The following is a 51,617-nucleotide window of genomic DNA, read 5'->3' as shown; positions in this document are numbered from 1 at the left end:
GCAACACCAAGTCCGAAGACGAAGTGCTGCGTCGTGAAATGCGTCAGATGGAAGGTGGCTGGGCGTCGACCTATCTGATCGACCAGTCCAAGACCCGTCTGGAACGTCTGGGCTTCTTCAAGGAGGTCAACGTCGAGACGCCGGCTGTGCCGGGTGTCGATGACCAGGTCGACGTCAACTACAGTGTGGAAGAGCAAGCTTCCGGTTCGATTACCGCCAGCGTCGGTTTCGCCCAGAGCGCGGGCCTGATCCTCGGTGGTTCGATCACCCAGAACAACTTCCTCGGTACCGGTAACAAGGTCAGCATCGGCTTGACCCGCAGCGAATACCAGAGCCGCTATAACTTCGGTTATGTCGACCCCTACTGGACTGCTGATGGTGTAAGCCTGGGTTACAACGCTTTCTATCGCACCACCGACTACGACGACCTCGACGTCGACGTGGCCAGCTACTCCGTAGATAGCCTGGGCGCGGGCGTCAGCGTCGGCTACCCGATCAGCGAGACTTCGCGTCTGACCTTCGGTCTGACGGCTCAACAGGACGAAATCAAGACTGGTGTCTACACCGTTGACGAGATCTTCGACTTCGTTGAGCAGGAAGGCGACAAGTACCTGAACTTCAAGGCTTCGGCCGGTTGGTCCGAGTCCACGTTGAACAAAGGCGTACTGGCGACACGTGGCCATTCCCAGAGCCTGGTACTGGAAACCACAACACCGGGCAGCGATCTGTCGTTCTTCAAGCTCGACTACCGTGGCCAACTGTTCCAGCCATTGAGCGAGAACTACACCATGCGCCTGCATACCGAACTGGGTTATGGCGATGGTTACGGTTCGACCGACGGCTTGCCATTCTATGAAAACTACTATGCTGGTGGTTTCAACTCGGTTCGTGGCTTCAAGGACAGCACTTTGGGTCCTCGCAGTACCCCGAGCCGCGGTCAGGCCATTACCGGTAACGCTGGCACTCAATTTGACCCGGACCAGGACCCGCTGCCGTTTGGTGGTAATGTCCTGATCCAGGGCGGTGTGGAAGTTCTGTTCCCGCTGCCGTTCGTCAAGGATCAGCGTTCCCTGCGCACTTCGGTATTCTGGGATGTCGGTAACGTATTCGATTCGTCCTGCTCGGATACCACAAACGCGGATGGCACGAAGTCCAATACCAAGTGCAACGATATCAGCCTGAGTAATTTGGCCAGTTCCGTTGGTGTAGGTGTGACATGGGTCACCGCACTGGGTCCTTTGAGTTTCGCGTTGGCCATGCCAGTCAAGAAACCGGATGAGGCTGAAACTCAAGTGTTCCAATTCTCCCTCGGTCAGACGTTCTAAGCGTCTGCCCCAAGATAACGACAATGGATTTTGTAGGAGTGCATCGTGCGTAAGTTGACTCAATTGGTTCTCCTGGCTTCCGTACTGGTAGCAGGCCCGGCATTTGCCGACATGAAAATCGCCGTTCTGAACTATCAGATGGCCCTGCTGGAATCCGATGCGGCGAAGAAGTACGCCGTGGATGCCGAGAAAAAGTTCGGTCCCCAGCTGAGCAAGCTCAAAACTCTGGAAAGCAGCGCCAAGGGTATTCAGGATCGTCTGATGGCCGGTGGCGACAAAATGCAGCAAGGCGAGCGTGAGCGTCTGGAGCTTGAATTCAAGCAAAAGGCTCGTGACTTCCAGTTCCAGTCCAAGGAGCTGAACGAAGCCAAGGCTGTTGCCGACCGTGAAATGCTGAAGCAGCTCAAGCCGAAACTCGATAGCGCAGTGGAAGAAGTCATCAAGAAAGGTGCTTTTGACCTGGTCTTCGAGCGTGGCGCCGTGATTGATGTCAAGCCTCAGTACGACATCACGCGCCAGGTTATCGAGCGCATGAATCAGCTGAAGTAATCCATGACCGCGACTATTAAGCTCGGCCAATTGGCCGAGTTCCTCGGCGCCACACTGCGTGGCGACCCGGAGAAAGAAATCACTGGGCTAGCCACTTTGCAGGAGGCTGGCCCAACTCAGTTGAGCTTTCTCGCAAACCCCCAGTACCGTAAATACCTGGCAGGCAGCCAGGCTGCAGCGCTGTTGCTGAAAGCCGCCGACGCCGAAGGGTTTTCCGGTAATGCACTGGTGGTGCCTGATCCGTATGCAGCCTACGCGCGTATTTCGCACTTGTTCGACCCCAAGCCCAAGGCTGCAACCGGTATTCATCCGACAGCGGTGATTGCGGCGGATGCGGTGGTTGACCCGGCGGCGAGTATCGGTGCATTTGCCGTGATCGAAAGCGGCGCGCAAATTGCTGCCGGTACCACCGTTGGCGCGCACTGCTTTATTGGTGCTCGTAGCGTGATCGACGAAGGGGGCTGGCTGGCTCCGCGCGTGACCTTGTATCACGACGTGCGCATCGGCAAGCGGGTAGTGATTCAGTCTGGTGCCGTACTCGGTGGTGAAGGCTTCGGTTTTGCCAACGAAAAAGGCATTTGGCAGAAAATCGCCCAGATTGGTGGCGTCCTGATCGGCGATGACGTGGAAATCGGCGTAAATACCGCTATCGACCGTGGCGCGCTGGCCGATACCATCATTGGTAACGGGGTAAAGCTCGACAACCAGATTCAGATCGCCCACAACGTTCAGGTCGGTGATCACACCGCGATGGCCGCCTGTGTGGGGATTTCCGGCAGCACCAAGATCGGCAAGCACTGCATGCTTGCCGGTGGCGTAGGGCTGGTGGGGCATATCGATATTTGCGACAACGTATTCATCACCGGCATGACCATGGTGACCCACTCGATCACCGAGCCGGGCGCCTATTCATCCGGTACGGCGATGCAGCCAGCAGCCGAATGGCGCAAAAGCGCGGCACGCCTGCGTCAGCTCGATGACATCGCGCGACGTTTGCGACAGCTGGAAAAGCAAGCAGGGGAAGTGACCCCTGGCGGTAATGCTTCATCAGATGGCTGATACCATTTCCATATCAAGTGTACACAGCCGCTAGACTGCGTCCTTGATTTGCTAGAGGAGTGTGCGTCAATCGCGCGCTCCCAATCTTTACATAGGCTTCCCCCCGAAATGATGGACATCAACGAGATTCGCGAATACCTGCCTCACCGTTACCCGTTCCTGCTGGTGGACCGGGTCGTGGATCTGGATGTGGAAGGCAAGCGCATTCGCGCCTACAAGAATGTCAGCATCAACGAACCTTTCTTCAACGGTCACTTCCCTGCGCATCCAATCATGCCGGGCGTTCTGATCATCGAAGCGATGGCTCAGGCTGCCGGGATCCTTGGTTTCAAAATGCTCGACGTGAAGCCGGCCGATGGCACGCTTTACTACTTCGTCGGTTCCGACAAGCTGCGTTTCCGCCAGCCTGTGCTGCCGGGTGATCAGTTGATCCTCGAAGCCAAGTTCCTGAGCTGCAAGCGTCAGATCTGGAAATTCGAATGCCAGGCTTCGGTCGACGGCAAGCCGGTCTGCTCGGCTGAAATCATCTGTGCGGAACGCAAACTATGAGTTTGATTGACCCTCGCGCAATCATCGATCCGACGGCTGTTCTGGCCGACGGTGTCGAGGTCGGCCCTTGGTCGATCGTCGGCGCAGGTGTGGAAATCGGCGAGGGGACAGTGATCGGGCCGCACGTGATTCTCAAAGGCCCGACCCGAATCGGCAAGCACAACCGCATCTACCAGTTTTCTTCGGTAGGTGAGGACACGCCTGATCTGAAATACAAAGGCGAAGAAACCCGTCTGGTGATCGGTGACCACAACGTCATCCGCGAAGGCGTGACGATTCACCGTGGGACCATTCAGGATCGTTCGGAAACCACCCTGGGCGATCACAACCTGATCATGGCCTATGCACATATCGGTCACGACAGCGTCATCGGCAACCATTGCATTCTGGTCAACAACACCGCGCTGGCTGGCCACGTGCACGTTGAAGACTGGGCAATCCTGTCCGGATTTACCCTGGTCCACCAGTATTGCCACATTGGCGCCCACAGCTTTTCCGGCATGGGCACGGCCATCGGCAAGGACGTTCCAGCGTATGTCACGGTATTCGGCAACCCGGCCGAAGCTCGCAGCATGAACTTCGAAGGCATGCGCCGTCGCGGTTTCAGCGAAGACGCAATCCATGCGCTGCGTCGGGCCTACAAGGTGGTTTACCGCCAGGGACTGACGGTTGAGCAGGCGCTCGCCGAACTGGCCGAGCCTTCGATCCAGTTCCCGGAAGTCGCGGTGTTCCGAGATTCCATCCAGTCGTCTACCCGCGGCATCACCCGCTAACCATGGCCAATCTGCGTATTGCGCTGGTAGCGGGTGAGGCTTCCGGTGACATTCTTGGCGCGGGTCTGATGCGTGCGCTCAAGGCTCGTCACCCGGCGGTCGAGTTCATCGGTGTGGGTGGTCCACTGATGCAGGCCGAAGGCCTGACCTCGTATTTCCCGATGGAACGCCTTTCGGTGATGGGGCTGGTGGAAGTCCTGGGTCGGTTGCGCGAGTTGCTGGCACGTCGCAAGAAGCTGGTCACCGACTTGATCGCTGCGAAGCCGGACGTGTTCATCGGTATCGATGCGCCGGACTTCAACCTCAATATCGAACTCAAATTGCGTCAGGCCGGGATCAAGACCGTGCACTACGTCAGCCCGTCGGTATGGGCCTGGCGACAGAAGCGGGTGCTGAAGATTCGCGAAGGCTGCGATCTGATGCTCACGCTGTTTCCGTTTGAGGCCAAATTCTATGAAGAGAAGGGCGTGCCGGTGCGGTTCGTCGGGCACACCTTGGCCGATGCCATTCCGCTCGAAGCCGACCGCGCTGCTGCGCGGGCCGAGCTTGGCTTGCCTGACGGGCCGTTGGTTGCCCTGATGCCCGGCAGTCGTGGCGGCGAAGTGGGGCGTCTTGGTGCGTTGTTTCTGGACACGGCACAACGCCTGAGGGCGCTGCGCCCTGGCGTACGCTTCGTCGTACCTTGCGCCAATCCCCAGCGCCGGGCGCAACTTGAAGAACTGTTGGCGGGTCGTGACTTGCCGCTGACCTTGCTCGATGGCAAGTCGCATCTGGCCCTGGCCGCCTGCGATGCGGTATTGATCGCTTCCGGAACCGCGACCCTTGAAGCCTTGCTGTACAAGCGGCCGATGGTGGTGGCTTACCGCCTGGCACCGCTGACGTTCTGGATTCTCAAGCGCATGGTGAAAAGCCCCTACGTTTCCCTGCCGAACCTGCTGGCCCAGCGTTTGCTGGTGCCCGAGCTGCTGCAGGACGACGCGACCGTCGAAGCCCTGGCCCAGACCTTGTCGCCGCTGATCGAGGATGGCGAAGAGCAGACCCGTGGTTTCGATGAGATTCACCGGACCCTTCGTCTGGATGCCTCCAACCAGGCGGCGGATGCCGTGCTCAACCTGATCGGCGAAGTACAATGAGTAAGAAAAGCATGCAGATGGGGCTGGATTTCTCCTTGGTCGCGGAAGCTGAAGAACTGGTAGCCGGTGTCGACGAAGTCGGCCGAGGCCCGCTCTGTGGTGCGGTGGTCACGGCTGCCGTGATTCTCGATCCGAATCGGCCGATCCTCGGCCTGAACGACTCGAAGAAACTCACCGAAGCCCGGCGCGAGAAGCTTTACGATGAGATCTGCGAAAAAGCCTTGAGCTGGTGCATCGCTCGCGCTGAAGTCGAAGAAATCGATGAGCTGAATATTCTGCACGCCACCATGCTGGCCATGCAGCGTGCCGTCGCCGGGCTGCATATCCAGCCGAAACTGGCGATGATCGATGGCAACCGCTGCCCGAAACTGCCGATGCGCGCCGAAGCGGTGGTACAGGGTGACGGCAAGGTGCCGGCCATCGCGGCAGCGTCGATTCTGGCCAAGGTCAGCCGCGACCGGGAAATGAGTGCATTCGAGTTGATCTATCCGGGTTATGGCATCGGCGGCCACAAAGGCTACCCGACACCCGTTCATCTGGAAGCGCTGGCACGCTTGGGGCCTACGCCTATTCACCGGCGTTCGTTCGCTCCGGTGCGTCTGGCGTATGAGGCGTTGGAAATCGTCATAGAGAGCTAGTCGCAAGGCTGATTTTTTTTACCAAGGCCCGGTACAATCCGGGCCTTGTTGTTTTCATGTTCACAGACAGGATCACTATGCCGGCTTCATTCGTTCACCTACGCCTGCACACTGAATACTCCCTGGTCGACGGTCTGGTGCGGATCAAACCGCTGGTCAAGACCCTGGTCGGCATGAACATGCCCGCCGTTGCGGTCACCGACCAGAACAACATGTGTTCCCTGGTCAAATTCTATAAAAACGCCATGGGTGCCGGGATCAAGCCGATCTGCGGCGCCGACCTGTGGCTGTCGAACAAGGATCCGGACAACGCTCTGAGCCGGATCAGCCTGCTGGTGATGAACGCCGTGGGCTATCGCAACCTGACCGAGTTGATCTCCCGTGGCTTTATCGAGGGACAGCGCAATGGCTCGGTCATTGTCGAGCGTGAGTGGGTAGCCGAGGCCAGCGAAGGCCTGATCATGCTGTCGGCGGCTAAGGAAGGCGAAATCGGCCAGGCCATGCTCAGTGGCAACCCCGACGAAGCTGAAGCCCTGGCGCGGGAGTGGATGGCGGTATTCCCGGATCGCTTCTATCTGGAAATCCAGCGCACCAATCGGCCGAATGACGAAGAGCAACTGCACGGCGCCGTCGCCCTGGCCGAGAAGATCGGTGCGCCACTGGTGGCGACCAACGATGTGCGCTTTATCAAGCAGGAAGACTTCGCTGCCCACGAAACCCGCGTCTGTATCGGTGAGGGCCGCGCCCTGGACGATCCGCGGCGCTCGAAGAACTACAGCGATCAGCAATACCTCAAAAGCGCCGAGGAAATGGCCGAGCTGTTCAGCGACCTTCCCGAAGCGCTGGAAAACACCGTCGAGATCGCCAAGCGCTGCAATATCGAAGTGAAGCTGGGCACGCACTTCCTGCCCAACTTCCCGATCCCCGATGGCATGACCATCGATGAGTATTTCCGCAAGGTGTCCTTCGATGGTCTGGAGGAACGGCTCGCCGTCCTGCTGCCCAAGGACACCACCGAAGACTACGAAGCCAAACGCCAGGTCTATGTCGATCGGCTGAATTTCGAGCTGGATATCATCATCCAGATGGGGTTCCCCGGTTACTTCCTGATCGTGATGGACTTTATCCAGTGGGCCAAGAACAACGGCGTGCCGGTAGGGCCTGGCCGGGGGTCGGGTGCCGGGTCGCTGGTGGCCTACGTGCAGAAGATCACCGACCTCGACCCACTGGAATATGACCTGCTGTTCGAACGTTTCCTTAACCCGGAACGGGTTTCCATGCCCGACTTCGACGTCGACTTCTGCATGGACGGTCGCGACCGGGTGATCGACTACGTGGCCGAGAAATACGGCCGCAACGCGGTAAGCCAGATCATCACCTTCGGTTCCATGGCCGCCAAGGCTGTGGTCCGTGACGTGGCGCGGGTGCAGGGCAAATCCTACGGCCTGGCGGATCGCCTGTCGAAGATGATTCCGTTCGAAGTCGGCATGACCCTGGAAAAAGCCTACGAGCAGGAAGAGATCCTGCGCGACTTCATCAAGGTCGATGAAGAAGCGGCGGAAATCTGGGAGATGGCGCGCAAGCTCGAAGGCGTTGTGCGTAACGTCGGCAAGCACGCCGGTGGTGTGGTAATCGCGCCGACCAAACTGACCGACTTTTCGCCGATCTATTGCGACGAGGCCGGTGACGGCCTGGTGACCCAGTTCGACAAGGACGACGTGGAAGCCGCCGGCCTGGTGAAGTTCGACTTCCTCGGCCTGCGGACCCTGACGATCATCGACTGGGCGTTGAAAACCATCAACCGCGACCGCGCCAAGGTCAACGAACCGCCGCTGGATATCGCGTTCATCCCGCTGGACGACAAGCCGACCTACACGCTGCTGCAAAAAGCCGAAACCACGGCCGTGTTCCAGCTTGAATCGCGCGGCATGAAAGAGCTGATCAAAAAGCTCAAGCCCGACTGCCTGGAAGACTTGATTGCACTGGTAGCGTTGTTCCGTCCTGGCCCGCTGCAATCGGGCATGGTGGACGACTTCATCAACCGTAAACACGGTCGCGCCGAACTGGCGTACCCGCATTCGGACTACCAGTACGAAGGCCTGAAGCCGGTATTGGCGCCGACTTACGGCATCATCCTGTATCAGGAACAGGTGATGCAGATCGCCCAGGTCATGGCCGGCTACACCCTCGGCGGCGCGGACATGCTGCGTCGAGCCATGGGTAAGAAAAAGCCCGAGGAAATGGCCAAGCAGCGTGGCGGCTTCATTGAAGGTTGTGCGACCAACAACATCGATGCGGACCTCGCCGGTAACATTTTCGACCTGGTAGAAAAATTCGCCGGTTACGGCTTCAACAAATCCCACTCCGCCGCCTACGGCCTGGTGTCGTACCAGACCGCGTGGCTGAAAGCGCATTACCCGGCTCCATTCATGGCCGCGGTACTTTCGGCGGACATGCACAACACCGACAAGGTCGTGACCTTGATCGAAGAAGTGCGCACGATGAAGCTGCGCCTCGATGCGCCGGATGTGAACACCTCGGAGTTCAAGTTCACGGTGAACGACGAAGGCCGGATCATTTACGGTCTCGGCGCGATCAAGGGTGTGGGTGAAGGCCCGGTGGAGGCGATTACCGAAGCGCGTCAGCACGGCCCGTTCAAGGACCTGTTCGACTTCTGCGCCCGGGTTGACCTCAAGCGCATCAACAAGCGTACCCTCGACGGCTTGATTCGCAGCGGTGCGCTGGATCGTCTTGGCCCGTATTTCCATGATGAACAGAAAGCCTATCAGGCCAATATCGACCGCAATCGTGCGGTGCTGTTGACGGCCATGGAAGAAGCGATCAAGGCCGCCGAGCAAACCGCACGCACTCAGGACAGCGGTCACTCCGACCTGTTTGGCGGTCTGTTTGTCGAGGCAGACGCTGATGTCTACGCCAACCATCGCAAGGCCAAGGAGCTGACTCTCAAGGAACGCCTGAAAGGGGAGAAAGACACCCTCGGCCTGTATCTGACCGGCCACCCGATCGACGAATACGAAGGTGAAATCCGCCGTTTCGCCCGCCAGCGCATCATCGATCTGAAACCGGCGCGCGACACCCAGACCGTCGCCGGGATGATCATCGCCTTGCGGGTGATGAAAAACAAAAAGGGCGACAAGATGGGCTTCATCACCCTCGACGACCGCTCCGGCCGGATTGAAGCCTCGCTGTTTTCCGAGGCGTTCCATGCTGCACAGTCGCTGTTGCAGACCGACGCGATGGTGGTGGTCGAAGGCGAGGTCAGTAACGACGACTTCTCCGGTGGCCTGAAGCTGCGGGTCAAGCGGGTGATGAGCATGGAAGATGCGCGCACCAACCTGGCCGAGAGCCTGCGTTTGAAACTGCACGCCAAGGATCTCAAGGGCGATCAGCTACGCTGGCTGGGTGAGCTGCTCAAACGTCACCGCGGCGCGTGCCCGATCACCATGGACTACACCAGTCCCGATGCGAAGGCCTTGCTGCAGTTCGGCGAAGGCTGGCGAATCGATCCGGCGGATGCGTTGATTCAAGCCCTGCGTGACCAGTTCGGGCGAGACAACGTCTTCCTCCAATACCGTTGACCGGCAGGTAATATCAGAACGCCTGCCCGCAACCTGAATTTTTAATCTCGACCTCAGCGCGCCTCTCCCTTAAGGTAGGGCGCGAATAGACAACCGGCCGGCCCAAGATCACTTGGGACTCGACCCAAGACGGACGCCTATGAACCCGAATTTTCTAGATTTCGAACAGCCGATCGCCGACCTGCAAGCCAAGATCGAAGAGTTGCGCTTGGTCGGTAATGACAATTCGCTGAATATCGGCGATGAGATCTCCCGCCTGCAGGACAAGAGCAAGACGCTGACCGAAGATATCTTTGGCAAGCTGACCAGCTGGCAGATCGCTCGTCTGGCGCGTCACCCGAAACGTCCTTACACCCTGGACTACATCGAACACATCTTCACCGAGTTCGACGAGTTGCACGGTGACCGGCACTTCTCCGACGACGCTGCCATCGTCGGCGGTATCGCTCGTCTGGACGACCAGCCGGTGATGATCATCGGCCACCAGAAAGGCCGTGAAGTGCGCGAGAAGGTTCGCCGCAACTTCGGTATGCCGCGTCCGGAAGGCTACCGCAAGGCTTGCCGCCTGATGGAGATGGCCGAACGCTTCAAGATGCCGATCCTGACCTTCATCGACACCCCGGGTGCCTACCCGGGCATCGACGCTGAAGAGCGCAACCAGAGCGAAGCGATCGCCTGGAACCTGCGCGTCATGGCGCGCCTGAAAACCCCGATCATCGCTACCGTCATCGGTGAAGGTGGTTCTGGCGGTGCGCTGGCCATCGGCGTGTGCGATCAACTGAACATGCTGCAGTACTCGACCTACGCGGTGATCTCGCCGGAAGGTTGCGCTTCGATTCTTTGGAAAACCGCCGAGAAAGCGCCGGATGCCGCCGAAGCGATGGGCATCACTGCCGAGCGTCTCAAAGGCCTGGGCATCGTCGACAAGGTGATTGGCGAACCTCTGGGTGGCGCCCACCGTGATCCGGCCGCTGCGGCTGCTTCGATCCGTGCCGAGCTGAGCTCGCAACTGGCAATGCTCAAGAAGCTTGATCACAAGGCGCTGCTCGACCGTCGTTACGAGCGCCTGATGAGCTACGGTCTGTAATCAGATCACGCTGTACCCATGTGGGAGCGAGCCTGCTCGCGATAAGGGTTTAACATTCAACAAATCTGTTGGCTGTTCTACCGCTATCGCGAGCAGGCTCGCTCCCACATTTGATTTGTGCAAAGGGACATATATGGATCGGCCCGGAATTGATTTGCCTTCCAGACTCTTGCTGAATCTGAAGCGCTGGCGCAACGCCTCCGCTTGGCGCATCGCCTTCTCTGGTGGTCTCGACTCCACCGTTTTGTTGCACCTTCTCGTACACCTCGCAAAAACCGAATCCCTGCCGGCGCTAAGCGCCATTCATGTTCATCACGGCCTTCAAGCTGTGGCTGATGCGTGGCCGGAGCATTGTCGGTCGGTTTGTGATGCCTTGGGTGTGCCACTACACGTCGTGCACGTACAGGTGCAACCCGGCGCCAGCCTGGAGCGTGCGGCCCGGGAGGCGCGCTATGCCGCCTTCAACCAGATCACTCAAGCCAATGAAATACTGCTGACCGCGCAACACCGCGATGATCAGGCGGAAACCCTGTTGTTCCGGTTGTTGCGTGGGGCAGGGGTGAGAGGGTTGTCGGGAATGCCGCGCCAGCGTGTATTGGGCAAGGGCCATCTACTGCGGCCATTGCTCGATGTCACGAGGGCCGAGCTGGAAGCCTATGCCAGCGAAAACCATTTGAGCTGGATCGAGGATCCTTCCAATCAGGATCGGCAGTACTCGCGCAACTACCTGCGCCATCAGGTGTTCCCGGTGCTGTCGGAGCGCTGGCCGCAAGCGATGGCGACCATGGCCCGCAGTGCCGCGCATCTGAGCGAGGCGCAGGGGTTACTCGATGATCTTGCGCAAATCGACTTGAGCCAGGCGATCACGCCAAGTGATTTCGATTGGCTGGGCTTGCCGTCTCTGGAGCTGGTAGCGCTGGAAAAACTATCCGCTGCCCGGCAACGCAACGCGCTCAGTCACTGGCTTGAGCCGCGGACAAGCTTGCCCGACAGTGACCATTGGTCGGGTTGGGACAATTTGCGTGATGCAGCGCACGATGCCCGACCGATCTGGCGCCTGGCAGATGGCGAATTGCATCGGGCGGGTGGGCGCCTGTGGTGGTTGTCGGGCATCTGGTTGAGGCCGGTGCCCGATGCCGGAAACTGGCCGCAACCCGCGCTGCCGTTGGCATTGCCCGGCAACGGCGTGCTCACGCTGACGGGGCAATTGCCCGATGGCCCTTTGCAGATCCGCTATCGTGAAGGTGGCGAAATCATGGAATTGCCGCACCGCGGTCATCGCGATCTCAAGCGTTTGTTCAATGAGCGGGGTGTGCCGCAGTTCGTGCGCGGCAGATTGCCGCTGCTGTTCAAGGGCGAGCAATTGCTGGCGGTGGCGAACCTTCAGGGCCTGGAGGGTGGCAAGGCAGGAGAATGGAAATTGCATTGGCAGCCGCCGATCGAAGATCAAGGTTTGAGCTGAAAGGGGCTTTCCGGTAGACTACGCTCCCTTCTTGATACAACTTCTGTGGATTCGCCTGAATTGCAGGAGTTGCCGATTACCAAGCAGTCTTTGCTGGGCGATTCCAAAAAATGTGTAGCGAGCAACGTACCGGTGTTTCATCTTCCGGTCTGTCCCAACGCGGCGGTTTTTTTGAAAGGTGCACTGTGATTAATGCAGGTGATCGGGGGCTTCGGCCTTCCTTCGCTTTCCCCGGCGGCTCGGACCGCTTTAACGCAGACTTCTAGGGTTTTTCATGACGCGCTACATATTCGTCACGGGCGGTGTTGTTTCTTCATTGGGGAAAGGCATTGCATCGGCATCATTGGCGGCCATCCTGGAGGCGCGGGGACTTAAGGTCACCATGCTGAAGCTGGACCCGTACATCAACGTCGACCCGGGCACCATGAGCCCGTTCCAGCACGGTGAAGTGTTCGTCACCCACGACGGCGCCGAGACCGACCTGGACCTGGGCCACTACGAGCGGTTCATCCGCACGACCATGACCCAGAACAACAACTTCACCACCGGCCGTGTCTACGAGCACGTGCTGCGCAAAGAGCGCCGTGGTGACTACCTGGGTGCAACCATCCAGGTGATTCCGCACATCACCGACGAAATCAAGCGCCGCATCATCAAGGGTGCAGGCGATGCCGACGTGGCAATGGTTGAGATCGGTGGCACCGTGGGTGACATCGAATCCCAACCGTTCCTCGAAGCCATCCGCCAGTTGCGTTTCGAAGTCGGCGCCAAGCGCGCGATGCTGATGCACCTGACACTGGTGCCGTACATCGCCACTGCCGGCGAAACCAAGACCAAGCCAACCCAGCACTCGGTCAAGGAACTGCGCTCCATCGGCCTGCAGCCTGACGTGCTGGTCTGCCGCTCCGATCACCCGATCGATGTCTCTTCCCGTCGCAAGATCGCGCAATTCACCAACGTTGAAGAACGTGCGGTGATCGCGCTGGAAGACGCCGACACCATCTACAAGATCCCGGGCATCCTGCACTCCCAGGGCCTGGACGATTTCGTCGTCGAGCGTTTCGGTCTGCAATGCGGCGGTGCCGATCTGTCCGAGTGGGAAGCCGTGGTCGACGCCAAGCTCAACCCTGAGCACGAAGTCACCATCGCCATGGTCGGCAAGTACATGGAGCTGCTCGATGCCTACAAGTCGCTGATCGAAGCGATGAGTCACGCCGGTATCAGCAACCGTACCAAGGTCAACCTGCGCTACATCGATTCCGAAGACATCGAAAACCAGGGCACCGCGCTGCTCGAAGGCGTCGACGCCATCCTGGTTCCGGGCGGCTTCGGTCTGCGTGGCGTGGAAGGCAAGATCACTGCCGTTCAATACGCTCGTGAAAACAAGGTTCCGTACCTGGGCATCTGCCTGGGCATGCAAGTGGCGGTGATCGAGTTCGCTCGTAACGTCATGGGCTGGAAAGACGCCAACTCCACCGAGTTCGATCGTGCAAGCGGTCACCCGGTCGTGGGTCTGATCACCGAGTGGGAAGACGCCACTGGCGCCGTCGAAACCCGTACCGAAGCTTCCGACCTGGGCGGCACCATGCGCCTCGGTGCGCAGGATTGCCTGCTGGAGCCGGGTTCGCTGGTTCACGGTTGCTACGGCAAGGACGTGATCGTCGAGCGTCATCGTCATCGCTATGAAGTGAACAACAACCTGCTGCCGCAAATCATCGAAGCCGGCCTGAAAATCTCCGGTCGTTCCGGTGATGGCGCGCTGGTTGAAGTGGTTGAAGCACCGGATCATCCATGGTTCGTGGCTTGCCAGTTCCACCCGGAGTTCACCTCGACACCACGCGACGGTCACCCGTTGTTCAGCGGTTTCGTCAAGGCAGCGTTGGCTCAACACCAGAAGAAGGCGTAAACCGATGGCGCAGAAGATCATCCGCGTAGGCGATATCGAGATTGCCAACGACAAGCCAATGGTGCTTTTTGGTGGCATGAACGTGCTGGAAAGCCGCGACATGGCGATGCAGGTCTGTGAAGAGTACGTAAAGGTTACCCAGAAACTGGGTATCCCTTACGTGTTCAAGGCCAGCTTCGACAAGGCCAACCGTTCCTCCGTGACCTCTTACCGTGGCCCCGGCCTGGAAGAGGGCATGCGGATTTTCCAGGACATCAAGCAAGCCTTCGGCGTGCCGATCATCACCGACGTCCACGAGCCTGAGCAGGCCGCGGTCGTCGCTGAAGTCTGCGACATCATCCAGTTGCCGGCCTTCCTGTCGCGCCAGACCGACCTGGTGGTCGCAATGGCCAAAACGGGCGCCGTGATCAATATCAAGAAAGCCCAATTCCTCGCGCCACAGGAAATGAAACATATCCTGAACAAGTGCGTCGAAGCCGGTAACGATCAGTTGATCCTCTGCGAGCGTGGTTCGAGCTTCGGCTACAACAACCTGGTCGTCGACATGCTCGGCTTCGGCATCATGAAGCAGTTCGAGTACCCGGTGTTCTTCGACGTGACCCACGCGCTGCAAATGCCCGGTGGTCGCGCCGACTCCGCCGGCGGCCGTCGTGCCCAGGTCCTCGACCTGGCGAAAGCCGGCATGAGCCAGTCCCTGGCCGGCCTGTTCCTGGAAGCCCACCCGGACCCGGACAACGCCAAATGCGACGGCCCTTGTGCCTTGCGTCTGGACAAACTGGAGCCATTCCTGGCCCAGCTCAAAGCTCTGGACGAACTGGTTAAGAGTTTTCCGACGGTAGAAACCGCGTAATACTCATTTCTCCGGTAAAGTACCGCACGAATTAACGCTCAGGCCCTCGGGCCTGAGCCTTATCGTCCGCAAGACTGCCCGCTGCACATCGCTTGCCGACGGTAAAAGATTTCCTCTAGCTGCGTCGTTTTCGTCAACTTTGGAGTGTTTACAACAATGGCTAAAATCGTCGACATCAAAGGTCGTGAAGTTCTCGACTCCCGTGGCAATCCCACCGTGGAAGCGGATGTGCTTCTCGATAACGGCATCATCGGCAGCGCTTGCGCGCCGTCCGGTGCTTCCACTGGCTCGCGTGAAGCACTCGAGCTGCGTGATGGCGACAAGAGCCGTTACCTGGGCAAGGGCGTTCTCAAAGCCGTAGCCAACATCAACGGTCCGATCAAGGACCTGTTGAAAGGCATGGACCCAAGTGACCAGAAAGCCCTCGACCTGGCGATGATCAAGCTCGACGGTACTGAAAACAAGGCCACCCTGGGCGCCAACGCGATCCTCGCCGTTTCCCTGGCTGCGGCCAAGGCGGCAGCACAGGACCAGGACCTGCCGTTGTACGCCCACATCGCCAACCTGAACGGCACCCCGGGTGTCTACTCGATGCCGGTTCCGATGATGAACATCATCAACGGTGGCGAGCACGCCGATAACAACGTCGACATCCAGGAATTCATGGTTCAGCCGGTTGGCGCCAAGTCTTTCTCGGAAGGTCTGCGTATGGGCACCGAGATTTTCCACCACCTCAAAGCCGTACTGAAGGCCCGTGGCCTGAGCACTGCCGTCGGTGACGAAGGTGGTTTTGCACCGAACCTGGCTTCCAACGAAGACGCACTGAAAGTGATCTCCGAAGCTGTGGCCAACGCCGGCTACAAACTCGGCACCGACGTGACCCTGGCCCTGGACTGCGCGGCCAGCGAATTCTACGAAGACGGCAAGTACAACCTGTCCGGCGAAGGCCAGGTGTTCACCGCTGAAGGTTTCGCCGACTACCTCAAAGGCCTGACCGAGCGTTACCCGATCATCTCCATCGAAGATGGCCTGGACGAGTCCGACTGGGCTGGCTGGAAAATCCTCACCGACAAGATCGGCGAGAAGACTCAGCTGGTGGGCGACGACCTGTTCGTGACCAACACCAAGATCCTGAAAGAAGGCATCGATAAAAAGATCGCCAACTCGATCCTGATCAAGTTCAACCAGATCGGCACCCTGACTGAAACCCTGGAAGCCATCCAGATGGCCAAGGCCGCCGGTTACACCGCCGTGATCTCGCACCGCTCGGGCGAAACCGAGGATTCGACCATTGCCGACCTGGCCGTGGGCACCTCGGCTGGCCAGATCAAGACCGGTTCCCTGTGCCGCTCCGACCGCGTGTCCAAGTACAACCAACTGCTGCGTATCGAAGAGCAGTTGAATGGCAAAGCCAAGTACAACGGCCGCAGCGAATTCCGCGGCTAAGTCGTACGGGTAAAAAAAGTCAGCGGATTGTGTCGGAAAAATCGCTACGGCGTGGTTTTTGCCACTAATCTGATGCCTTATCAGCACAAGCCTGGGTTTTCCAGGCTTCGTGCTATCAGTAGCTTCATGTTGTGGTGTGGCTGTCTTTTTTCACTGGATACCTGATATTCGATGCGCAGTCCCAATTGGTTGTTCCTCGTCTTGCTCCTGTTGCTGGCTGGCCTGCAGTACCGCCTGTGGGTGGGTAATGGCAGTCTGGCGCAAGTGGCCGAGCTGAAGCAGCAGATCGCGGATCAGCAAGCTGAGAATCAGGTGTTGCTTGAGCGCAATCGGGTGATGGACGCTGAAGTCAGCGAATTGAAAAAAGGCATGGAGACCGTTGAAGAGCGGGCTCGTCACGAGTTGGGCATGGTCAAGGACGGTGAAACCCTTTACCAGTTGGCCCAATGAACCCGACGTTACCGGCCTTCTGGGCCGTGATTCCTGCCGCGGGCGTCGGTGCCCGTATGGCCGCGGACCGTCCCAAGCAATACTTGCAACTGGGCGGGCGCACAATTCTCGAACACAGCCTCGGCTGTTTCCTCGATCATCCATGCCTCAAAGGCCTGGTGGTCAGTCTTGCTGTCGATGATCCTTATTGGCCTAACCTGGCTTGTGCTGGCGATGCGCGTATAACGCGGGTCGAAGGCGGCGCCGAGCGTTCCGGTTCGGTACTCAATGCCCTGCTGCATCTGCATGCACAAGGTGCCGATGACGAAGATTGGGTGTTGGTTCACGATGCGGCGCGACCGAATCTCAGCCGTGACGATCTCGACAAATTGCTGGCTGAACTGGCTGACGATCCGGTAGGCGGGTTGCTGGCGGTTCCAGCGCGGGACACGCTCAAACGGGTCGATAAACACGGACGTGTCGTCGAAACCGTGGACCGCAGCGTGATCTGGCAAGCGTACACGCCGCAGATGTTTCGACTTGGTGCGTTGCATCGGGCGTTGGCGGACAGTCTGGTGGCGGATGCTGTGATCACTGATGAAGCGTCGGCTATGGAGTGGGCTGGTTCATCGCCACGCCTTGTCGAAGGGCGTTCCGACAATCTCAAGGTCACACGTCCCGAAGATCTTGAATGGTTGAGACAGCGCTGGACCAATCGTCACTGATTGACTTGAATTCAGTATTGCCCCAATCGCCGGCAAGCCGGTCTCACTCCTACAAGGTTCGTTGGTGTACACAAGATTTGTGTGTCTCCCCCCGTCCACTGTAGGAGTGAGCCTGCTCGCGATTGCGGTAGTCCAGGCACCCGATCTCTTGCTGGCACGCAGTTGAGCGTCTAGCTTCGGTACTCCGGCCTTTCAGCCAACCCTTCCTTCAAATAATCCACCAACTTGCGCACTTTCGGCGACAGATGCCGCTGCTGTGGATAAAGCGCCCACACTGCTGTGTTTGGCGGTTGATGCGCCTCCAGCAGAGAAATCAACGCACCGCTTTTCAGATGCTCCAGCACGTAGTAATCCGGCAACTGACACAACCCGACGCCTTGTAGCGCAGCATCCAACACAGCTTGCCCGCTGTTGCAGCGCCAGTTTCCCTGCACCCGTTGCGAATATTCCCGCCCGTTCTGTTCCAGCTGCCACAGGTCAGAGCTGCCGATGAGGCAGTTGTGACGGCTCAGTTCCGACAAGCTGTGTGGGCGGCCGTACCGTTCAAGGTAGGACGGTGCGGCGCAGAGAAACATTCGCCGTGGTGCGAGGCGGGTGGCGACCAGTCTTGAGTCCTGCAAGCGTCCGAGGCGGATCGCCAGGTCGAGGCCCTCGTGCACCAGGTCGAGTTGGCGATTGCTCAATTCGATGTCAATCCGCAGTTGCGGATAAAGCCCCATGAAACGGGTAACCAGCGGCACGATAAAGCGTTCGCCGTAAGCCACCGCGCAGGTCATGCGCAACATGCCTTTGGGCTCGCTGGTCAGATCGCTGACCGCGCGCAGCGCTTCTTCGCGTCCATCCTGCAGGCGTTGGCAATGTTGCAGAAAAGTCTGTCCGGCTTCGGTAAGTGTCACCCGTCGTGTACTGCGGTAGAGCAGTCGGGTTTGCACGCGCTCTTCAAGGCGTACGATCTGTCGACTGATGTGTGAAGAAGAAACGCCCAATCGTTCGGCGGCAGCGGTGAACTGGCTGCATTCAGCGACGGCGACGAATTCGTCGATGCCTTCCCAGCGGTTGTCGGACATCAAAGATTATCCCTGCATGGCAATAATGTTTTGCATTTGTCCTGATTATTCACCGTAAGGCGCTGTATTACACTCCTTGTCTCGTTTTTATTCACTGGAGCATCACCATGATCAAGTCGCGCGCTGCCGTTGCCTTCGAGGCCAAGAAACCTCTGGAGATCGTTGAGGTCGATGTCGCCATGCCCAAAGCCGGTGAAGTCTTGCTGCGCGTGGTGGCCTCGGGTGTCTGCCATACCGACGCCTACACGTTGTCGGGCGCTGATCCGGAAGGCATCTTTCCGTCGATTCTGGGTCACGAAGGCGGGGCGATTGTCGAAGCGATCGGCGAAGGTGTGACTTCCGTGGCGGTCGGCGACCATGTCATTCCGCTGTACACCCCGGAATGCCGCCAGTGCAAATTCTGCCTGTCGGGCAAGACCAACCTATGTCAGGCGATTCGCGCAACCCAGGGCAAAGGCCTGATGCCTGACGGCACTTCGCGTTTTTCCTACAAGGGCGAAACGATTTTCCACTACATGGGCACCTCGACGTTTTCCGAGTACACCGTGCTGCCGGAAATCTCCGTCGCCAAAATTGCCAAGGAAGCGCCGCTGGAAAAAGTTTGCCTGCTGGGCTGCGGTGTCACCACCGGTATTGGTGCGGTGCTCAACACTGCCAAGGTGAAACCCGGTGATACCGTGGCCATTTTCGGCCTTGGCGGCATCGGTCTTTCTGCCATCATCGGTGCGGTGAAAGCCAAGGCTGCGCGGATCATCGCCATCGACATCAACCCGGCCAAATTCGAGATCGCCAAACAGCTGGGTGCAACCGATTGTGTAAACCCGAAAGACTTCGACCGTCCGATCCAGGAAGTCATCGTCGACATGACTGATGGCGGCGTCGACTTCTCGTTCGAGTGCATCGGCAATGTGCAACTGATGCGTGCTGCGCTTGAATGCTGCCACAAGGGTTGGGGCGAGTCGGTGATCATCGGTGTGGCCGGTGCCGGTCAGGAAATCGCCACCCGTCCGTTCCAATTGGTCACCGGCCGCGTCTGGCGCGGTTCGGCGTTCGGTGGCGTACGTGGCCGTACCGAGTTGCCAAGCTACGTGGAAATGGCTGAGACCGGCGAGATCCCGCTGGATACTTTCATCACCCACACCATGGGCCTGGAAGATATCAACAAGGCTTTCGACCTGATGCATGAAGGAAAAAGCATCCGCTCTGTCATCCATTTCTGAGGTCTGCCATGAGCCTTGAAAATATCTCCTGCCAGAAAAGTTTTGGCGGCTGGCACAAGCGCTATCGCCACCGCTCCGAAGTGCTCGGCTGTGACATGGTGTTTGCCGTGTACCTGCCGCCGCAAGCGGAGCAGGGTGGCAAGCTGCCGGTGCTGTACTGGCTGTCCGGCCTGACCTGCACTGACGAGAACTTCATGCAAAAGGCCGGCGCCCTGCGCATGGCCGCCGAACTGGGGTTGATCATCGTTGCGCCGGACACCAGTCCTCGCGGTCCCGATGTGCCGGGGGATCCTGATGGCGCGTGGGACTTTGGTCTCGGTGCCGGGTTTTATCTGAATGCCACGCAGGAACCGTGGTCGCGGCACTATCGGATGCATGACTATGTTGTGCAGGAATTGCCCGCTTTGGTTGAGGCGCATTTCCCCGCATCCGAAAAGCGCGGCATCAGCGGTCACTCCATGGGCGGTCACGGTGCGCTGGTATGTGCCTTGCGCAATCCGGGGCGATATCTGTCAGTGTCGGCGTTTTCGCCGATCAACAATCCGATGGACTGCCCGTGGGGGCAGAAGGCCTTTTCCCGTTATCTGGGAGAGGACCGTTCGAAATGGCGCGAATGGGATGCCTGTGCCTTGATTGCCGAGGCTGACGAGAAGCTGCCGCTGCTGGTGGACCAAGGTGATCGCGACGATTTCCTCGCCACTCAGCTCAAGCCGCAAGCCTTGCAACAGGCAGCCAAACTGGCCGGTCATCCACTGACGTTGCGCCTGCAGCCCGGTTACGACCACAGCTATTTCTTCATCGCCAGCTTTATCGATGATCACTTGCGGCATCACGCGCATGCTCTAGCAGGTCAATAGCAGGTAGAATCACGCCCTGACAAAAATCGGGGCGTTTTTTTATGCGTATTGGCCACGGCTACGATGTGCACCGTTTCGCTGAAGGCGATTTCATTACTCTGGGCGGCGTGCGGATTGCACACGGCTTCGGGCTGCTCGCTCATTCCGACGGTGACGTCCTGCTGCACGCCTTGAGCGATGCCTTGCTCGGCGCTGCTGCGCTGGGTGATATCGGCAAGCATTTCCCGGACACCGACCCGCAATTCAAGGGTGCCGACAGCCGTGCGCTATTGCGTCATGTCGTCGCACTGATCCACGCCAAAGGCTGGAAGGTTGGCAACGTCGATAACACCATCGTCGCCCAGGCGCCGAAAATGGCTCCGCATATCGAATCGATGCGTGCGCTGATTGCCGCGGATCTTCAAGTTGAGTTGGATCAAGTGAACGTAAAAGCTACCACCACCGAAAAGCTCGGCTTTGTCGGTCGCGAAGAAGGCATCGCCGTGCATTCCGTTGCCTTGTTGCTGCGCGCATGAACGAACTGCAATTGCTTGGCCCGCGCGCCTACGGTGAGCCCCTGGGCACCGCGGTACTGAAAGCCATCGCTGAAGATTTCCAGGTCGACGAAGTCCTTGATATTCCCTTGAGTGGCGACGGCGAACACCTGTGGATCTGGGTGGAAAAGCGCGGTCTGAATACTGAAGAGGCGGCACGACGGATTGCCAAGGCAGCAGGTGTACCTTTGCGCACGGTCAGTTATGCCGGGCTCAAGGATCGCCAGGCGCTGACGCGTCAGTGGTTCAGCGTGCAACTGCCGGGCAAGGCCGATCCGGATCTGTCGGCCGCAGAAAACGACACGCTGAAAATTCTCAAGACCAGCCGGCACAAGCGCAAGCTGCAACGCGGTGCGCACTCGGCCAACGGTTTCACGCTGCGGCTTACCCAGTTCGCCGGTGACAAGGCTGCCATCGAACAGCGCCTGCAACTGATCACCCGGCAGGGCATCCCCAATTATTTCGGTGCGCAGCGCTTCGGGCATGACGGCGGTAACGTGGTTGACGCCCGTGCCTGGGCCGCACGCAAGGCCTTGCCGGAACAACGCAACGTGCGTTCGCGTCTGCTGTCCACGGCCCGCAGTTTTCTGTTCAACCAGGTCTTGGCCGCGCGTGTCGCCGACGGCACCTGGCAGCGTGCACAGGTCGGTGACTTGCTGGCGTTCACCGATAGCCGCAGTTTTTTTCCGGCAGGTGTTGCCGAGTGCAGCGACCCGCGCCTGGCGATTCTTGACTTGCATCCGACAGGGCCGCAGTGGGGCGAAGGTGACTCGCCGGCCACGGGCGTTGTCCATGAACTGGAGCAGGCAATCGCTGCGCGCGAGGCAGATCTTCGCGATTGGTTGATTAACGCCGGTATGAGCCACGAACGTCGCATCCTGCGGCTGCCCATTGGCGGGTTGACGTGGCATTATCCCGAGCCTGACATTCTGCAACTGGAATTCGTCCTGCCGGCCGGATGCTTCGCCACTGTATTGGTGCGCGAGCTTGTTGATCTGGTGCCGGTGGGGCAGACGGACAGCCCATGCGTATTCTGATTTCTAACGACGATGGGGTAACCGCACCCGGTCTCGCCGCGCTTTATGCTGCGCTGGCGGATTACACCGAATGCGTGGTTATCGCCCCGGACCAGGACAAAAGCGGCGCCAGCAGTTCGCTGACGCTCGACCGGCCGTTGCACCCGCAGACGCTGGCCAACGGTTTTATCAGCATCAACGGCACTCCGACCGATTGCGTGCACCTGGGCCTCAACGGCTTGCTGGACCGTGAAGCGGATATGGTGGTTTCCGGAATCAACCTGGGCGCCAACCTGGGTGACGATGTGTTGTATTCCGGCACGGTGGCGGCAGCGTTGGAAGGGCGTTTCCTGGAGCGTCCTGCGTTTGCCTTTTCGTTGGTCTCTCGACAGGTCGATAACCTTCCCACGGCGGCGTATTTTGCGCGCAAGCTGGTCGAGGCCCACGTCGATCTCGACCTACCACCGCGCACGGTACTGAATGTGAACATTCCCAACTTGCCACTGGAGCACATCCGCGGCATCCAGCTGACCCGCCTCGGGCATCGCGCCCGCGCCGCTGCGCCGATGAAAGTCGTCGACCCGCGCGGCAAGTCCGGTTACTGGATCGCCGCTGCCGGAGATGCAGAAGACGGCGGTCCGGGCACCGATTTCCACGCGGTAATGCAAGGTTACGTGTCCATCACGCCACTGCAACTGGATCGCACCTTCAATGATGCCTTCAGAAGTCTCGATGGCTGGCTGGAGGGGCTGCGCTGATGACTCGCGGACAAGACGATATGCTGCATCGCGGCATAGGCATGACCTCGCAACGGACCCGCGAGCGGCTTATCCAACGACTTTATGAAGAAGGGGTTTCCAACGCCAAGGTGCTGGAAGTCATCCGTCGTACGCCACGTCACCTGTTCGTCGACGAGGCACTGGCGCACCGGGCCTATGAGGACACGGCGCTGCCGATCGGCCATAACCAGACCATCTCCCAGCCTTACATGGTGGCTCGCATGAGCGAGTTGCTGCTCGAAGCCGGACCTTTGGACAAGGTCATGGAAATCGGCACCGGTTCCGGCTACCAGACGGCGGTACTGTCGCAACTGGTGGAGCGGGTGTTTTCCGTCGAGCGCATCAAGGTGCTGCAGGACCGGGCCAAGGAACGCCTGGTCGAGTTGAACCTGCGCAACGTGGTGTTTCGCTGGGGCGATGGCTGGGAGGGCTGGCCAGCGTTGGCGCCATACAACGGCATCATCGTGACGGCGGTGGCTACCGATGTCCCTCAGGCCTTGCTCGACCAACTGGCACCCGGGGGGCGTCTGGTGATTCCGGTCGGCTCTGGAGAGGTTCAACAATTACTGCTGATCATCAGGGAAGAACAGGGCTTTTCCAGGCGCGTTCTGGGGAATGTACGCTTCGTTCCCTTGCTCAATGGGCCACTGGCCTGAGCATTTGTTTCGATGCGCTGAATTCTCTTCGATTGCCTCTGTCTTACAGCGGCGTCGAATGGTTAAACGGGTTGTTTTGTCGAGCAGCAAACGTGTGCGCAAGCCCAAATCGCTTCAATAAGGGTAAAGCCTGCACGGCCCGTTATACTGGCGACACAGCATGCCGGATCACGGCAAATCACATTTTCAGCCACCACAAAGGGAGCGGCGGGTGAGTCTCACAGTCATTGCGCAGCGTATGGGTACAACGAGCTTTCAGCGCCTGGTGACTGGCCTTGTTTTGAGCACCTTGCTGGCGGGGTGTTCCAGCACCAAATCCAGTGATGTCCGCGTTGTCGATCGCAACAATGCCGCGCCCCAGCGCCCGGCCGTGACAACCGGTCAGTACGTGGTTCGACCAAAAGACACCCTGTTCTCGATCGCCTTCCGCTACGGGTGGGACTACAAGGCTCTGGCGGCACGCAACAACATTCCTGCGCCTTACACCATTCGCCCGGGTCAGACGATTCGCTTTGACGGTCGTACCGGTTCAACGCCGACGGCGGTAGTGAGTTCGACCAGTTCATCGCCGTCGTCCTCGAGTAAAACCACGGTCATTCGGCGTCCGGTTGACGGTTCCACCCCGACCACGACCACGGTTGTACCGTCCGTCGCCAACAAGCCGACACCTGCTCCATTGCCTCCAGCCGGGCCAGCCCCGACCGGCTGGGGATGGCCATCCAATGGCATTTTGATTGGAAAATTCTCTTCAAACGGTAGTTTGAATAAAGGAATTGATATCGCCGGAGATTTGGGACAGCCTGTTTTAGCTGCGTCTGATGGGACGGTGGTATACGCCGGGAGTGGCTTAAGGGGCTACGGCGAATTAGTCATCATCAAACACAGTGAAACCTACGTCAGTGCCTACGGACATAACCGCAGGCTGTTGGTTCGGGAGGGGCAGCAGGTCAAGGTCGGACAGACAATTGCCGAAATGGGGTCCACGGGTACAGACCGGGTGAAACTGCATTTTGAGATTCGCCGCCAGGGTAAACCTGTAGATCCGCTGCAATTCCTGCCACGCCGTTGATCGCTACCAGCCTGTTCCGTCGCGTAGAGGGGACAGGCTCCAGCGTTGCCAAGGATAAAGGCGCCGCTTGAGCTTGAGGTCGAACTCACCAAAGGACTATAACAATGGCTCTCAGTAAAGAAGTGCCGGAGTTTGACATCGACGATGAGGTTCTCCTGATGGAGACCGGCATCGGGACGGATTCGATGTCGAATGATGAAGGGGCGGCTCCACCTTCCGTTCGTGCCAAATCCAAACACTCCGCATCGTTGAAACAACACAAGTACATTGACTACACGCGTGCACTTGATGCCACGCAGCTGTATCTCAATGAAATCGGTTTTTCCCCCCTGTTGTCCCCCGAAGAGGAAGTTCATTTTGCGCGCTTGTCGCAAAGTGGCGATCCGGCCGGGCGCAAACGCATGATTGAAAGTAACTTGCGGCTGGTGGTGAAAATCGCCCGGCGTTATGTCAATCGTGGGTTGTCGCTACTGGACCTGATCGAAGAGGGCAACCTCGGCCTGATCCGGGCGGTGGAGAAGTTCGACCCTGAACGCGGCTTCCGCTTTTCGACCTATGCGACCTGGTGGATTCGTCAAACCATCGAACGCGCGATCATGAATCAGACCCGGACCATCCGGTTGCCGATCCATGTGGTCAAAGAGCTCAATGTGTACCTGCGGGCTGCACGGGAGCTGACGCAAAAACTTGACCATGAACCCTCACCCGAAGAAATCGCCAACCTGCTGGAAAAACCGGTAGCGGAGGTCAAGCGCATGCTGGGTCTCAACGAGCGGGTTTCTTCGGTCGACGTCTCGCTGGGGCCGGATTCGGATAAAACCCTGCTGGACACTCTCACCGATGATCGTCCAACCGATCCATGTGAACTGTTGCAGGATGACGACCTGTCCCAGAGCATCGATCAATGGCTCTCCGAACTCACCGACAAGCAGCGTGAAGTGGTGGTACGCCGCTTCGGTCTGCGTGGCCACGAGAGCAGCACCCTTGAAGACGTAGGCCTTGAAATCGGCCTGACCCGGGAACGGGTCAGACAGATTCAGGTTGAAGGCCTGAAGCGTCTGCGGGAAATCCTGGAGAAAAACGGCCTTTCCAGTGAGTCGCTGTTCCAATAAGCGCTTCCCGTGCAGATAACCAAAAGCCCCGAATGTTCGGGGCTTTTTGTTATCTGGATATTCCAATTTCAGTGAGGAGGGTAATACCGCAGGTTTGTCGTCTGGTGATGTAAGTCTTTGCTTACTCTTGCGTAAGTGTTCAGTTTTTTTACACCGCGCCAGACAGCCATGATTGTCTTCATGCCTGGTTATCGTGTTGATAATAAATGGATTATTTTTAAGTTGACGGAATATGACAGGGAATTCCAGCGCAGAAGGGCCATTGCTCTTGGCGAGGAACGCTCTAGTATCGGGGTTGTGTCGACGGACAGACACGCCCTTCAAGGACGAGGGGAATGGACATCGCAGGACGCGATTCATCAGGACGATGAAAGGGAACACAGGGAATAAGGAAAAAAATGGGCGGGTCAAACCGCCCCTTTTTTTGCCTGCAGAAAAGCAAAAAGGCCCTTGTGGGGCCTTTTTTGGGAACGCGGGGGTAATCAGCGTTCGAGGTGTTCGAGCTTGCCCGGCTTGCCATCCCAGTCAGCGGAATCTGGCAGCGGATCTTTGCGTTCGGTGATATTTGGCCAGACTTCGGCCAATTCCATGTTCAGCGCAATGAAGTTTTCCATACCGGCAGGCACTTCATCTTCGGAGAAGATGGCCACGGCAGGGCATTCAGGTTCGCACAGTGCGCAGTCGATGCACTCATCCGGGTGAATCACCAGGAAGTTCGGGCCTTCGTAAAAGCAGTCCACCGGACAGACTTCTACGCAGTCGGTGTACTTGCACTTGATGCAGTTGTCGGTGACGACGAAGGTCATTTCTAATTTTCTCCTCAGGCGCGGCTTGCTGCGCCCCTTCACGTGGGGGTCGCAAGGTTTGGGAGCGATAGTCTGCAGGCCAGGCTATAGCGTGCAGCATCCCAAACCGCGCGAGATTCTAACAGCTTGCAAGGCTATGCGTTAGATCCGTGTCTTTAGTGTATAGAGCATTTCGAGTGCACGACGTGGCGTCATGTCGTCCAGATCGAGTTTGGCCAGTTCATCCAGCACTGGGTGCGGCAGGCTGGCGAACATGTCGCTCTGCTGCGGCGCAGCCGGTTTGCCTTTGACAGGTTTCGGCGCTTCATGGGGCAGGGCGGTGTCTTCGAGTCGGCTCAGATGCTCGAGGGCGCGGACGATCACTTCGCTGGGCACACCAGCCAACTGTGCCACGGCCAGACCGTAGCTCTGGCTCGCAGGCCCCGGCAGCACGTGGTGCAGGAAGACGATGCGTTCGTTGTGCTCGGTGGCATTGAGGTGCACGTTGGCCACCAGCGGTTGCGCTTCCGGCAGGACGGTCAGCTCGAAGTAGTGGGTGGCGAACAACGTATAGGCACGCAAATGCGCGAGACGCTCGGCGGCGGCCCAGGCCAGGGACAAACCGTCGAAAGTACTGGTGCCGCGTCCGACTTCGTCCATCAGCACCAGGCTGCGCTCGGTGGCGTTATGCAGGATGTTGGCGGTCTCGCTCATTTCGACCATGAAGGTCGAGCGGCCACCGGCCAGGTCATCGCTGGAACCGATCCGGGTGAAGATGCGGTCGACCAGCGACAGTTCGCAACTGGCCGCCGGCACGAAGCTGCCGATATGCGCCAGCAGTACGATCAACGCCGTCTGGCGCATGTAAGTGGATTTACCGCCCATGTTCGGACCGGTGATCACCAGCATGCGCGTGTTGTCGTCGAGGCTCAGATCGTTGGCCACGAACGGTGTGGTCAGAACCTGCTCGACCACCGGATGACGACCCTGGGTGATGCGCATGCACGGCTCGCTGACGAACCGCGGGCAGTTCAGGTCGAGGTTCAAGGCACGCTCGGCCAGGTTGCTCAAAACGTCCAGCTCGGCCAGGGCGCCGGCGGTGTCTTGCAAGGGTGGCAATTGCGAGATCAGGTCTTCGAGCAAGGCTTCGTAGAGCATTTTTTCACGAGCCAGGGCACGGCTCTTGGCCGACAGTGCCTTGTCTTCGAAAGCCTTGAGTTCCGGCGTGATAAAGCGCTCGGCACCCTTGAGGGTCTGACGACGGATGTAGTCGGCCGGTGCCGATTCAGCCTGCTTGCTCGGCAACTCGATGAAATAACCGTGAATGCGGTTATAGCCGACCTTGAGGTGCGACAGGCCGGTGCGGGCCTTTTCGCGGGCTTCGAGGTCGATCAGGAATTGTCCGGCGTTTTCACTGAGCGATTGCAGCTCGTCGAGTTCACTGTCGTAACCGGTCTTCAGCACGCCGCCATCTCGGATCACCGCAGGCGGGTTATCGATAATGGCTTTGTCCAGCAGCGCGGCCAGTTCCGGGTAGGTGCTGGTGATCGTCGCCAGTTGCTGCAGGTGCGGGGCTTCAAGTTCGGTCATTGCCACTTGCAGCGCCGGCAGTGCACCGAGGGCATCGCGCAGGCGCGCAAGGTCTCGCGGGCGCGCGTTGCGCAAGCCGATTCGGGCGAGAATCCGCTCGATGTCGCCGATTTCCTTGAGCTGCGGTTGCAGCTTTTCGAAACGGTAGCCGTCGAGCAGGCAGGTGATCGAGGTCTGACGTGCCAGCAAAACCGTCAGGTCGCGCAATGGGCGGTTCAACCAGCGGGTCAGCAAGCGGCTGCCCATGGCGGTCTGGCAACGATCGACCACCGATTGCAGCGTATTGTCGCGACCGCCCGCCAGGTTGGTGTCCAACTCCAGGTTGCGCCGACTTGCACCGTCCAGCACCACGGTATCGTCCAGACGCTCGTGGCGCAGGCTGCGCAAGTGGGGCAGTGCGGTGCGCTGGGTTTCTTTGGCATAGGCCAACAGACAACCGGCGGCACCGATGGCCAGGGTCAGGTTTTCGCAGCCGAAACCTTTGAGGTCCTGGGTGGAAAACTGCTGGCAAAGACTTTTCAGCGCCGAGTCGCGTTCGAAATCCCACGGCGCACGACGACGAACCCCACGGCGTTTTTCCGCCGGCAGGTCTTTTGGCCAGTCGTCCGGAATCAACAGCTCCACCGGATTGACCCGCTCCAGTTCCGCCAACAGATTTTCCCAGCCCTTGATTTCCAGCACGCTGAAATTGCCGCTGGTGATATCCAGCACCGCCAGGCCGAACAGGCGCTCATCGCCCAGCACGGCTGCGATCAGGTTGTCACGACGCTCGTCCAGCAGCGCTTCATCGCTCACCGTCCCCGGCGTAATGATCCGCACCACCTGACGCTCTACCGGTCCCTTGCTGGTGGCCGGGTCTCCGACCTGCTCGCAGATCACCACCGACTCGCCAAGCTTCACCAGTTTCGCCAGATAACCTTCGGCGGCATGGTAAGGAATCCCGCACATCGGAATCGCCTGCCCGGCCGACTGGCCGCGAGCGGTCAGGGTGATGTCCAGCAACTTGGCGGCCTTCTTCGCGTCTTCATAGAAGATCTCGTAGAAGTCACCCATGCGGTAGAACATCAATTGGTCCGGGTGCTGGTTTTTCAGGCGCCAGTACTGCTGCATCATCGGCGTGTGGGAGGACAGGTCGGAGAGTGCTTTATTCATTGGGGATCGGAAAACTCGTCGAAAGGTGTGGGGCAAAAGTGGGGCATTGGCCCGGCTTTTCCGCAATGGGCGCAAGATTAACATGGGCGGTCTGCCGGACGCAGGCACGAACGCCACGTGGTCTGTTTCTGTTGGTTTACGCGCTGTTTATGCGTCATTAATGCAATTCTGCATTTGCCTCTCGCGAATAGAACAAGCACTATGCGCGTTATGCAAAAACGCAATGTTTCTACCGTATTAAGAGCGCTGCTCGATCAGCACGGGATCTCCCCCACGGAGCTTCACCGGCGTACCGGCGTGCCTCAATCCACACTTTCGCGGATTCTCAGCGGCAAGATCGTTGACCCGTCGGATAAACACATTTCGAAGATCGCCGAGTACTTCGCCGTCAGTACTGACCAATTGCGTGGCCGCGTCGAAGTCGCGCCGCTTGCCGCTGGTGGACGCGATGTACTGCATTCGGAACTCAAGGATATAAGCCTGTGGGACGACGATACCCCCGTCGATGATGACGAGGTGTCGGTGCCGTTTCTTCGCGAGGTTGAATTGGCTGCGGGATCAGGAAGATTCGTCATCGAAGAAAGCGAGCGCTCCAGCCTGCGCTTTGGCAAACGCAGCTTGCGCCATAACGGTGTGCAGTTCGACCAGGCCAAATGCGTGACCGTGCGTGGCAACAGCATGCTGCCAGTGCTGCGTGACGGTGCCACGGTCGGGGTCAATGCCGGCAAATGCGGAATTGGCGACATCATCGATGGCGACCTTTATGCAATCAACCATAACGGCCAGCTACGGGTAAAACAGCTTTATCGCCTGCCCACCGGGATTCGCCTGCGCAGCTTCAATCGCGATGAACACCCGGACGAGGACTACACCTTCCAGGAAATGCAGGAAGAGCAGATTGTCATTCTGGGTCATGTTTTCTGGTGGGGTATGTACGCCCGTTAGTCCGTTTGACAGTCCGATAAAACCGCTCATTTGAGCGGTTTTTTTGTCTGTCGAATGCATGGGGGTGATCGCGATTCATGCATTGATGCATTGACTGTCTATGCATAAATGCATATTCTTCTTGCTCATTTGGTGGGCTGTCATCCAAGGAGGCGTGAAATGACCACGGAGCATTATGCGTTGTTGGACATGCCTCTCTGGCTATTCATCACCCTGCCTCTGGTTGGCGGAATCGTCGGCGAAATGTGGCGCGCTGATAAAGAAGGGGTTACTGGCAGACCTCTTCTCCGGCGTCTGATCATGCGGTCTGGCTCCAGCGTGGTCTGCGGTGCTTCGGCGATCATGCTGCTGCACGCTGCCAATGTTTCGATTTGGGCCGTATGCGCAGGTGGGTGCCTGACAGCGATGGCCGGGACGGACGTGGTTTTGGGGCTTTATGAACGCTGGGTGGCCAAAAGGCTGGGCGTGCGCGATGTCCTGCCCGATGAAGCTGAGGACTGATTAGCAGCTAAACCAGGCACCGGCATTCATCCCTTACACATTGATCGTCCCGATAACTTGCAAGTGCGATGGGCTGGTGTACGGTTAGTCTCATTCCGCCCGATCAGGAGATGACCGTGAAAGCAATCACCCAACTGGCCGATGACCTTGGCAGGCAGTTGCAGCTTCTAAATGCCCATGTGTCCACCGCCGAGTCATGTACCGGTGGCGGGATCGCCGAGGCGATCACCCGGATTCCCGGCAGTTCGGCATGGTTCGAGGCCGGTTATGTCACCTACTCCAATCTGCAGAAGAACCTGCAATTGAACGTCCCGGTGGAGTTGTTCACTTCGGTGGGGGCGGTCAGTCGCGAGGTGGTCGAGGCGATGGCCAAAGGTGCGCAGGAAAAAAGCCGTGCGTTTTTTTCCGTGGCGGTCAGCGGCATTGCCGGGCCTGATGGTGGTTCGAAAAGCAAGCCGGTGGGCACGGTATGGTTGGCCTGGGGCGTTGGCGAACGGGTATTCAGTGAAGTGCAGCACTTTGCCGGTGACCGTGACGAGGTCCGCCGACAAACGGTAAAGGCCGCACTAGAGGGGCTGCTGCGCTACACCAAGGCAGAAATCTCAAATCAGGGGTAGGCGATCCGGAATCGCTGTGGAATAATACTGGCTACTTATACAGGTGTTGGCCGTCAGGCCTTATTGATTACGTGAGGACTTTAATGGACGACAACAAGAAGAAAGCCTTGGCTGCGGCCCTGGGTCAGATCGAACGTCAATTCGGCAAGGGTGCCGTAATGCGTATGGGCGATCAGGACCGTCAGGCGATCCCGGCCATCTCTACTGGCTCTCTGGGTCTGGACATCGCTCTCGGCATCGGCGGTCTGCCAAAAGGCCGTATTGTTGAAATCTACGGTCCTGAATCTTCCGGTAAAACCACGCTGACCTTGTCCGTGATCGCCCAGGCTCAAAAAGCCGGCGCGACCTGCGCATTCGTCGACGCCGAACACGCCCTCGACCCTGAGTACGCCGGCAAGCTGGGCGTCAACGTCGATGATCTGCTGGTTTCCCAGCCAGACACCGGTGAGCAAGCCCTGGAAATCACCGACATGCTGGTGCGCTCCAACGCGGTTGACGTGATCATCGTTGACTCCGTGGCGGCACTGGTGCCGAAGGCTGAAATCGAAGGCGAAATGGGTGACATGCACGTGGGCCTGCAAGCCCGTCTGATGTCCCAGGCGCTGCGTAAAATCACCGGCAACATCAAGAACGCCAACTGCCTGGTGATCTTCATCAACCAGATCCGTATGAAAATCGGCGTGATGTTCGGCAGCCCGGAAACCACCACCGGTGGTAACGCACTGAAGTTCTACGCATCGGTACGTCTGGACATCCGTCGCACGGGTGCGGTGAAAGAAGGTGATGAAGTCGTCGGTAGTGAAACCCGCGTCAAGGTTGTGAAGAACAAAGTAGCTTCGCCGTTCCGTCAGGCCGAGTTCCAGATTCTTTACGGCAAGGGTATCTACCTCAACGGTGAGATGATCGACCTCGGCGTGCTGCACGGTTTCGTCGAGAAGTCCGGTGCCTGGTATGCCTATAACGGCACCAAGATCGGTCAGGGCAAAGCCAACTCGGCCAAATACCTGGCGGATAACCCGGACGTCGCCGCAACGCTCGAGAAGCAACTGCGTGACAAGTTGCTGTCCCCGGCGTCGGTAGCGGACGCCAAGGCTTCTGCGGTCAAAGAGACCGAAGACGATCTGGCTGACGCTGATATCTGATTGATCCGATGACCGCCGTACTCGATACACTCGTCGCGGTGCGGCGAACCGCAATGGACCTGCTCGCACGACGCGAGCACGGTCGGGTTGAGCTGGCGCGTAAACTGCGTCAGCGCGGCGCCCTCCCTGAAATGATCGATACAGCGCTCGACCGGCTGACGGAAGAGGGTTTGTTATCCGAATCCCGTTACCTCGAGAGTTTTGTTTCCTACCGTGCCCGTTCCGGATATGGCCCTTTACGGATTCGTGAAGAATTGAGCCAGCGTGGTCTGCAACGCAGCGATATCGAACTGGCCTTGCGCGAGAGTGGCATCGATTGGCAGGAGCAACTGGCAGACACCTGGCGGCGCAAGTTCTCCGGGCAGTTACCGATCGACGCGCGGGAACGAGCCAAGCAGGGCAGGTTCCTGGCGTACAGGGGATTTTCCATGGAGATGATCAGCCGCTTGTTCAGCGGCCGAGGGATGGACGATTAACTGAAACGGCTCGCTATTTCGATAGCGGGCCGTTTTTTTTGCATTACGTGATCTTGGACGGCGTTCGTGTACGTTGTTGTGCCTGAGGTTGGGATTGTGCCCAGTTTTCCGGCAGGTTGATGTAGTCCACCAGCGCTCGCAACCGACCGTGATCACGTGCGTTGAAGGTGAAGGCCAGGCGCGCCAGGTGGCTGAACTGTACTTCGTCGTGTTCCTCGCCACTGTACGCATGCTGATGGAAGTGATCGCTCAGGCACAGATCAGCGAATGCCTTCTGCATATGTTCGAGGGCGCGCTCACTGAGCGTATGGTTCATGCGGATCACGAACTGATGCTTGAGCCAGCGACTGGAGTGGAAGTTGCTGTAGAACTGGTTGATGTGCTCCACGGCTTCCTCGGCGGTGTAGACCAGTTTCACCAGATTCATGTCGGTCGGCAGGATGTAACGGTTTTCCTCCAGTTGTTGCTGGATGAACTCCAGCGCTGCATGCCAGAACTTGCCGCCCGGCGCGTCCAGCAGTACCACGGGGACCAGCGGGCTTTTGCCGGTCTGGATCAGCGTCAACACTTCCAGCGCTTCATCCAGCGTGCCAAAACCACCTGGGCACAGGACAAGAGCGTCGGCTTCCTTGACGAAGAACAACTTGCGCGTGAAGAAAAAGTGGAAGGGCAGCAGGTTGGTTGTGCCCTGAACAGTGGGGTTGGCATGCTGTTCGAAGGGCAGGGTGATGTTGAATCCCAGGCTGTGTGCGAGGCCGGCGCCTTCGTGAGCGGCGGCCATGATGCCTCCACCTGCGCCGGTGATCACCATCATGTCCGAGCGCGCCAGGGTGGCACCGAGTTCTCGGGCGAGACCATATAGCGGGTGTTCGATGGGCGTGCGGGCAGAACCGAAGACCGTGACCTTGCGCCGGCCCTTGAACTGTTCCAGCACGCGAAAGGCTTGTTCCAGTTCGCGCAAGGCTTGCAGTGTGATCTTGGCATTCCAGCGATTGTGGTCTTCCTGGGCCATGCGCAGCACGGTCAGGATCATGTCGCGGTAGATTGGGATGTTCGGGCTGTTGGGGGAAACAAGGCTGAGTTGCTCTTCGACCTTGCTGATGAGGTCGTGGCCGCTTTCTTCAAAATGACGGCTCAGGAGGTCATTCGGTTGGTAAGGCATTCAACTTCTCCTTCTGCACAGAGCCCACGGCGGCGACTACGCAATCGTCGATGCCACGACACTTCATGTGTCGCTGTCTGCCCCAGGCCCGTGCCTGGGCGATCCACTTGGCCCGAAAGTCACCGGGCCATCCAAACAGGCTCTGTTTGTCCCTTGGATGAAAGAAACGTTCGCACAACACAATACGTAACGGGCGGCCCCTTTTCCTGCCCTGACAAGTGAGTGTGGATAAGTAGAATCTAGACCTTCGCGGTGATTTTCGCTGCATTGATCATTGCGCCGCAAAGTCTTGCCTGGCAACCGCTTATTGATGATTTGCAAGGTGGTTTCACCGCTCGTCAGAACGCAAGCCAAGTGTCATGCACTCTGATTTACTAAGTTACAGGTGTGATACGACAACTTTGCGTCTACGGCAGGGCGCACGGTACAAGCAGTTAAAGGATTTTTCGCTCAACGCGAGTGAGGTGCAAGGAGGCGGGAAACCATGGCCAGAGTCATTCTGGAGATCGATACGCAGCTGTATCGATTGTTGAAATCATCGGCCGAGACCAATCATTTGAGTCTCGAGGAGGAGTGCTGCCGGCGTCTTGTAGGCACGGAGCGTCGATCACGTTACTTGCAGGCACTGCTGGCAGAGTTGCGCGCCGAAGATGAACAGCGACGCGCAAAGTCTCATTGATTACTTCTTCTTCGGCACCGCTTTCGGGCAATCCGATTCCTGGTAGCTGGCAGAACCCACCGCGCGGTTGGTCTTCACTTCGGTGAAGTCGTAACGCATCACTGCACCCTTGGCCATCAATTTACGGTAGGACGGGTTGTTGCAGACCGAGGCTCCCAGCTGGAAGTACACGGCTTTGGGATCGGCGCGCATCTTGTTGGCGTGGCTGCTTTGCACGCTCAGGTGGTTGATCAGGACATTGCCTTCGACGGTGTAGCCTTGATCGAGAATGTCTTCATTGATCGCCCGAGGAGTGCCGACGCTGCTTTGTGCGGCGACGTTGCGCAGTTCTCTGTTCAGATTCTGCTCGCTCAGGGATGCAGCCTGAGCGTTGAAGGTCGAAGCCAGCAGAATGGCAGCGGTGGGAACGATAAGGCGCAGCATGAAACTCTCCTGGGGCAGTGATGGGTGGTTTGACCCGTCACGTGACTGTGCGTTCAGTGGCGGCGAATTATAGGGGAGGCGGCCTGGACGGTACAGGCTTGCTCCTGTCGGTCTGGTAAACTGCCGGTACTTTTTGCCTTGCCGAGTATTTTTCGTGTCGACTCCTTTTTCCCGCTGGCGTTGCCTGCCATGAGCCATGCCCCCAATGCAGTAGCCCGCCTGCGCGATCAGCGCGAAGACGAAGGCATCAAGCCGCTTCAGGCCCGTGGCTGGCGCGCAACCCGTTGCCGTGCCTGCCGCGTGATCGAGAGTCACTGCCTGTGCGCCTGGCGCCCGCAGGTCGAGACCCGCTCCGGTGTGTGCCTGATCATGACCAGCAAGGAAGTGTTCAAACCGAGCAATACCGGTTGGCTGATTGCCGACGTGGTGCGCGATAACCACGCGTTCATCTGGTCGCGTACTGAAACCGACCCACAGATGCTGGCGTTGTTGTCCGACCCGCAATGGCAGCCTTATCTGGTGTTTCCAGGGGAATATGTCGCACCCGAGCGCGTCACCCACAGCGTGGCGGTGGATGGCAGCAAGCGGCCGTTGTTCATTCTGTTGGACGCGACCTGGACCGAAGCCCGGAAGATTTTCCGCAAGAGCCCGTATTTCGACTCGCTGCCGATCCTCAGCCTGTTGCCCGAAAAACTGTCCCGTTATCAATTGCGCCGATCCACCCGCAGCGAGCACCTGTGCACCGCGGAAGTCGCGGCGTTGTGTCTCGATCTGGCGGGTGACGAGCAGGCGGCATCGGCACTGGACGCTTATTTCGATGTGTTCAGCCAGCATTATCTCGATGCCAAGCGTCAGCTTGAAATGAACGTCGAAACGCCGGCACACGCCGAGTTGTTGCCGTTCGTGCAGAAAATCGCTGCGGGCGGGAATTGATTGTCGCTCATACTGCAAAAGACTGTAGTGGCCATGTAGCTTGACCACCCCGGTTTCGCTCGGCATGCTTGGCGCCGATCAGTGCGCGGCCGAAGTTTGATACGCCTATTCTGTGCCAACGAGAATAGTCATGTATCGGCGTTCAATGTGCCCCGGGTACCGCTCTCTGGCTGTACCTTGAGTTGCTGGAAAAACAGGATCATTTGAACAATGGCCACATACGAAATCCTGATTGCCGATGACCACCCACTTTTCCGTTCCGCCTTGCATCAAGCGTTGAGCCTTGGGCTTGGTCCCGATGTGCGTCTGGTGGAAGTGGCGAGCATTGCCGAACTGGAAACCCGCCTGACCGAAAAAGCCGATTGGGATCTGGTCCTGCTGGACCTCAATATGCCTGGGGCGTACGGTTTTTCAGGCTTGGTGCTGTTACGTGGCCAATACCCGCAGATTCCAGTGGTGATGGTTTCCGCTCAGGAAGAGGCGACAATCATGGTCAAGTCTCGTGAGTTCGGCGCCAGCGGGTTCATTCCCAAATCCAGTGACCTGGGCGTGATCCAGAAAGCCGTGCGTGCGGTGCTCGATGGCGATGTATTCTGGCCGCCGCAGGCATTCGAAGCCGTCAGCGTATCCGATGAGGCCAAGGCTGCCAGCGAAGGGCTTGCCAGCCTGACGCCGCAGCAGTTCCGGGTATTGACGATGGTTTGCGAAGGTTTGCTGAACAAACAGATCGCCTATGAACTGAGCGTTTCCGAGGCGACGATCAAGGCGCACGTGACGGCTATTTTCCGTAAGTTGAATGTGCGGACCCGGACTCAGGCAGCGTTGCTTCTGCAACAACTTGAGTCAATTTCGAGCCACTGAGGGTTGGCTTCTTCACGCTTTTTTGACTTTGGTTAATCTAGCTTTCCCACTCCTTTTTGGTCAGTTGCCTACTCTATGTCACCTTTCAAAGGCCAGACCGGCCTTAAACGTATTCTCAATGCCTCCGGCTATTCGCTGGACGGCCTGCGCGCAGCCTTCACCGGGGAAGCTGCGTTTCGGCAGTTGGTATTGCTCAATGTGATCCTGATCCCGCTGTCGTTCTTCCTGAACGTCAGCCGGGTCGAGCAAGCCTTGCTGATTGCCGTCTGTTTACTGGCACTGATCGTCGAGTTGCTCAACTCGGCGGTGGAAGCGGCCATCGACCGTATTTCCCTGGAGTTGCACCCGCTGTCGAAAAACGCCAAGGACATGGGCAGCGCCGCGCAATTGGTGGCGCTGACCATGATTGCGCTGGTGTGGGCCGTGATTCTGCTTTAAGCGATCGTGGGCAGTACGATCTCGTCGCTGCGCTGAACCCCTGCGGTGAAAGCGCGGCACAGATCGAGGAATTCGCGCATCGCCGATGTCTGGTATTTCTGTTTGTGCCAGATGAAGTAGAACTGTCGCGCCAGGTCCAGATCCGGTGTTTCCACCGCTACCAGGCTGCCGCGACGGAATGCGTCCCGCAGCGCCAATCGCGATATGCACCCAATCCCCAGGCCGGACTCCACTGCGCGCTTGATCGCTTCCGTATGCTCGAGCTCCAGGCGGATATTCAACGCGCTGCGGTGATGGCGCATGGCCTGATCAAATGTCAGGCGCGTGCCTGAACCTTGCTCACGCAGAATCCAGGCTTCGTGGCTCAGTTCATCCATGCTTGCCGTGCCGCGTTTGGCCAAAGGATGTTGCGGCGCGCAGAACACCACCAATTCATCTTCGACCCAGCTCTGCACTTCGATGTCCGGGTGGCTGCAATCGCCTTCAATCAGACCCAGGTCAATTTCATAGTGGGCTACTTGTTGCACGATATTGGCAGTGTTCTGCACGTGCAGCTTCACCTGGCTTTCCGGGTGGCGCTGCATGAAGCTGCCAATCAGCAGGGTAGCCAGGTAGTTGCCGATGGTCAGGGTTGCGCCTACCGCCAATGAGCCGAAACCGGACTTGCCGTTGAGCAGGTCTTCGATTTCCTTGGCCTGATCAAGCAGCGCTACCGCTTGCGGCAACAGCTGCTTGCCAAGGGCGTTGAGGCTCAGGCGTTTGCCGGCACGGTCGAACAACTGGCAGCTGCACTGACGCTCCAGTTCGGTGATTGAGGTGCTTGCCGCCGACTGCGAGAGGTTGAGCAGGCCCGCAGCACGGGATACGCTTTCCTGCTGGGCGACAGCGACGAAGACTTGAAGTTGACGGAGAGTAAATCGCATATCGATATAACCGATAACCCTTATCTTAATAATCCAGTTAACAGATATTGTCGTCGCTATTAGAATGCGATGCAATTGCGCACCCCGGCTCTGTTCATGCAAGAGCGAGCGCAGACCAATCTCCAGGAGTCCCACGTACATGAGCAACATGAACCACGAGCGTGTCCTCAGTGTTCATCACTGGAACGACACTCTGTTCAGCTTCAAGTGCACCCGTGATCCGGGCCTGCGCTTCGAGAACGGTCAGTTCGTGATGATCGGCCTGCAACAGCCCAACGGCCGCCCGCTTATGCGCGCTTACTCGATCGCCAGCCCGAACTGGGAAGAGCATCTCGAGTTCTTCAGCATCAAGGTGCCAGATGGTCCGCTGACTTCCCAGTTGCAGCATTTGAAGGAAGGCGACGAGATCATCATCAGCAAGAAGCCTACCGGCACGCTGGTGCTGGATGACCTCAAGCCTGGCAAACATTTGTACTTGCTCAGCACCGGTACCGGTCTGGCGCCGTTCATGAGCGTCATCCAGGACCCGGAAACCTACGAGCGTTTCGAAAAAGTGATCCTGTGCCACGGCGTACGTTACGTCAACGAAGTCGCCTACCGCGAGTTCATCACCGAGCACCTGCCGCAGAACGAGTTCTTCGGCGATGCGCTGCGTGACAAGTTGATCTACTACCCGACCGTGACCCGCGAACCGTTCGAGAACGAAGGTCGCCTGACCGACCTGATGCGCAGCGGCAAGCTGTTCAGCGACATCGGTCTGCCGCCGATCAACCCGCAGGACGACCGCGCCATGCTGTGCGGTAGCCCGAGCATGCTCGACGAGACCAGCGAAGTGTTGAACAGCTTCGGCCTGAAAGTTTCGCCGCGGATGCGCGAGCCGGGTGATTACCTGATCGAGCGTGCATTCGTCGAGAAGTGACCGCAGGTCACGTGTAGGAGCCGGCTTGCTGGCGATAGCGTCTTTAAGATCGCCATCGCCAGCAAGCCGACTCCTACAATAGATTCGCAGCGCATCCAAAAAGCCCGCATGACCCCGGACGGTCATGCGGGCTTTTTCGTTTTTGGCGTTCAGGCTTTCGCGGGAATGACCTCGAGCACGCGGATCAGCTCGGGCGTCGGGTAATGCCAACGCACATCCACATCCCAGAACTGCGCGCCGTATTCCCGTTCCGGCGCAGGTGTCTGATAGGCCGGGCGTGGATCCTGCGCCAGGCATTGCTCGATCAGCTCGACCAAAGGCTCTGCAAGGCGCTGGGCGTGGCCATTAGCCTGGTGCAGCGCAGCATCCGTCCACTCTACGGCAATCAACTGCGGCGCGGCGCTGGCGATAGTGTTGGCGGCGCTGTCGATGATATCGGCGTAGGGCACGTAAGGTTTGATGTCGAGAACCGGCGTGCCGTCGAGCAAGTCGATGCCGGAAATCCACAGACGATTGGCTTCAACCTTGTCCAACTTCACCACGGATTGACCAATGCCGTTGGGACGATGGGTTGCGCGTGTCGCAAACACGCCCATGGATTTGTTGCCGCCGAGGCGGGGAGGGCGGACCTTCAGGCGCGGCTTTTCTTCCAGTGCCTGATGGAACATGAACAGCAGCCAGACATGGCTGACCTGTTCAAGGCCCTGCACGGCATCACCCTGATCGAAGGGTGCGACCAGTTCCAGCACGCCGCGCGCGGCCGGGGCCAGTTGCGGTTGACGCGGAATGGCGAACTTCTCCTTGAAGCAGGAGCGCACGAAGCCGATGGGGGAAACGCTGTAGGTCATGGTTTACGGTCGAGGCGGGAAGAGGGTAGGCATGATAACCCGATCAACCATGATCATTCCCACGCTCTGCGTGGGAATGCCTCAATGGACGCTCTGCGTCAGCTCTTGGGACGCGCAGCGTCCCGCGCTGCATTCCCACGCGGAGCGTGGGAACGATCATCAGGAGAAGATCAGAGGCTGAACCCACCATCCAATGGGATGATATTCCCGGTCATGTAAGCCCCCGCCGTACTCGCCAGGCTGATCGCCAGCGCCGCCATCTCTTCCTCGCGCCCCCAACGCTTCATGGGGATCAGCGCCGTATCCTCGGCCAATGCCTGCTTATCATTGCCGATATGCTGGGTCATCTTGCTCGGGAACCGTCCCGGTGCGATCACGTTGACGTTGATGTGCTGGCTGACCAGCTCCCGAGCCAGGATCCGCGACAATTGGTGCAGTGCGGCTTTGCTGGGACCGTAGGCGTAGGCCTGTTCGCCAAAGGAGGAAATCCCCGCCACCGATCCGATGTTGATGATCCGCGCCGGGTTCGCTTCGGAACCTGCCTTGCGCAGCAGCGGCAGGAACTGCTGGATGCAGTTGAACACCGAAGTCACGTTGAGCTGCATGACCTTTTCCCAGCCCTTGATCGGATAGCTTTCCAGTGGCGCCCCCCACGTGGTGCCGGCATTGTTCACCAGAATGTCGAGATGGGTGATCTGCTCGCCCAGGCGTGTGGCCAGTTGTTGCACGCCTTCTTCCGTCGCCAGGTTGGCAGCTACGGCATGGCAGCGCCCAAGGGCACCGAGTTCGTCAGCGGTTTGCTGGCAAGCTTCGGCATCGCGGGCGCAGACATACACGGTCGCGCCAGCCTCGACATAGGCCTTGGCAATCATTTTGCCGATACCACGAGTGCCGCCGGTCACCAGAGCGGTGCGGCCTTGCAGGGAAAAGTAGGGGTGCATGGCGAATCCTGAGAACTTAAGGGTCTCTACACCCTAGTCGTCAGCCGCGAGAAGCGGAGCCACTATTTTTGCGAGGAATGAGCATCCATACAGGACTGCCCTTTCTTTTGCAGGCGCACATCTTGCTGGCGATAGCGTCCTCAAGATCGCCATCGCCAGCAAGCTGTGCTCCTACAGGGAGTGAGCATCCATACAGCTTTGTGACGCCATCCCTTGTAGGAGCACAGCTTGCTCGCGATAGCGTTTTCGAAATCGCCATCGCCAGCAAGCTTTGCTCCTACAGGGACGCGGGCGGGCGATTACTGCGGACGCACGCGCAGGGTCAGGCCCTTGAGGAAGTTGCGCAGCAACTGGTCGCCGCACGGGCGGTAGTTGGTGTGGCCGAATTTGCGAAACAGCGCGCTCAGCTCAGGCTTGGACACCGGGAACTCGGCCGCCTTGAGGATCGCGTGCATGTCGTCTTCTTTCAGTTCGAAGGCCACGCGCAGTTTTTTCAGGATGATGTTGTTGGTCACCGGCACTTCGATCGGCTGCGGCGGACGGCTTTCGTCCTTGCCGCGCTTGAAGATCACCAGGCCGTCGAGGAAATGCGCCATGACTTCGTCCGGGCAGCGTACGAAACCTTCCTCGTCCTCCTCTTTCTTGTCGAGCCAGGTCACCAGGTCTTCGAGCTTCACATCCATGCCACCGAGCTTGATGATCTCGATGACTTTCTTGTCGCTGATGTCGAGCATGTAGCGCACGCTGCGCAGTACGTCGTTATGAATCATGTGGGCAGTCCCGATTTTCAACTGTGGGCGTCGCAACCAGGCGCGACGCCGAAATGTGTGACGGCGTGAAAAGCCTTAGAACTTCTCTTTGCCGGACAGGTAGCGCCATTGTCCCAACGGCACTTTACCGATGGATACGCCACCGATGCGGATGCGGCGGATACCCACGATCTTCAGGCCGACGGCCTGGCAGAACAGGGCGATAACACCCGGTTGCGGGTTTTTCATGGCAAAGCGCAGGCGGTTTTCGTTCTGCCAGCTGGCCTTGACCGGCGGCAATTCCTTGCCCTTGTAGGTCAGGCCGTGTTGCAAGCGATTGAGACCGTGCTCGACCATGTTGCCTTCGACTTCGACCACGTATTCCTGCTCGATCTTGTTGGAGTCGGCGGTGAGTTTGCGCAGGATCTTCCAGTCCTGGGTGAACACCAGCAAGCCGCTGGCGTTAGCCTGCAGGTCAGTGCTGGCGGTCAGGCGCTGGAAGTGGCCCTTGAGCGGACGTTTGCCGTAACGGTGTTCTTCGCTCAGCGTCTCGGCGCTGATGGTCGCCATGGCGGTGTCCGCGTCCATGCCGGCGGGCACGTTGAACAGGATGGTTACCGGTTCCGGGGCAGTGGCCTTGGCTTCTGGGTCCAGCTCGACTTTTTGTGCGCCGACTTTGAACTGCGGCTCGTCGATGACTTCGCCGTCGACGGTGACCCAGCCGCCTTCGATGAACAGCTCAGCCTCCCGACGGGAGCAGCCGACGAGTTCGATGAGGCGTTTGGAGAGACGAATCGGGTCAGTCATGACAGGGCCGTAACAAAAAAGGGGTGGGCATTGTACCTGCCTGGCGCCGGTTAAGCCCGGTTCCATTTGAGGTCGGTCGCAATTCCTGTGGGAGCTGGCTTGCCAGCGATTGCATCACCTCGGTGTATCTGGCTTGACCGCAGCGTCCGCATCGCTGGCAAGCCCCACAGGGTTAATCTGGTGTGTCAGCCATGTTGTGAGCGTTGCTGGACCTGGCGCATGCGCATATGCAACAACGGATAGGGCTGTCCCATGCCATCGACTTCCGAGCGGCCGATCACCTCAAACCCTTGCTTGAAGTAAAACCCCAGGGCTTGCGGGTTCTGTTCGTTCACGTCCAGTTGATCGGCGTTGAGGTTTTCCAGGGCATAACGCAGCAATTTCCTGCCCAGGCCCTGACCGCGGTGTTGCGGGTCAATAAAGAGCATTTCGACCTTGCCCGCCGCGACCCCGGCGAACCCGGTAATGCGCTGGTTGGCGTCCTTGGTGCAGATCAGCATGACGGCATCGAGGTAGCGGGTCAGCACCAGATTCTTCAACAGATTGATGTAACTGTCTGGCAGAAAGTCATGGGTGGCGCGGACCGAGTCCTCCCAGACCCGGGTCAGTTCTTCATAGTCACTCTGTTTCGGTGTGTGGATGACCGAATGTTGGCGCATGCCCGCCTGCTCCTTCTTTTAGCTACCGACTGTAAAAAGTGAGATTCCGTTCTTCACCAAACGATAGCCGTAAAAAAGCCCCGCATCTCGTCAAGAGAGCGGGGCTTTGCATAATTTTTGCGTTTAGATCTGTTCAGCCCACAGATCGTATTCGTCGGCGTCGGTCACCTTGCACCAGACTTTATCGCCCGGCTTCAGGTTGCTGCCATTGTCGATGAATACGTTTCCGTCGATTTCCGGAGCATCGAAGAAGCAACGGCCGACCGCGCCTTGCTCGTCGACTTCATCGACCAGCACTTCGATTTCACGGCCGATGCGCATTTGCAGGCGGGCCGAGCTGATCGCCTGCTGGTGCGCCATGAAGCGCTCCCAACGATCCTGCTTGACGTCATCTGGAACCACTTCCAGGTCCAGGTCGTTGGCCGGCGCGCCGTCGACCGGCGAGTACTGGAAGCAACCGACGCGATCCAGCTGGGCTTCGGTCAGCCAGTTCAGCAGGTATTGGAAGTCTTCTTCAGTCTCGCCCGGGAAACCGACGATGAAGGTCGAGCGGATGATCAAATCCGGGCAGATTTCGCGCCAGTTCTTGATCCGCGCCAGGGTCTTGTCTTCGAACGCCGGGCGTTTCATCGACTTGAGCACTTTCGGGCTGGCGTGCTGGAACGGGATGTCCAGGTACGGCAGGATCTTGCCGGCGGCCATCAGCGGGATCAGCTCGTCGACGTGCGGGTACGGGTAAACGTAGTGCAGACGCACCCAGACGCCGAGGGTGCTCAGGGCTTCGCAGAGTTCGGTCATGCGGGTTTTCACCGGCGCGCCGTTCCAGAAACCGGTGCGGTATTTCACGTCGACGCCGTAGGCGCTGGTGTCTTGCGAGATCACCAACAGCTCTTTGACGCCCGACTTGACCAGGCGCTGGGCCTCGTCAAGGACATCACCGACCGGACGGCTGACCAATTTGCCGCGCATCGACGGGATGATGCAGAAGCTGCAGCTGTGGTTGCAGCCTTCGGAAATCTTCAGGTAGGCGTAGTGGCGCGGGGTCAGCTTGATGCCTTGTGGCGGCACCAGGTCGATCAGCGGGTTGTGATCCTGACGCGGCGGCACGACTTCGTGCACGGCGTTGACCACTTGCTCGTACTGCTGCGGACCGGTCACGGCCAGCACGCTCGGGTGCACGTCGCGGATGTTGCCTTCTTCGACGCCCATGCAGCCGGTGACGATGACCTTGCCGTTTTCCTTGATCGCTTCGCCGATCACTTCCAGAGACTCTGCCTTGGCCGAATCAATGAAGCCGCAGGTGTTGACCACCACGACATCGGCGTCCTGATAGGTGGACACGACGTCATAGCCTTCCATGCGCAGCTGGGTAAGGATGCGCTCGGAGTCGACCAGTGCTTTGGGGCAACCCAGGGATACGAAGCCAACCTTTGGATTGGCCGGCGCAGGAGTGGTGGACATGTCTAACCTCGGTGTTTTGTGACGCCGCTTGCCGGGCTGGGCAAAACCGACGGACGGGCGCTTGAACTGCGCCTCTGATCAAAAAGTGCGCAATTCTAGCGGTGAGACGTTCACTTGACCAGCTTTATGCGGGGAAATACGACGAGTGCTGCGCTATGCTTCGCGCGGGTGGGCTTTACGGATTTTTTACAGTCAACAAAACGTCTGTAACGTAAAGTAAAAAAGCGCATGCTGCAGAAAAGTGCTTCATTCAAGAAGCCGGGTTTTGGTAATCAGGAGTGGTGGATGGGGCACGCAAGTAGTCAGGCAGGAGCGACCGGGCATTCGGCGGCCAAACCGATCGGCATGCTGGTTGCGGCAGTCGGGGTGGTTTATGGCGATATCGGCACCAGTCCGTTGTACACCCTCAAAGAAGTGTTCTCCGGCGCGTATGGTGTGCCGGTCAATCACGATGGCGTGTTGGGCATTCTGGCGCTGATTTTCTGGTCACTGATCTGGGTCGTGTCGATCAAGTACATGATGTTTGTCCTGCGCGCCGACAACCAGGGCGAAGGCGGGATCATGGCTCTGACCGCGCTGGCACGGCGAGCGGCGTCAGGGCATGCCAAGCTGCGTGGCCTTCTGGTGGTATGCGGGCTGATCGGTGCTGCATTGTTCTATGGCGACAGCATGATCACCCCGGCCATTTCCGTATTGTCGGCAATCGAAGGCCTGGGGTTGGCATTCGAGGGGATCGACCATTGGGTGGTGCCGTTGTCGTTGATCGTGCTGGTGGCGCTGTTCCTGATTCAGAGTCACGGCACCGCACGGATCGGCATCCTGTTCGGGCCGATCATGGTCACCTGGTTCCTGGTGCTGGGAGCGCTCGGTGTCTACGGCATCGTTCAGCACCCGGAAGTCCTGCAAGCGATGAACCCGGTTTGGGGTGTGCGTTTCTTCATCGTGCATCCGGGCATGGGCGTGGCGATTCTCGGCGCCGTGGTGCTGGCATTGACCGGTGCCGAAGCGCTCTACGCGGACATGGGCCACTTCGGTCGCAAGCCGATTGCCCGCGCCTGGTTCATCCTCGTGCTGCCGGCGTTGGTGCTCAACTATTTCGGCCAAGGCGCCTTGCTGCTGGGTGACCCGGAAGCCGCTCGCAACCCGTTCTACTTGCTGGCGCCAAGTTGGGCGTTGATCCCACTGGTAGGCCTGTCGACCCTGGCCACGGTGATTGCCTCGCAAGCGGTGATTTCCGGTGCGTTCTCCTTGACCCGTCAGGCGATCCAGCTCGGCTACATCCCGCGCATGCATATCCGGCACACCTCGAGCGCTGAACAGGGCCAGATCTACATCGGTGCAGTGAACTGGGCACTGATGGTCGGCGTGATTTTGCTGGTGATAGGTTTCGAATCCTCCGGCGCCCTGGCTTCCGCCTACGGTGTGGCGGTGACGGGCACCATGCTGATGACCACTATTCTGGTGTCGGCGGTGATCCTGCTGCTGTGGAAGTGGCCGCCGATCCTTGCGGTGCCGATCTTGCTTGGTTTCCTGTTGGTGGACGGTCTTTACTTCGCTGCCAACGTACCGAAAATCGTGCAGGGCGGGGCATTCCCTGTGATTGCCGGTCTCGCATTGTTTGTCCTCATGACCACTTGGAAGCGCGGCAAGCAGTTGCTGGTCGATCGCATTGATGAAGGTGGATTGCCGTTGCCGATCTTCATCAGCAGTATCGCCGTGCAGCCCCCGCATCGGGTCCAGGGTACCGCTGTGTTCCTCACCGCCCGGCCGGACGCCGTGCCTCACGCTCTGTTGCACAACCTTCTGCATAATCAGGTGCTGCACGAGCAAGTGGTGCTGTTGACGGTGGTGTACGAAGACATCCCGCGAGTGCCGCCGAGCCGGCGCTTCGAAGTCGATTCCTACGGCGAGGGTTTCTTCCGGGTAATCCTGCATTTTGGCTTCACCGATGAGCCGGACGTGCCGAAGGCGCTGAAACTGTGTCATCTCGATGAACTGGACTTCAGCCCTATGCGCACCACCTACTTCCTCAGCCGCGAAACCGTCATCGCTTCCAAGCTCGAAGGCATGGCCCGCTGGCGCGAGGCACTGTTCGCCTTCATGTTGCAGAACGCCAACGGCAACCTGCGCTTCTTCAATCTGCCGTTGAACCGGGTGATTGAGTTGGGGACACAGGTGGAGATGTAAGACTGCAAGATCAAAAAGCCCCCGTTGCCTTGCGGCAGCGGGGGCTTTTTATGACGTATCCAAAGGCAGCGATAAACCCTGTGGGAGCGGGCTTGCCCGCGATGGCAGCGTGTCAGTCGACAGAGATGTCGGACGTTATGCCCTTATCGCGGCAAGCCTGCTCCCACAGGGATTTGTGTCGAGTTCAAGTAACGGTCATGAAAAAGCCCCCGTAACCGAAACGCTGCGGGGGCTTTTTTGCAAACGCTGCTCAGATCACTCCTGAGCCTCGGTTTCCTGCGGCTGGCGTTTCTTGATCACCCCCACCAAACGCTGGGCCAGCGCCGGGTAGTTTTCGTCGAAGTGGTGGCCACCGGGCAATTTGATGACTTCGCCCACGGCGCTCTTGTCGGTGCAACCACTTTCATCGACTTCTTCTTCACCGTAGATGCACACCACTTTAGCGGCTGGCAACCTGGCCATTTCCGGGCCGGTGGCGGCTTCCTTGCCGGCGTTGCCGAGCCAGCCTTCGACTTCGATTTCGAAGCTGCCGGTGCGGGCGAAGGCGAGCAGGATGATCGCGTCGACGCGCTGCTGTTCGTTCTCTGGCAGGCGGTTGTAGATCGCTGGCAGAACGTCGGCACCGAACGAGTAACCGGTGAGAATGAAGCGCTTGGTGCCCCATTTCTGCCGGTAGTGCTGCATCAGTTCTGCCAGGTCCAGGGCGCTCTGTTCCGGACTCTTGTGCTGCCAGTAGTAACGCAAGGTGTCGATGCCGACCACGGGGTAACCGATCTTGGCCATTTCGCCGGCGACATCGCGGTCCAGATCGCGCCAGCCACCGTCACCGGAGAGGAACAGGGTGACCGTGTCCCGGGCTTGGCCTGCGGGCACTTCAACCACCGGAATCTGCAGGCCGCCTGCCGCTTTGTCGCCGCCGACGAGGATCTTGCGCAGTTCGTTGTTCAGCACTTGCGGCAGGTTGATGTCGTAGTCGCTGATGCTGGTTTCGGCGTTCGGCTGGTCACGCACGAAGCCGGCACTGGTGTCGTCCGGGTTGTCGTTCCATGCCACCAGCCAGTGGCCGTGGGCGGCGCTTTTGGGCAACAGGTGTGTGCAGCCACCGGGTTTTTCCAGGGCCAGATCCACGGAAACGGCCTGGGCCTTATCGTTCTTCTGTTCCGACAACCAGCGCCAGGCCAGCACGGCGCCCGGGCCGATGCCGCTGACCAGCGTGGCCGGCCCCTGCAGTTCACGCAGGCCCGCTTGCAAGGCGCGGCTTTGCAGCAGGCAATCCTTGGGCAGAATCACCTGAACGATCTGCGCCGAGGCACTGCGGCTCAGGGTGGTCAGTTGCTTGTCATTGAGTTTCTGATCATCGTTGACCGCCACCAATACCTGAGCCTTCGGCGTGGTGCCGGGAATGACGCGGGTCATGGCTGCGCCATCGGCCGGTGTGAGCAGTTCGAGGGTCGGTTCTGGTGCCGGGCGTTTGAGGTACCAGAAACCGCCGCCGAGAATCACGGCCAGCACGATCAGTGCGGCCAGGATGTATTTCAGGGAGCGTTGAATCATCAGCGTTTCACCAATCCAGTCAAGCCGCCCGCGATCAGGGCAGCAGTGTCGGCCAGCGCAACCAGCGGATCGAGTCCGGCGGGCACGGCCATATAACGGGGTTCCCAGTCAGGCTGGAACTTGTCTTTGAAGCGGCGCAAGCCTTGGAAGTTGTACAGCTGCTCACCACGGCGGAAAACCATCGAGCCCAGGCGCTGGGTCAGCGGTGCGCCGCGCCGGGGTTGCAACCCCGACAACGGCACCATGCCCAGGCTGAAGCGCGCGTATCCATGATTTTTATAATGTTGAATCAGGCCGACCATCATGAACTCCATGGTCAGCTTGGGAGCGTCCGGGTGCGCGCGCATCAGGTCGAGGCTGGCCAGATCGTGGCTGTAGGTCTCGAGCAGGTTGGCGAATGCCACCGGGCGCCCCTCGAAACGGATCACCGCAATACGGAAATGCTTGAGGTAGTCATCGCTGAACCGCCCCAGGGAGAAGCCTTTCTCACGCACGTTCTTGCCAGTCAGCCAGGCATCGGAAATCACCTTGAGCTCATCCATCGGCGCCTGGCCCGGTTCATGGATTTCCAGCGACAAGCCATCGCGGGTGCCACGGTTCCAGGTGTAGCGCAGATCCTTCATCTCCTTGCCCTTGGCCTCGAGATCAAAACGCTTGAGATCGACCCGGGCTTCTTCACCGAGCTTGATCGCGGTCAGGCCGATGTCCATGTAGTAAGGCAGGTTCTCCGCGCGCACTTGATAGAACACCGGACGGGCGTGGTGGATGTCACACAGGTCACGGAACTGCCAGATCATTTCCGCTCGTTGCTGGGCAGGGCCAATCGGGTCATACAACGCCACAAGGCTGCGGCCACGACGGGCATACATCAGGAACGCCTCGTCGTTGGGGTGGAACAGCAGCGCCTTGTCGCCGGTGAGGGCCAGGCCGCCGTCCGGTTGCGCCGAGGCCATGAGGATCTTGCTTGCGCGCTCCAGTTCATCGGGCGTCGGCAGATGAATCACCGGGCGGGCCGTGCGCAGCAGCCAGGTCAGGGATACCACCACCAGCAGCACCGCGGCGCCGAGCAGCGAGCGCAAGCCACGGGGAGCATCGGCGTCCAGGGTGAACTGCCACCACAGCTGATGGCTGTAGGGAACGTCCTGATAGGCGAACAGCAGCAGCCACATCGAAGCCCCGAGTACGCACAGGCTGGCCACCAGGTACAACGGCGAAAACGGCAGTTCGGTCAGACGGCTCGGACGGTAGAACGAGCGGCGGAAAACCCCGAGCAGGCTCGCGGTCAAGACCATCAGGCTGGCTTCTTCCCAGTCGAAACCCTTGAGTAGAGAGAGCAGGGCGCCGACCAGCAGCAGAATGGTGGTGAGCATCCACGCTGCCGACAGTCGCCGACGCAAACCCTGGGCGAGCAGCAGGCACAACACGCCGATCAGGCTGGCGCCCAAGTGCGAGGCGTCGACCAGTCGATGCGGAATCAGAAAGCCGATGTGTTCCAGGCGGGTGTCGATTTCCGGCGTTGCTCCGGAAAACAACAGCACTACCCCGGAAAGAAACACCAGCACCGCGAGAATCGGCGCTGCCAGGCCAGACGCGGCACGCAACGTCTGACGGGTCTGGAACAGGCGCTGCCCTTCGTTGATCAACAGCAGCAGGCAAGCCACCAGCATCGGCAGCACCACGTAGATCAAGCGATAAAGCAGCAGGGCGGCGGCCAGTGGCGCGGCGCCGAGCTTGTCGGAAAAGGCTGCCAGCAGGATCGCCTCGAACACCCCGACGCCGCCGGGCACATGACTGAGCACGCCCGCCGCCAGCGCCAGGAGGTACACCAGCAGGAATGCGCCGAAGGGCGGAGCTTCGGGCAGCAGGAGATACAGCACGGTCGCGGCGGCGGCCACGTCCAGAGCGGTGATGAGCAGTTGCAGGAACGTCAGGCGGCGCCCGGGCAGGCGCAAGGTGCGACGACCAATCTTGACCAGCAGGTTATCGGCGTAGGGTTGTTCCGGCAGGCGGCGACGGTACAGTCCGACGGCCAGCACGCTGAACAACAGCAGTACGCCGGCAGCGATGGCACCGAGCAAGATCTCTGAGAGCCCCAGGGCCGCAGAGGCCGCGGGCAGATTGCTGAGTGTCGCCAGTGCCGCCAGTGGCGGCAGGGCGCAACCGAGCGACAGGCTGGCAAACAGCGTCATGTGCGCAACCTCAGAAGCCCCCAGGCCATGACGCGCATATAAACGGTAGCGAACCGAGCCACCCGACAGCATCGACAGGCCGATGGCATTGCCAATGGCGAAAGCGCTGAAACCGCCCAGGGCCACGGTGCGCGCGGGCAGGCTCACACCGGCATAGCGACTGGCTGACCATTCATAGCCCAGCAATAGGATGAAGCCTGCCACGGTCGCGCCCAGTGCACCGAGCAATGCCGGTTTTGGAACCTCGAGAATCGAGTCGTGCAGAGCGTCCAGGTCAAGTTCGCTCAGCAGGTGACGACAGGCAATCAGCGCGATCGCGAACAACAGCAGCGTGACCGCAAGACCTATGGGCTGACGGTATTTACTGACGCGATCAAGCAAGCGCAGTCGCTCGGCTTTGATCGGTTGTGTCGCTGTGACGGTGTCTTGTGAATCAGACGAGTTGGCGCGCATCAATCACCTCTTGGATTGTGCGCGACAGGATGGAGGTATCCAGCCAAGTTACCAATCCCTGTAGAAAAAAATAATTACAAATATTAACGCCTCGCACCGGGCGATGGTGCGAGCGCGATTTCACTCGTAGAGGGTTCAGTCTGGGATAGAGCATAGTCCGGACTCGGCGCATGGGTGATCCCCAATGGCTGGCGACACAGTGACAGATCATTGTTGCGAAAGGACTTTTTCAACAGATACAAAAAAGGCCACTCTTTCGAGTAGCCTTTTTTGATGTTTGGTTGCGGGAGCCGGATTTGAACCGACGACCTTCGGGTTATGAGCCCGACGAGCTACCAGACTGCTCCATCCCGCGTCTGTGTGGCGGCATTCTACAGGCGAACG

48 protein-coding genes and 1 tRNA gene are annotated in these 51,617 nt (G+C 58.9%); 34 read left to right on the top strand and 15 right to left on the bottom strand.

Annotated elements, in window-relative coordinates; all coding sequences use genetic code 11:
* From bamA to ispD, 15 genes are all read left to right on the top strand, one after another.
* The coding region (bamA, locus tag D8U18_RS26880) for an outer membrane protein assembly factor BamA (RefSeq protein ID WP_131109047.1) at window positions 1-1,325 on the top strand (1,325 nt) is incomplete at its 5' end.
* Between the two features lie 45 nt (window positions 1,326-1,370).
* Window positions 1,371-1,874 (top strand): OmpH family outer membrane protein, encoded by a 504-nt coding sequence (locus D8U18_RS26875; RefSeq protein ID WP_008057318.1) that lies wholly within the window; start codon window positions 1,371-1,373, stop codon window positions 1,872-1,874.
* 3 nt (window positions 1,875-1,877) lie between these two features.
* Entirely contained in the window at window positions 1,878-2,933 is a 1,056-nt protein-coding gene (lpxD, locus tag D8U18_RS26870) for a UDP-3-O-(3-hydroxymyristoyl)glucosamine N-acyltransferase (RefSeq protein ID WP_130906373.1), read from the top strand.
* A gap of 108 nt (window positions 2,934-3,041) precedes the next feature.
* On the top strand, window positions 3,042-3,482 hold the full coding sequence (gene fabZ / locus D8U18_RS26865) for a 3-hydroxyacyl-ACP dehydratase FabZ (protein WP_007907157.1): 441 nt from the start codon (window positions 3,042-3,044) through the stop codon (window positions 3,480-3,482).
* Window positions 3,479-4,255: an acyl-ACP--UDP-N-acetylglucosamine O-acyltransferase gene (lpxA, locus tag D8U18_RS26860; protein ID WP_056856241.1), complete on the top strand. Its 777-nt coding sequence runs from the start codon at window positions 3,479-3,481 to the stop codon at window positions 4,253-4,255. Before fabZ ends, lpxA begins: the two co-directional genes overlap by 4 nt.
* 2 nt (window positions 4,256-4,257) lie before the next feature.
* Window positions 4,258-5,388 (top strand): lipid-A-disaccharide synthase, encoded by a 1,131-nt coding sequence (lpxB, locus tag D8U18_RS26855; protein ID WP_131109045.1) that lies wholly within the window; start codon window positions 4,258-4,260, stop codon window positions 5,386-5,388.
* An 11-nt stretch (window positions 5,389-5,399) separates the two neighbouring features.
* Window positions 5,400-6,026, top strand: a complete 627-nt coding sequence (gene rnhB / locus D8U18_RS26850) for a ribonuclease HII (RefSeq protein WP_131109049.1) — start codon at window positions 5,400-5,402, stop codon at window positions 6,024-6,026.
* Window positions 6,027-6,103: 77 nt separating this feature from the next.
* Window positions 6,104-9,625: a DNA polymerase III subunit alpha gene (dnaE, locus tag D8U18_RS26845; RefSeq protein ID WP_056856238.1), complete on the top strand. Its 3,522-nt coding sequence runs from the start codon at window positions 6,104-6,106 to the stop codon at window positions 9,623-9,625.
* A gap of 139 nt (window positions 9,626-9,764) precedes the next feature.
* Complete coding sequence (locus D8U18_RS26840; protein WP_056856237.1) at window positions 9,765-10,712, top strand: acetyl-CoA carboxylase carboxyltransferase subunit alpha; 948 nt, start codon at window positions 9,765-9,767, stop codon at window positions 10,710-10,712.
* A 133-nt stretch (window positions 10,713-10,845) separates the two neighbouring features.
* Window positions 10,846-12,174, top strand: coding sequence for a tRNA lysidine(34) synthetase TilS (gene tilS / locus D8U18_RS26835; protein WP_131109043.1), 1,329 nt, complete (start codon window positions 10,846-10,848; stop codon window positions 12,172-12,174).
* 274 nt (window positions 12,175-12,448) lie between these two features.
* Window positions 12,449-14,080: a CTP synthase gene (locus D8U18_RS26830; protein WP_056856235.1), complete on the top strand. Its 1,632-nt coding sequence runs from the start codon at window positions 12,449-12,451 to the stop codon at window positions 14,078-14,080.
* Between the two features lie 4 nt (window positions 14,081-14,084).
* On the top strand, window positions 14,085-14,930 hold the full coding sequence (kdsA, locus tag D8U18_RS26825; protein ID WP_008057333.1) for a 3-deoxy-8-phosphooctulonate synthase: 846 nt from the start codon (window positions 14,085-14,087) through the stop codon (window positions 14,928-14,930).
* Between the two features lie 156 nt (window positions 14,931-15,086).
* Window positions 15,087-16,376, top strand: a complete 1,290-nt coding sequence (eno, locus tag D8U18_RS26820) for a phosphopyruvate hydratase (RefSeq protein ID WP_056856234.1) — start codon at window positions 15,087-15,089, stop codon at window positions 16,374-16,376.
* Window positions 16,377-16,547: 171 nt separating this feature from the next.
* The gene (gene ftsB, locus D8U18_RS26815) at window positions 16,548-16,826 is read left to right on the top strand and encodes a cell division protein FtsB (protein ID WP_056856233.1); all 279 of its coding nucleotides are present in this window, start codon (window positions 16,548-16,550) and stop codon (window positions 16,824-16,826) included.
* Window positions 16,823-17,530: a 2-C-methyl-D-erythritol 4-phosphate cytidylyltransferase gene (ispD, locus tag D8U18_RS26810; RefSeq protein ID WP_131109041.1), complete on the top strand. Its 708-nt coding sequence runs from the start codon at window positions 16,823-16,825 to the stop codon at window positions 17,528-17,530. The genes ftsB and ispD overlap by 4 nt, the downstream gene beginning before the upstream one ends.
* Window positions 17,531-17,700: 170 nt before the next feature.
* Here the strand turns inward: ispD and D8U18_RS26805 are convergent, their stop codons facing one another.
* Complete coding sequence (locus D8U18_RS26805) at window positions 17,701-18,597, bottom strand: LysR substrate-binding domain-containing protein (protein ID WP_130906369.1); 897 nt, start codon at window positions 18,595-18,597, stop codon at window positions 17,701-17,703.
* 107 nt (window positions 18,598-18,704) lie between these two features.
* On the opposite strand from D8U18_RS26805, the gene D8U18_RS26800 reads away from it, so the two are divergent.
* The 8 genes from D8U18_RS26800 (at window position 18,705) to rpoS (ending at window position 25,839) form a co-directional block, all read left to right on the top strand.
* Window positions 18,705-19,817 carry an S-(hydroxymethyl)glutathione dehydrogenase/class III alcohol dehydrogenase gene (locus D8U18_RS26800; protein ID WP_131109039.1) on the top strand — a complete coding sequence of 371 codons (1,113 nt, stop codon included), beginning with the start codon at window positions 18,705-18,707 and terminating at the stop codon, window positions 19,815-19,817.
* Window positions 19,818-19,825: 8 nt separating this feature from the next.
* The gene (fghA, locus tag D8U18_RS26795) at window positions 19,826-20,674 is read left to right on the top strand and encodes an S-formylglutathione hydrolase (RefSeq protein WP_056856229.1); all 849 of its coding nucleotides are present in this window, start codon (window positions 19,826-19,828) and stop codon (window positions 20,672-20,674) included.
* A gap of 41 nt (window positions 20,675-20,715) precedes the next feature.
* Complete coding sequence (gene ispF, locus D8U18_RS26790; RefSeq protein ID WP_020795989.1) at window positions 20,716-21,189, top strand: 2-C-methyl-D-erythritol 2,4-cyclodiphosphate synthase; 474 nt, start codon at window positions 20,716-20,718, stop codon at window positions 21,187-21,189.
* Window positions 21,186-22,244, top strand: coding sequence for a tRNA pseudouridine(13) synthase TruD (gene truD, locus D8U18_RS26785; RefSeq protein ID WP_056856228.1), 1,059 nt, complete (start codon window positions 21,186-21,188; stop codon window positions 22,242-22,244). Before ispF ends, truD begins: the two co-directional genes overlap by 4 nt.
* Window positions 22,232-22,981 (top strand): 5'/3'-nucleotidase SurE, encoded by a 750-nt coding sequence (gene surE / locus D8U18_RS26780; RefSeq protein ID WP_056856227.1) that lies wholly within the window; start codon window positions 22,232-22,234, stop codon window positions 22,979-22,981. Before truD ends, surE begins: the two co-directional genes overlap by 13 nt.
* Before the next feature lie 41 nt (window positions 22,982-23,022).
* Window positions 23,023-23,658 (top strand): protein-L-isoaspartate(D-aspartate) O-methyltransferase, encoded by a 636-nt coding sequence (locus D8U18_RS26775; protein WP_177336601.1) that lies wholly within the window; start codon window positions 23,023-23,025, stop codon window positions 23,656-23,658.
* Between the two features lie 211 nt (window positions 23,659-23,869).
* The gene (locus tag D8U18_RS26770; RefSeq protein WP_056856225.1) at window positions 23,870-24,727 is read left to right on the top strand and encodes a peptidoglycan DD-metalloendopeptidase family protein; all 858 of its coding nucleotides are present in this window, start codon (window positions 23,870-23,872) and stop codon (window positions 24,725-24,727) included.
* A 104-nt stretch (window positions 24,728-24,831) separates the two neighbouring features.
* On the top strand, window positions 24,832-25,839 hold the full coding sequence (gene rpoS / locus D8U18_RS26765; protein ID WP_056856224.1) for an RNA polymerase sigma factor RpoS: 1,008 nt from the start codon (window positions 24,832-24,834) through the stop codon (window positions 25,837-25,839).
* A 482-nt stretch (window positions 25,840-26,321) separates the two neighbouring features.
* Here rpoS and fdxA read toward each other — a convergent pair whose 3' ends face one another.
* Both fdxA and mutS read right to left on the bottom strand, forming a co-directional pair.
* Window positions 26,322-26,645, bottom strand: a complete 324-nt coding sequence (fdxA, locus tag D8U18_RS26760) for a ferredoxin FdxA (protein WP_056856222.1) — start codon at window positions 26,643-26,645, stop codon at window positions 26,322-26,324.
* Between the two features lie 141 nt (window positions 26,646-26,786).
* Window positions 26,787-29,366, bottom strand: a complete 2,580-nt coding sequence (gene mutS, locus D8U18_RS26755) for a DNA mismatch repair protein MutS (RefSeq protein ID WP_131109037.1) — start codon at window positions 29,364-29,366, stop codon at window positions 26,787-26,789.
* A gap of 210 nt (window positions 29,367-29,576) precedes the next feature.
* Here mutS and D8U18_RS26750 point away from each other — a divergent pair, with 210 nt between their 5' ends.
* The 5 genes from D8U18_RS26750 to recX all read left to right on the top strand — a co-directional run bounded on the left by D8U18_RS26750 (window position 29,577) and on the right by recX (window position 33,047).
* Window positions 29,577-30,311: an XRE family transcriptional regulator gene (locus D8U18_RS26750; RefSeq protein WP_056856311.1), complete on the top strand. Its 735-nt coding sequence runs from the start codon at window positions 29,577-29,579 to the stop codon at window positions 30,309-30,311.
* Between the two features lie 159 nt (window positions 30,312-30,470).
* Window positions 30,471-30,812 (top strand): phage holin family protein, encoded by a 342-nt coding sequence (locus tag D8U18_RS26745; RefSeq protein WP_056856171.1) that lies wholly within the window; start codon window positions 30,471-30,473, stop codon window positions 30,810-30,812.
* Window positions 30,813-30,928: 116 nt separating this feature from the next.
* Complete coding sequence (locus tag D8U18_RS26740) at window positions 30,929-31,429, top strand: CinA family protein (protein WP_130906365.1); 501 nt, start codon at window positions 30,929-30,931, stop codon at window positions 31,427-31,429.
* An 83-nt stretch (window positions 31,430-31,512) separates the two neighbouring features.
* Window positions 31,513-32,571 carry a recombinase RecA gene (recA, locus tag D8U18_RS26735; RefSeq protein ID WP_056856170.1) on the top strand — a complete coding sequence of 353 codons (1,059 nt, stop codon included), beginning with the start codon at window positions 31,513-31,515 and terminating at the stop codon, window positions 32,569-32,571.
* Window positions 32,572-32,579: 8 nt separating this feature from the next.
* Window positions 32,580-33,047: a recombination regulator RecX gene (recX, locus tag D8U18_RS26730; RefSeq protein ID WP_130906364.1), complete on the top strand. Its 468-nt coding sequence runs from the start codon at window positions 32,580-32,582 to the stop codon at window positions 33,045-33,047.
* 43 nt (window positions 33,048-33,090) lie between these two features.
* Here the strand turns inward: recX and D8U18_RS26725 are convergent, their stop codons facing one another.
* On the bottom strand, window positions 33,091-34,209 hold the full coding sequence (locus D8U18_RS26725; protein WP_130906363.1) for a TIGR00730 family Rossman fold protein: 1,119 nt from the start codon (window positions 34,207-34,209) through the stop codon (window positions 33,091-33,093).
* 484 nt (window positions 34,210-34,693) lie between these two features.
* On the opposite strand from D8U18_RS26725, the gene D8U18_RS26720 reads away from it, so the two are divergent.
* On the top strand, window positions 34,694-34,888 hold the full coding sequence (locus D8U18_RS26720) for a hypothetical protein (RefSeq protein ID WP_056856167.1): 195 nt from the start codon (window positions 34,694-34,696) through the stop codon (window positions 34,886-34,888).
* Here D8U18_RS26720 and D8U18_RS26715 read toward each other — a convergent pair whose 3' ends face one another.
* Entirely contained in the window at window positions 34,889-35,311 is a 423-nt protein-coding gene (locus D8U18_RS26715; protein ID WP_056856166.1) for a PA3611 family quorum-sensing-regulated virulence factor, read from the bottom strand.
* Window positions 35,312-35,500: 189 nt separating this feature from the next.
* Here D8U18_RS26715 and D8U18_RS26710 point away from each other — a divergent pair, with 189 nt between their 5' ends.
* The 3 genes from D8U18_RS26710 (at window position 35,501) to D8U18_RS26700 (ending at window position 37,543) form a co-directional block, all read left to right on the top strand.
* On the top strand, window positions 35,501-36,244 hold the full coding sequence (locus tag D8U18_RS26710; RefSeq protein ID WP_131109035.1) for a tRNA-uridine aminocarboxypropyltransferase: 744 nt from the start codon (window positions 35,501-35,503) through the stop codon (window positions 36,242-36,244).
* A gap of 210 nt (window positions 36,245-36,454) precedes the next feature.
* Window positions 36,455-37,105, top strand: a complete 651-nt coding sequence (gene erdR / locus D8U18_RS26705) for a response regulator transcription factor ErdR (RefSeq protein WP_131109033.1) — start codon at window positions 36,455-36,457, stop codon at window positions 37,103-37,105.
* Window positions 37,106-37,180: 75 nt separating this feature from the next.
* Window positions 37,181-37,543 carry a diacylglycerol kinase gene (locus D8U18_RS26700; RefSeq protein ID WP_008060649.1) on the top strand — a complete coding sequence of 121 codons (363 nt, stop codon included), beginning with the start codon at window positions 37,181-37,183 and terminating at the stop codon, window positions 37,541-37,543.
* On the opposite strand, the gene D8U18_RS26695 is transcribed toward D8U18_RS26700, so the two are convergent.
* Complete coding sequence (locus D8U18_RS26695) at window positions 37,540-38,466, bottom strand: LysR family transcriptional regulator (RefSeq protein ID WP_056856163.1); 927 nt, start codon at window positions 38,464-38,466, stop codon at window positions 37,540-37,542. The genes D8U18_RS26700 and D8U18_RS26695 overlap by 4 nt on opposite strands.
* Before the next feature lie 139 nt (window positions 38,467-38,605).
* On the opposite strand from D8U18_RS26695, the gene fpr reads away from it, so the two are divergent.
* Window positions 38,606-39,385 carry a ferredoxin-NADP reductase gene (fpr, locus tag D8U18_RS26690; RefSeq protein WP_008054100.1) on the top strand — a complete coding sequence of 260 codons (780 nt, stop codon included), beginning with the start codon at window positions 38,606-38,608 and terminating at the stop codon, window positions 39,383-39,385.
* Between the two features lie 149 nt (window positions 39,386-39,534).
* Here fpr and tsaA read toward each other — a convergent pair whose 3' ends face one another.
* The 6 genes from tsaA to rimO form a co-directional block, all read right to left on the bottom strand.
* Entirely contained in the window at window positions 39,535-40,233 is a 699-nt protein-coding gene (tsaA, locus tag D8U18_RS26685; RefSeq protein WP_131109032.1) for a tRNA (N6-threonylcarbamoyladenosine(37)-N6)-methyltransferase TrmO, read from the bottom strand.
* A 170-nt stretch (window positions 40,234-40,403) separates the two neighbouring features.
* A complete protein-coding gene (locus D8U18_RS26680; protein WP_056856162.1) occupies window positions 40,404-41,174 on the bottom strand; it encodes an SDR family oxidoreductase in 771 nt (256 codons plus the stop codon).
* Between the two features lie 299 nt (window positions 41,175-41,473).
* Window positions 41,474-41,944, bottom strand: a complete 471-nt coding sequence (locus tag D8U18_RS26675) for a DUF1456 family protein (protein WP_131109030.1) — start codon at window positions 41,942-41,944, stop codon at window positions 41,474-41,476.
* Window positions 41,945-42,019: 75 nt separating this feature from the next.
* Complete coding sequence (locus tag D8U18_RS26670) at window positions 42,020-42,730, bottom strand: rRNA pseudouridine synthase (protein ID WP_131109028.1); 711 nt, start codon at window positions 42,728-42,730, stop codon at window positions 42,020-42,022.
* Between the two features lie 185 nt (window positions 42,731-42,915).
* Window positions 42,916-43,389: a GNAT family N-acetyltransferase gene (locus D8U18_RS26665; RefSeq protein ID WP_131109026.1), complete on the bottom strand. Its 474-nt coding sequence runs from the start codon at window positions 43,387-43,389 to the stop codon at window positions 42,916-42,918.
* Window positions 43,390-43,512: 123 nt separating this feature from the next.
* Complete coding sequence (gene rimO, locus D8U18_RS26660) at window positions 43,513-44,850, bottom strand: 30S ribosomal protein S12 methylthiotransferase RimO (protein WP_024011887.1); 1,338 nt, start codon at window positions 44,848-44,850, stop codon at window positions 43,513-43,515.
* A 285-nt stretch (window positions 44,851-45,135) separates the two neighbouring features.
* Here rimO and D8U18_RS26655 point away from each other — a divergent pair, with 285 nt between their 5' ends.
* Complete coding sequence (locus D8U18_RS26655; protein ID WP_130930821.1) at window positions 45,136-47,037, top strand: potassium transporter Kup; 1,902 nt, start codon at window positions 45,136-45,138, stop codon at window positions 47,035-47,037.
* Window positions 47,038-47,292: 255 nt separating this feature from the next.
* Here the strand turns inward: D8U18_RS26655 and D8U18_RS26645 are convergent, their stop codons facing one another.
* The 3 genes from D8U18_RS26645 to D8U18_RS26635 form a co-directional block, all read right to left on the bottom strand.
* Window positions 47,293-48,591 (bottom strand): AcvB/VirJ family lysyl-phosphatidylglycerol hydrolase, encoded by a 1,299-nt coding sequence (locus D8U18_RS26645; RefSeq protein ID WP_131109024.1) that lies wholly within the window; start codon window positions 48,589-48,591, stop codon window positions 47,293-47,295.
* On the bottom strand, window positions 48,591-51,233 hold the full coding sequence (mprF, locus tag D8U18_RS26640; protein ID WP_056856156.1) for a bifunctional lysylphosphatidylglycerol flippase/synthetase MprF: 2,643 nt from the start codon (window positions 51,231-51,233) through the stop codon (window positions 48,591-48,593). Before mprF ends, D8U18_RS26645 begins: the two co-directional genes overlap by 1 nt.
* A gap of 278 nt (window positions 51,234-51,511) precedes the next feature.
* Window positions 51,512-51,588: transfer RNA gene (locus tag D8U18_RS26635), tRNA-Met, on the bottom strand.
* Window positions 51,589-51,617: the final 29 nt, after the last annotated feature.

Origin of the sequence: Pseudomonas sp. Sample_10, assembly GCF_004321495.1 — a bacterium.
Taxonomy (GTDB): domain Bacteria; phylum Pseudomonadota; class Gammaproteobacteria; order Pseudomonadales; family Pseudomonadaceae; genus Aquipseudomonas.
This window is presented reverse-complemented; position numbering and strand designations above follow the sequence as displayed.

What these genes read in the sequence shown, in the direction of transcription:
- fghA (WP_056856229.1), top strand. Translation starts at nt 19,826, where the DNA reads ATGAGCCTTGAAAATATCTCCTGCCAGAAAAGTTTTGGCGGCTGGCAC.
- D8U18_RS26830 (WP_056856235.1), top strand. Translation starts at nt 12,449, where the DNA reads ATGACGCGCTACATATTCGTCACGGGCGGTGTTGTTTCTTCATTGGGG.
- rimO (WP_024011887.1), bottom strand. Translation starts at nt 44,850, where the DNA reads ATGTCCACCACTCCTGCGCCGGCCAATCCAAAGGTTGGCTTCGTATCC.
- D8U18_RS26670 (WP_131109028.1), bottom strand. Translation starts at nt 42,730, where the DNA reads ATGACTGACCCGATTCGTCTCTCCAAACGCCTCATCGAACTCGTCGGC.
- eno (WP_056856234.1), top strand. Translation starts at nt 15,087, where the DNA reads ATGGCTAAAATCGTCGACATCAAAGGTCGTGAAGTTCTCGACTCCCGT.
- D8U18_RS26680 (WP_056856162.1), bottom strand. Translation starts at nt 41,174, where the DNA reads ATGCACCCCTACTTTTCCCTGCAAGGCCGCACCGCTCTGGTGACCGGC.
- tsaA (WP_131109032.1), bottom strand. Translation starts at nt 40,233, where the DNA reads ATGACCTACAGCGTTTCCCCCATCGGCTTCGTGCGCTCCTGCTTCAAG.
- D8U18_RS26800 (WP_131109039.1), top strand. Translation starts at nt 18,705, where the DNA reads ATGATCAAGTCGCGCGCTGCCGTTGCCTTCGAGGCCAAGAAACCTCTG.
- ftsB (WP_056856233.1), top strand. Translation starts at nt 16,548, where the DNA reads ATGCGCAGTCCCAATTGGTTGTTCCTCGTCTTGCTCCTGTTGCTGGCT.
- D8U18_RS26775 (WP_177336601.1), top strand. Translation starts at nt 23,023, where the DNA reads ATGACCTCGCAACGGACCCGCGAGCGGCTTATCCAACGACTTTATGAA.
- D8U18_RS26840 (WP_056856237.1), top strand. Translation starts at nt 9,765, where the DNA reads ATGAACCCGAATTTTCTAGATTTCGAACAGCCGATCGCCGACCTGCAA.
- ispF (WP_020795989.1), top strand. Translation starts at nt 20,716, where the DNA reads ATGCGTATTGGCCACGGCTACGATGTGCACCGTTTCGCTGAAGGCGAT.
- D8U18_RS26750 (WP_056856311.1), top strand. Translation starts at nt 29,577, where the DNA reads ATGCAAAAACGCAATGTTTCTACCGTATTAAGAGCGCTGCTCGATCAG.
- D8U18_RS26720 (WP_056856167.1), top strand. Translation starts at nt 34,694, where the DNA reads ATGGCCAGAGTCATTCTGGAGATCGATACGCAGCTGTATCGATTGTTG.
- recA (WP_056856170.1), top strand. Translation starts at nt 31,513, where the DNA reads ATGGACGACAACAAGAAGAAAGCCTTGGCTGCGGCCCTGGGTCAGATC.
- D8U18_RS26805 (WP_130906369.1), bottom strand. Translation starts at nt 18,597, where the DNA reads ATGTCCGACAACCGCTGGGAAGGCATCGACGAATTCGTCGCCGTCGCT.
- lpxD (WP_130906373.1), top strand. Translation starts at nt 1,878, where the DNA reads ATGACCGCGACTATTAAGCTCGGCCAATTGGCCGAGTTCCTCGGCGCC.
- D8U18_RS26715 (WP_056856166.1), bottom strand. Translation starts at nt 35,311, where the DNA reads ATGCTGCGCCTTATCGTTCCCACCGCTGCCATTCTGCTGGCTTCGACC.
- rnhB (WP_131109049.1), top strand. Translation starts at nt 5,400, where the DNA reads ATGCAGATGGGGCTGGATTTCTCCTTGGTCGCGGAAGCTGAAGAACTG.
- lpxA (WP_056856241.1), top strand. Translation starts at nt 3,479, where the DNA reads ATGAGTTTGATTGACCCTCGCGCAATCATCGATCCGACGGCTGTTCTG.
- fpr (WP_008054100.1), top strand. Translation starts at nt 38,606, where the DNA reads ATGAGCAACATGAACCACGAGCGTGTCCTCAGTGTTCATCACTGGAAC.
- ispD (WP_131109041.1), top strand. Translation starts at nt 16,823, where the DNA reads ATGAACCCGACGTTACCGGCCTTCTGGGCCGTGATTCCTGCCGCGGGC.
- fdxA (WP_056856222.1), bottom strand. Translation starts at nt 26,645, where the DNA reads ATGACCTTCGTCGTCACCGACAACTGCATCAAGTGCAAGTACACCGAC.
- mutS (WP_131109037.1), bottom strand. Translation starts at nt 29,366, where the DNA reads ATGAATAAAGCACTCTCCGACCTGTCCTCCCACACGCCGATGATGCAG.
- fabZ (WP_007907157.1), top strand. Translation starts at nt 3,042, where the DNA reads ATGATGGACATCAACGAGATTCGCGAATACCTGCCTCACCGTTACCCG.
- surE (WP_056856227.1), top strand. Translation starts at nt 22,232, where the DNA reads ATGCGTATTCTGATTTCTAACGACGATGGGGTAACCGCACCCGGTCTC.
- D8U18_RS26710 (WP_131109035.1), top strand. Translation starts at nt 35,501, where the DNA reads ATGAGCCATGCCCCCAATGCAGTAGCCCGCCTGCGCGATCAGCGCGAA.
- mprF (WP_056856156.1), bottom strand. Translation starts at nt 51,233, where the DNA reads ATGCGCGCCAACTCGTCTGATTCACAAGACACCGTCACAGCGACACAA.
- rpoS (WP_056856224.1), top strand. Translation starts at nt 24,832, where the DNA reads ATGGCTCTCAGTAAAGAAGTGCCGGAGTTTGACATCGACGATGAGGTT.
- D8U18_RS26655 (WP_130930821.1), top strand. Translation starts at nt 45,136, where the DNA reads ATGGGGCACGCAAGTAGTCAGGCAGGAGCGACCGGGCATTCGGCGGCC.
- dnaE (WP_056856238.1), top strand. Translation starts at nt 6,104, where the DNA reads ATGCCGGCTTCATTCGTTCACCTACGCCTGCACACTGAATACTCCCTG.
- D8U18_RS26745 (WP_056856171.1), top strand. Translation starts at nt 30,471, where the DNA reads ATGACCACGGAGCATTATGCGTTGTTGGACATGCCTCTCTGGCTATTC.
- D8U18_RS26645 (WP_131109024.1), bottom strand. Translation starts at nt 48,591, where the DNA reads ATGATTCAACGCTCCCTGAAATACATCCTGGCCGCACTGATCGTGCTG.
- truD (WP_056856228.1), top strand. Translation starts at nt 21,186, where the DNA reads ATGAACGAACTGCAATTGCTTGGCCCGCGCGCCTACGGTGAGCCCCTG.
- recX (WP_130906364.1), top strand. Translation starts at nt 32,580, where the DNA reads ATGACCGCCGTACTCGATACACTCGTCGCGGTGCGGCGAACCGCAATG.
- D8U18_RS26700 (WP_008060649.1), top strand. Translation starts at nt 37,181, where the DNA reads ATGTCACCTTTCAAAGGCCAGACCGGCCTTAAACGTATTCTCAATGCC.
- erdR (WP_131109033.1), top strand. Translation starts at nt 36,455, where the DNA reads ATGGCCACATACGAAATCCTGATTGCCGATGACCACCCACTTTTCCGT.
- tilS (WP_131109043.1), top strand. Translation starts at nt 10,846, where the DNA reads ATGGATCGGCCCGGAATTGATTTGCCTTCCAGACTCTTGCTGAATCTG.
- lpxB (WP_131109045.1), top strand. Translation starts at nt 4,258, where the DNA reads ATGGCCAATCTGCGTATTGCGCTGGTAGCGGGTGAGGCTTCCGGTGAC.
- D8U18_RS26725 (WP_130906363.1), bottom strand. Translation starts at nt 34,209, where the DNA reads ATGCCTTACCAACCGAATGACCTCCTGAGCCGTCATTTTGAAGAAAGC.
- D8U18_RS26695 (WP_056856163.1), bottom strand. Translation starts at nt 38,466, where the DNA reads ATGCGATTTACTCTCCGTCAACTTCAAGTCTTCGTCGCTGTCGCCCAG.
- D8U18_RS26665 (WP_131109026.1), bottom strand. Translation starts at nt 43,389, where the DNA reads ATGCGCCAACATTCGGTCATCCACACACCGAAACAGAGTGACTATGAA.
- kdsA (WP_008057333.1), top strand. Translation starts at nt 14,085, where the DNA reads ATGGCGCAGAAGATCATCCGCGTAGGCGATATCGAGATTGCCAACGAC.
- D8U18_RS26675 (WP_131109030.1), bottom strand. Translation starts at nt 41,944, where the DNA reads ATGATTCATAACGACGTACTGCGCAGCGTGCGCTACATGCTCGACATC.